Source organism: Bacteroides stercorirosoris, from assembly GCF_900142015.1.
Lineage (GTDB): Bacteria > Bacteroidota > Bacteroidia > Bacteroidales > Bacteroidaceae > Bacteroides > Bacteroides stercorirosoris.
Genome location: NZ_FQZN01000026.1, coordinates 1 through 57,671 on the forward strand (window position 1 = coordinate 1; position 57,671 = coordinate 57,671).

The following is a 57,671-nucleotide window of genomic DNA, read 5'->3' on the forward strand; positions in this document are numbered from 1 at the left end:
AAGCTAAATGGAATGAGCCCGGTACAATACCGAGCTCATTATGAAGAGAATTTATAAAGTTATAATTTAACGTCCAACTTTCGGGGGGCACTTCAGAAACATTCCGACACAACCTCGTTAAATATAAAGTAAAGTAACGACAAGTTACCTTTTCCCGTACATCTTTTCATAGTAATGCTGATAATCACCACTGGTCACCTCTTCCACCCAGTCCTGATTATTCAGATACCATTCGATAGTCTTCACGATGCCGACTTCAAACTTCGTTTCGGGATACCAGCCTAAAGCGTTGGTTATCTTTGTCGGGTCGATGGCATAGCGTTGGTCATGACCGAGACGGTCTTTTACGAAAGTAATCAGGTCTTCATTAATCCAGCTGATATCAATCTGGCCGTCTTCACCTTTTACTTTCTTCTTCAGTACTTCGCGGTACTCCGGATTTTCCGTCATCAGGCGATGGATGGTAGCGATAGTCAGCTTCACAATTTCAAGATTGGTCTTCTCATTGTGCCCTCCTACATTGTAAGCCTCACCTTCAACGCCTTCGCGAACCACGAGGTCGATAGCCTTGCAGTGGTCTTCCACATACAACCAGTCGCGCACATTGCTTCCGTCACCGTAAACGGGAAGTTTCTTTCCCTCCAGAATATTCTTGATAATCAACGGAATCAACTTTTCGGGGAAGTGATAGGGACCATAGTTATTGGAACAGCGGGTGATAGTCACCGGCATCTTATAAGTATCATGATAAGCCATTACCACCATATCCGCACTGGTCTTCGAAGCACTGTAAGGGCTGTGCGGGCAAAGCGGGGTTTGCTCCGTGAAGTAGCCTTCGGCACCCAGTGAACCGTACACCTCGTCCGTAGAAACCTGATGATAGCGCACACCTTTACGCCAAGTGGGATAACCATTCTCATCCTTACCTGTCACCCAGGCACGACGGGCGGCATCCAGCAGGTTTTGCGTACCCAGAATGTTGGTAACCAGGAAAAGCTGCGGGTTCTCGATGCTGCGGTCCACATGACTTTCGGCAGCAAAGTTCACCACATAGTCAAACTTGAATTTGGCAAACAGTTCGTCGGCAAGTACCCGGTCGCAGATGTCGCCTTTCACAAAGAAACAACGTTCGTCATCAATGTCATTGGCGATAGTACCAAGGTTTCCGGCATAGGTTAAGGAATCAAGTACGACCACTTTCACATCATCGTGTTTGGCCAGGATGTACTTGATATAGTTGGCACCGATAAATCCGGCGGCACCGGTTACGAGATAAGTCTTCATGTATCTAATTATTAATTGTTAATTATCAATTGTCAATTGCTTAGCGGTAGGAGTTGGCAAGATCCATCAGGTAGGTACCATATTCCGTTTTGCCAAGTTGTTCGCCAAGACGATAAAGCTGGTCGACATTAATCCAACCCTTACGCCAGGCTATTTCTTCGATACAGCTTACACGGAAACCCTGACGGTTCTGTATGGTAGCCACAAAATTGCTCGCTTCCAGCAGGCTGTCGCAGTTACCCGTATCGAGCCAGGCAAAACCACGGCCGAAGATTTCCACTTTCAGCGTACCTTCATCCAGGTAGAGGCGGTTAAGGTCGGTGATTTCATATTCGCCACGGGCAGAAGGTTTGAGAGCGGCAGCCTTGGCGGTGACAGTAGAGTCGTAGAAGTAAAGGCCGGGAACTGCATAGTTGCTCTTGGGGTGCTCAGGTTTTTCTTCGAGGGAGATAGCCTTTCCATCCGCATCAAATTCTACTACACCGTATGCACGCGGGTCCTTCACATAATAACCGAAGATGCACGCTCCCTTTTCGATAGAAGCGGCACGTTTCAGCATGGCAGAGAAACCTTGACCGTAGAACATATTGTCACCCAGAATAAGGCAACCCGGTTCACCGTTCAGAAATTCGGCACCCAGCACGAAAGCCTGCGCCAAACCGTTGGGCTTCTCCTGTATCTTATAAGAAAAGGACATTCCCAGTTCTTCTCCCGTACCGAGCAATTCGCGGAACATGGGTAAGTCACGTGGAGTGGAGATAATCAGCACTTCGCGTATCCCCGCCAGCATGAGCGTGGAAAGCGGATAATAAATCATCGGTTTATCATAAACCGGCATAATTTGCTTGGAAATAGCCTTAGACAAGGGGTAAAGACGGGTGGCGCTGCCACCGGCAAGAATAATTCCTTTCATATTTCAGTTCTTTTTTCGGTTGATACAAATATAGAATAAAATAAGAAGGAGGACCACGCCCCACGGCTCTCGTAAATCTATTCAGATTGCAAAAATAATGTAAAGCGGATGCAGTACAAAATAAATTATTTATTTTTAATGCTGATGCATTGCCTGTTTTTGCGCTACAAATTTCAGAAAAAATTATAACATGACAAAATAATAAAGCATAAATCAGCCCGCCAGTTCTATAACTTCAAGGTCTTTGAACGTTCCGCCGTCTATGATGAAACGCACCATAGTACGCACCTTATGGAATCCGGAGATGCCTGCCGCACCCGGATTGATGTGAAGCATATCCAGCGTTTTATCATACTTCACCTTCAGGATGTGCGAGTGTCCGCTAATGAAAAGTTTAGGCGGACGCACCAGAATACTTCCCCGGATGGAGGGGTCGTAATTGCCCGGATAGCCGCCGATATGCTTGATGAGCACCTCAGCGCCGTCGACAGTGAAACGGTTGATTTGCGGATAGACGGCACGGATATCCTGCCCGTCTATATTGCCATACACGGCACGAAAAGTGCGGAACGCCGCCAACTTCCGGGCCACTTCCAGCGAACCGATATCACCGGCATGCCAGATTTCATCGCACGTCTCAAAATATTGCAGATACTTTTCATCCCAATATCCGTGCGTATCGGATAATAAACCAACTTTTGTCATTTTTCTTTTGTTTATCTGTGCAAAGGTAACTATATTTGGGGAAATCTTTGTCAACTAAAGAAATTATGGAGAACAGATATTTCAAACGGGACATAAGTTGGCTGTCATTCAACTACCGCGTACTACTGGAAGCGGAAGATGACAGTCTGTCTCTGTATGAGCGAATTAACTTCATTTCCATTTACTCGTCCAACCTGGAAGAATTCTATAAAATACGTGTGGCGGACCATAAGGCGATAGCCACCGGCGCCGCACAAAGTGACGAAGAAACCGTGCAGTCGGCCATCGAACTGGTGGATGCTATCAATCTGGAAGTAAACCGCCAAATGGAAGACCGTATACGTATTTACGAACGGAAAATACTTCCTGCACTGAAAAAGAACCATATCATCTTCTATCAGAGCCGCAACGTGGAGCCATTCCATCACGACTTTGTACGCCGTTTCTTCCGGGAAGAGATTTTCCCGTATCTCCAGCCCGTGCCCGTCTCCAAAGATAAGATAGTCTCGTTCCTGCGGGATAACCGTCTGTATCTTGCTGTACGCTTGTTTCCGAAAGGAGAGAATGGAAAAAAGGGAGAAGCTCAATACTTCGTCATGAAACAGCCGTACAGCAAAGTGCCCCGTTTCATAGAATTGCCCAAAGTCGGAGGGAACTATTATCTCATGTTTATTGAAGATATCATCAAGGCGAACATCGACACCATCTTTCCCGGCTATGAGGTGGACAGCAGCTACTCCATCAAGATTTCGCGCGATGCGGATATCCTGATAGATGATGCCGCCAACACTTCCGAAATCATCGAGCAGGTGAAGACCAAGGTGAAAAAACGCAAGATAGGAGATGTCTGCCGTTTTGTATACGACCGTGCCATGCCGCAGGATTTCCTCGATTTCCTGGTGGACGCTTTCCGCATAGACCGCCGTGAACTGGTGCCGGGCGACAAGCACCTCAACCTGGAAGACTTGCGCCATCTGCCCAACCCCAACCCGAATATACACTCCATACGGAAGCCGCAACCCATGAAGTTGACTTGCCTCAATGAGCGGGAATCCATATTCCAGTATGTGGAAAAGAAAGACTTGTTGTTGCACTACCCCTATCACTCATTCGAGCATTTCATTCATTTCCTGTACGAAGCGGTGCACGAACCTACCGTACGCGAAATCATGGTAACACAATACCGGGTTGCGGAAAACTCGGCCGTAATCAATACGCTGATAGCCGCGGCACAAAACGGAAAGAAAGTCACCGTATTTGTAGAACTGAAAGCCCGTTTCGACGAAGAGAACAATCTCGCCACCGCCGAAATGATGAAAGCTGCGGGTATCAACATTATATATAGTATACCTAAGTTGAAAGTACACGCCAAAGTAGCCCTTGTTTTGCGCCGCAACAAAGAAGGTAAGAAACTAACCAGCTATGCTTACATCAGTACCGGAAACTTCAATGAAAAGACTGCTACGCTTTATGCTGATAGCGGTTTGTTCACCTCCAACCCTATACTTGTCAACGATCTGTATAATCTATTTCGCACCTTGCAGGGAAAGGAAAATCCGGTATTTCACCGTCTGTTGGTGGCACGCTTCAATCTGATACCGGAACTGAACCGCCTCATCGACCATGAAATAGAACTGGCCGGGAAAGGAAAAAACGGCCGGATTATCTTGAAGATGAACGCCTTGCAAGACCCCACCATGATAGACCGCCTGTATGAAGCATCGCAAGCCGGAGTCGAAATAGACCTGATTGTGCGGGGAATCTGCTGCCTGATACCAGGCCAGTCATACAGTCGTAACATCCGTGTAACACGTATTGTAGATACTTTCCTGGAACATGCCCGTATCTGGTATTTTGGCAATGGCGGCAACCCGAAACTATTCCTCGGCTCACCGGACTGGATGCGACGTAATCTGTACCGCCGTATTGAAGCCGTCACCCCTATACTGGATCCGGAATTAAAACAGGAATTGGTTGATATGCTTTCTATCCAGCTTGCGGACAAGCGCAAAGCCTGTTTCGTGGATGAAAACCTGCGCAACTGCTGGAAATCAGCCCACCCGCAGAAAGAAAAGGTACGCTCGCAATACACTTTCTACGAACTTCTTAAATCAAAGATTGAAGATCCCGGATAAATTGAGAACTTATTTTGTAACACTTCTGTAACATGTATGACATTTCCCTGCAATACGATTTGCGTTCCTTTGCAGCCAGAAATAAAATACATCATTATGGAAACTATTTATCTATGTATTGTCATCTTCCTGTTCGTCCTCGCGGTGTTCGACCTTATCGTGGGCGTCAGTAATGATGCAGTCAACTTTCTCCAATCGTCAGTCGGTGCAAAGGCTGCTTCTTTCAAAACCGTGTTGTTTATCGCCGGTATAGGCGTATTCATCGGTGCAGCGTTGTCCAACGGGATGATGGACATCGCCCGACACGGCATCTACCAGCCACAACACTTCTACTTTGCCGAAATCATGTGCATCCTGCTTGCCGTGATGCTAACGGACGTCGTGTTGCTGGATGTTTTCAACACAATGGGTATGCCGACCTCCACTACGGTATCAATGGTATTCGAACTATTGGGAGGTACTTTCGCACTGGCACTCATCAAAGTACACGGTAGTGACACACTGGGACTTGGTGATCTCATCAACACCGACAAGGCACTATCCGTCATCATGGCCATCTTCGTGTCCGTAGCCATCGCTTTCTTCTTCGGTATGCTGGTGCAATGGCTGGCACGTGTTGTGTTTACTTTCAACTACAAGAAAAAGATGAAATACAGCATTGCCATTTTCGGAGGTATCGCCGTTACATCCATCATCTACTTCATGTTGATAAAAGGTTTGAAAGACAGTTCATTCATGACTGCCGAAAACAAGCAATGGATACAAGACAATACAGCAATGCTCATCGGTATCAGTTTTGCATTCTTCACCGTGCTGATGCAGATATTACACTGGCTTAAAGTGAATGTGTTCAAAGTAGTAGTCTTGCTGGGTACTTTCGCACTGGCACTCGCCTTTGCCGGCAATGACCTGGTGAACTTCATCGGTGTACCTTTAGCCGGATATTCTTCATTCATCGATTTCACAACCAATGGAACGGGTACCTCACCGGACGGCTTCCTGATGACTTCACTTCTCGGTCCCGCCAAGACACCCTGGTATTTCCTTTTCGGAGCAGGTGTCATCATGGTATATGCTCTCTGCACATCAAAAAAAGCACATAATGTAATCAAGACTTCCGTAGACCTTGCCCGCCAAGACGAAGGAGAAGAAAACTTCGGAAGCACACCTATCGCCCGCACATTGGTACGCTTCAGCATGACGCTATCCAACGGGATATCCAAAACAATGCCTGAAGGCATGAAACGCTGGCTCGACACACGCTTCCGCAAGGATGAGGCCATCATTGCCGACGGTGCAGCATTCGACTTGGTACGCGCTTCGGTAAACCTCGTATTGGCCGGTCTGCTCATCGCATTAGGAACTTCACTGAAGCTGCCTCTTTCCACTACTTACGTAACTTTCATGGTCGCCATGGGTACATCGCTCGCCGACCGTGCCTGGGGACGTGATTCCGCCGTATTCCGTATCACGGGAGTGCTGAGTGTCATCGGAGGCTGGTTCATTACCGCCGGAGCTGCATTCACCATCTGTTTCTTCGTGGCTATGGTCATTCATTTCGGAGGCACATTCGCTATCATCGCGCTGATTGGCTTGGCAATATTCTCACTAATCCGAAGCCAAGTGATGTACAAGAAGCGTAAAGCCAAAGAAAAAGGTAATGAGACAATCAAGCAATTAATGCAAAGTAGCGACAATACAGAGATTCTGGAATTATTGCGCAAACATACCCGTGAAGAATTGGTGAAGATTCTGGCATTTACAGAAGAGAATCTGGAACGTACCACGACCGCTTTCTTGCATGAAAACCTTCGCGGACTGCGCCGTTCTATGGGAGCCGTGAAGTTTGAAAAGCAGCTCATCAAGCAGATGAAGCGTACAGGCACTCTTGCCATGTGTCGTCTGGATAATAATACGGTGCTGGAGAAAGGTCTCTATTATTATCAGGGCAATGACTTTGCCAGCGAACTGGTATATAGTATCGGACGCCTTTGCGAACCGTGCCTCGAACATATAGATAATAATTTCAAGCCGCTGGATGCCATTCAGAAAGGTGAGTTCTCGGATGTGACGGAGGACATCGTTTACTTGCTGCAAGTATGCCGTCATAAGATGGAAAACAATGATTACGAGGATTTTGAAAATGAGCTTCGAAAAGCCAACGATCTGAACGGACAGTTATCACATTTGAAACGTGAAGAATTGCAGCGTATCCAAAGCCAGTCCGGCAGCATCAAAGTCAGCATGGTTTATCTGACAATGATACAGGAAGCCCAGAACGTTGTCACCTATACTATCAATCTGATGAAAGTAAGCCGTAAGTTCCAGGCGGAAGAATAAAAAGGTATCAGTTTCTGTACGTTTTGATTTTTTCACCACAGAGGGCACAGAGTTTTATAATTATCTATAGAATAGAAGTATAAAACTCTGTGCCCTCTGTGTCCTCTGTGGTGAAAAAACTTATTGCACCGGAACCGGCATCTTCAACTTCACGTCCGCCCAATCCGACCATGTAGGAGAAACCATATACTGCGGTTCCTGCATCTTACCAATCAAGGCAGTAGCTTTCTTCACTTCAGCGTTGGTCTTCTCAAACAATTCACGCATTGTCAGGTCACCTTTCGCATCTTTGATGCACTTAATCAGGAAGTAAGTGTAATATCCCTGCTTCTTATCATGATAAACGCTGGAAGTCTGGTCACCGCTACTGGATGAGAAACTCAACGTATTTCCCTGCGGCAGACCCGCTTTCGGCACCACGCGCACGCCTTTCTGAGCCAGCAACGGAGCGGCACTCTTATAACCACCGCTGAAACAAGCATCGAGGAACACGTAAGCGCCCTTAATCGGATAAGTAGCCAGACGCTTATACAAGTCTCCCAAAGAAATACCCAGACGGATATTCTTACCCGTAATGTCCACCGGCAACAAATAAGGCTCTTTCGTAGCCTCATCATTATTACCATGACCGGAATAATAGAATATCAGTTCAGCTTCGGGATCAGTACTTGCCATGTTCACCAGCCAGTCAAGCTGTTCATGCATCATACCCGCCGTAGCGTTGGGCACCACTTTCAACTGCCCGTCGGGCACGCCAAACGTACGTACACAATATTCACGGAACACCATAGCGTCATTCACGGCATAAGGTACATTGATTTCGGCATTGGCACCGGTCATACTGTAATCTTCATTACCTATAATCAACGCATAGCGATGACGGTTCACAGCACCTACCGGAATATCTTTCAGCAGCTCGGTGGTAAGACCCAGAGAAACATTCTTGAGGTCTACAGCCTTACGGACAGCACCGTCAATCTTGATAGTGCTTGAGGCCGTCAGATACTCACCCACCTTTACTTTATACGCTTCGCTCAGATAAGAAGAGCGGGAATCTTCACTCACATTCACCATTACAGCAACGGAATCGCCATCGAAACGCTTGTTCACCAGGAAGCCATAGTCCAAAGTGGCCACATCACCCGGCGCAATACTGTCTATCACCATTTCCGGGGTATCCGTCGTAAATACGTTGTTCGGTAACTTGAAGTTCAGCTTCACATTGCGGGCGGTTTTAGTACCGAAGTTCTGCAAGGCAAGTGTCAGTTTGCCATTCTTACCCAAAGTGATGGACGAACCTTCGGAAGCAAAGAACTGATGATCGGCTACACGCAAACGCGGCATGGCATACTCCTGAGTGTTCACAATCAATTCCGACGGGTCTGCATCAAAACCATTTGCCTCGAAAGCATAGATATTAATCTTAGCCAGTGCCGAAGGCATCTCCTTCTTCACCAGATAGCGGAAAGTGTATTGTTTGGACGTTCCGGCCGGAATGTTACCCCCATCCAATTCGCGGGGACCATCGAAGTATTCATCATATCCCTGCTGTTCGGAAAGACGGAGGCGAATATTATAAGCATCTCCCTGTCCATTGTTCGCAATCGTGAATTGAACGGCAAAACTTTCACCGGCATCTATCACCTTATTATTATTACCGTCGATAAAGCTGTCCACATGAATCACCAGCATGGCAGGTTCCACCGGTACAGGAGCTGCTTCTTGCTGCTGGGCCACTCCTTCGGTCTTCTTCAACGCTTCATTGTAAGCCAACAGACGTGAAGGGAACGATGTATAAGAAGCACCGTCTGAAACGATTTTCATCAACACTTCATATTCCGCTTTCATATCCATGTACTGATATACACCCGCCAGTCCCTGCATATACATCTTGGATGAAGGTTCTTTTTCCAGGATTTTCAGAAAGAGGTCTTTGGCATCCAGCAAATAACCGGAAGCACGCTGACGCACCAAAGCATATTCATTATCATTGGCAATAGTGGCACCATTGTTCACAATCTCCGTAGCCACATTGAAGTTGACGCGAGCCAGTCCGGTCAGCAGTTCAAAGCTATCGGGGTGAAGGGCATACAGACGTTTGTAGATGTCAAGCGCTTCCTGATTCTTGCCCTGACGTTCCAAAAGACGCGCCTTGATAGGCAACACTTTGTCGTTGTTGGGATCCACCTCAAGAATGCGGTCGATAGCGGACAACAGCTTCGGCATGTTATTCGTAGCGATATGTACATTCACCAGATTATAAAGGAAGTCGAGTGAAACGGGATACTTGGCAATAGCCTGCTCAAGAATACGCTCTTGCTCCGAATAATTCTTCTGCGACTGGTATATCATGCTCATATACACATAGCAGTCTTTCTGCTGCGTGTCTGTTCCTGTATTCAGATATTCCTGAAAATACTTCAATGCCTGCGAATACTTTTGCAGAGTATAGGCAGATACTGCCGCATAATACACCACAGAAGCATAACGGTTGTCTTTAGGCAGCAATTCACTTTGGAATATCTTCAACCGGGGCATCTCGATATAAGCCGCCGCAAAATCCAAAGCCTTGGCCGGTTGTTTCTGTTCGGAGTAGTACACTGCACCGTTCAGCAGATAAGGGTACATAGCACGCAAGCGGTTCTTGGCGCCACTCAAATACTGACCGTTATCCGGTGCTTCAACAACCTTCATGAAGTTCTCGTAACTGTCCAGCAGATAGCCGTACATACCAGTCACGTTCGTTCCTTTATCGCGCTCACTTTCAAAAAGCACATATTGCTGGTTGGCACGTTTGGAAACGGCAGCGGCGTCTTGCGCCGCTACCTTTCCCCATGCCCCCAGCACAAGAATGATTGTCAGTATAAAAAATTTATTCATGATAATTATTTTACGGGGAAAGCATTCATTATTACAAATTCCACATTAATCTTGCGGAACTCACCACCACGTTCTTTGGCAACTTCCACATGATATTCGTATTCGTTTTTGGTGTTATCCAGTGTAGTCACATTCTTTTCAATGTAATCCTTCACACCTGCCGCACGCATCAGGGCCAACTGTTCATTGGTAGTAATGCCTGAGGCTTTCGTAACCGTGATATTATCAAGATTACCGTCCTTATAGTAAGGTTCATCAGTAAATTCTCCATATTGTCCGTTATAAGCGATACGTCCGCGGATAGGACTTGCATCGGCAGAACCGGTGATGATTACCTTCACCTGTTTGCCTTCGGACAGATATTTGGCGAAGTCGCCTTCGAAAGCATTCTTGATAATCTTCATCAAAGACATGGCGGCATTGGAGCGTTCAATCTTATAACCACCTGACGGGAAGTCTTCCTTAGCCGAGAATTCCTTGTTGATAACTTCGTATTGATATCCCACTTTGTAGTTCAGGATCTTATTACCGTCAGCATCCACACCCGGAACAACCTCAGTCTTCACGTCAATCTGGGTGTTTTCCGTAATCAGCTTATCCTGCTTCTTCTCTTCGATTACGGCTTCTTTGATTTCTTTCAACTGAATTTCCTCGCGGCTTGCCTGCTGCATAATTTCCAGCGGAACAAAGTTGTCATCTGCCTCGAGAGCCGTCAACTTGGTACGACCGATATTATCATAGATATATACCTTGTTTGTAGTCTCATTGCGCACCTCTACATAAGCCAGCTCAAATTCATCCTTATCATTCAACACGTACACTGCATTATCAAATTTCAGGTTCTTGGCATCCTTAAAGTCACCGACCTCACCTGCCGGCACTTCGAGAGCGATGGCTGGTAATGCGTTGAAACCGATGTTCAGCATATTCTTGGAAGCATCATAGTCACCCACAAAAGGATTATCGATAGAGATACGGTCACCTGCCAGTTCCGTTGCCACTTCCTGGGCAAACAATTGCTGTTGTTTCAGGCGTGTTTCGTCATTTACACGAATAGCATAATCTTCCAAAGACTCACCTTGCATCATTTTTACCCATTCATTCATTTTAGCATCCACTTCCTTGCCCATCAATTTGCCGAAGAAAGGATTCAGACCGTTAGCGTCCCAAAAAACAAGTTCTTTGGCACGGTTGGAAAGCATGAAAACATCATTCGTCTGTTTGTTCACAAAGAAACGGCTGGCCGTTATACCGCCCGGATTTTCATTCAGAGTTTGTTCGGGCACACTGTTCTTCAAGTTCATGATGACAATGGAATTTCCATCTTTAACCACACTGATATATTTGCCCTCCGGATGGAAAGAAGGAGAAGTCAAGGTGCCGCCTATTTTATCGAAAATATCTATCTTGTCCCATGTCTTCGTATCAAAAATAGTCAGACGCTTGTCTGTTGTCACAGCTGCCATCTGTGAAGCATCGGTGGAAAAGACTACTTCCGTCACTTCGGCAGGCATCGGAATAGATTTGCGCAATTCTTTTGTCTGGAAGTTCCAGATATCAATGTTCTTGCCGGTTCCGGCGGCAATGAAGTAATTGTTGGGACTCATTGATAAGGAAGTAGCTACGCTTTTTCCCTGAATATAAGCCTGAGGCAGATATTCCTTGGTATCATAAATAATGATTTCACCCAGAGAATTGGATACAATGAAATTACGGGCATCAGCACCATAGCACATAGCAACAGACACAATGTCACCCTTTGAGGCGTTTTTCATCAACTCGGCACCTGCCGGTCCGGCCACATGGAAATCCAGATTCTTTCTGCCTTTCAGCTCTTTGCTCTTGCGCTGTTCTTTCAGTTCGAAGAGTTTTTTGTTCCGGTCACGGAAAGAGTATATGCTGACAGCCTTCTTTCCCCTCATCAACGCCAGTGAACTACCGGTCGGATTGAAAGCTACCTTATCAACATCTCTCAAATCTACAATAGGGATATCACGAATTGTCAGCAGAGCACCATCCGACAGAAAAGCCGTACAGAACGTCGTATTATCGAATGCAGTAATACGTTTAGCTGAAGAAAAGCTTCTCTTCGCCTCTACCTGAGCCATTGCCTGACTGCAAAAAAGGGCAGCCGCAAAACAAAGAGTAATACCCTTAATCGGGCGGAACCACATTTTCATTTCATCCATACCTTTCAATGTTTATAACAGTTTATATTTTTATACTATTTGCAAATATAAACATTAATTTCCTATCAAGCGGTCAACAAATTCTTGTTTTTTTTGTTCAGAGAGCCTTTTAACAGGATAAACGGGCAAAAAACAAGATTAAAAGGATGAAAAAGGCGACTATGTGGAGTAAATATTTGTCACGGAAATCCGTGACAAATATTAAGAATATTTCAATCCCAGTTTTTCGGCACGCTGCAACATAAAAGCGCGCGCAGCCTCGTATTCATTGGGGATTACGCCATCCAGAATAGCATCTTTGATAGCACTTTTCAGAGCACCCACCTGCTGGCAAGGCTCCAAATTGAAAGTCTTCATGATTTCCTCCCCACTGATAGGCGGCTGGAAATTACGAATACGGTCACGTTCCTCAAGGTCTTTCAGTTTTTGGCGCACCAGTTGGAAGTTATTCAGGAAGCATTGCTTGCGTTCCATATTCTTAGAGGTTATGTCCGCTTCACACAATGTCATCAGATCATCAATGTCATCTCCGGCTTCAAAAAGGAGACGGCGGACGGCAGAGTCAGTCACCACATCATCGGCTATCACGATAGGCCGCATATGCAGACTCACCAGCTTCTGCACGTATTTCATCTTTTCATTCATCGGCAGTTTCATCTTACGGAAAATTTCGGGTATCATCTTCTCACCAATGAAGTTATGATTATGGAACGTCCATCCTGCCCGCGGTTCCCAACGCTTAGTAGCCGGTTTCGCTATGTCGTGCAACAGAGCAGCCCAGCGCAACCAGAGGTTATCCGTCTTGCGGCTGATATTGTCCAACACTTCCAACGTATGATAAAAATTATCCTTATGTGCTCTCCCATTACGAGTTTCCACTCCTTGCAAAGCCACAAGTTCGGGGAAAATAAGTGATAACAGACCGGAACGGTCCAAGTCTATAAGGCCCTTGGAGGGCACGGGCGAAAGCAATATTTTATTGAGTTCGTCCGCTATGCGCTCCTTGGAAATGATGGAAATACGTTCCTTGTTGCGGCACAGGGATTCAAACGTGTCGTCATCAATATAAAAGTTCAGTTGAGTGGCAAAGCGTATGCAACGCATCATACGCAGAGGGTCGTCACTGAATGTAACATCCGGATCGAGAGGCGTGCGGATGGTCTTTTCTTTCAAATCTTCGATACCACCGAAGGGGTCTACTAATTCTCCGAAGCGACTTCGGTTCAGGCAGACAGCCAATGCATTGATAGTGAAATCACGGCGGTTCTGGTCATCTTCCAATGTGCCGTCTTCAACAATGGGCTTACGGGAGTCGCGTTGATAAGACTCTTTGCGTGCACCAACAAATTCCACTTCCGTTCCACGGTATTTCACTTGTGCGGTGCCAAAGTTTTTGAATACAGCCACATGTGCCCCGCGTCCCAGGTGCTTGCCCAGTGCCTCGGCCATCTCTATGCCACTGCCAACTACTACAACATCAATATCCTTAGAAGGGCGTTGCAGGAAAATATCACGTACATACCCACCGACTGCATAACATTCCAGTCCCAGTTCATCTGCCGTTTCGGATATTTGCTTGAATATGTCGTCACTGAAATGTTGTTTCAGTTCTTCTGCCGTCAACTCTATCATATACTATATCTTAAAAAAATGGTAATTTAGCGCTCCGCGCTAAATTAAATTACAAGCTACCAACTACAGGTGACAAGTACCTTTCGGGGTGATATGTAAGCCTGTAAGGCTTTTATCTTATAGCCCAGGGCAACGCCCTGGGTAATGAATACCCCACAATCCTACGCCCTGTAAGGGCAAAAGCCCATTATGTACTGTCATGCCCTTACAGGGCGCAGGAATAAAACCGCCTCAATCCCCCAGGGCGTTGCCCTGGGCTATAAGATAAAAGGCTTTCAGCCTACGAGGCACTGGCACAACATACCATGCCGAAGGGTACTTGTCACCCGTAGTTGGTAGCTTGTCACTTAATTTAGCAGCTTCGGGCTGCAAAGATACGGATATTATTTCTAATTTTGCCCTCACTAATATAAGAACAACAATTATGAAGAAACTGATACTTCTTGCATGCCTCTGCGGCACGCTCTTCTCTTGTGAGAATGTAGAGAAAAAGGCCGGTGAAAAACTGAAAACCGCCCGTGAAGCCTTCGAACGCGGAGACTACAACGAAGCAAAGATACAAATTGACAGCATCAAGATACTCTATCCCAAGGCTTTTGAAGCCCGTCGTGAAGGTATCGGCCTGATGCAGCAAGTGGAACTGAAAGAACAGGAAAAAACACTTGTTTATCTGGATAGCCTGCTTCAAAAGAAGCAGGCAGAAGTGGATGCCATAAAAGGGAAATTCACTTTTGAGAAAGATGCCGAATACCAGAAAATCGGCAATTACCTGCATCCTTCACAAGTGGTGGAGAAGAACCTACACCGCTCCTTCCTCCGCTTCCAAGTGAACGAGGCAGGACAGATGACCATGACCTCTATTTATTGCGGTCCGTCCAATATTCATCATATCAGCGTGAAAGTAGTTGCTCCCGATGGCAGCTTTGCTGAAACACCTGCTTCCAAAGACAGTTACGAAACCACCGATTTAGGCGAGAAGATCGAAAAAGCGGATTATAAGTTGGGAGAAGATGGCAACGTTATCGGATTTCTCTATTTAAATAAGGATAAGAACATCAAAGTAAACTATCAGGGCGAACGCCCCTATTCTACCACTATGAGTCCGGCAGACCGCCAGGCAGTAGCCAGCGTTTACGAATTGGCGCAATTGCTGTCATCCATCACCCAGATTAAAAAAGAGATGGAAGAAGCCAACCTGAAAATAGAATTTGTGAAACGGAAGATGCAGGAAAGAGGAACCCCAAAAGAGGAAGCACAAGAAAAATAAACGCCGAAAAGCACAAGGTAAAAGCATAGAATACCCTTCACTTATGTATTCGTTCCACATCCTCTCTATATACAAAGAAATCCCTCATCATGCAATGAGGGATTTCTCTATTCTTAATATTAAAACATCACCACTGTAACTGCGGCAAGAATCTGCTCAGGCAAGTGCGCAATGCACTCAATGTAATGGGTTTCACCAATACTTCCGAAGCTCCGGCAGCCATTGCATTTTCGCGGTCGGCCGTAAAAGCGTAGGCGGTCTGCATGATGATGGGGAGTTCTGTCTCCTCTTCACGGATGATCTTCGTTGCTTCCAGACCATTCATGATAGGCATCTTGATATCCATAAGGATAGCTGCTGTTTTTCCACGGTTTTCTTTGAACAGACCAACCATCTCTTCACCGTTCTTTGCCCATAATATCTCGCACTTCTTACCGATAATAGCTTTTATCAACTTAAAGTTACTATCATCGTCTTCCGCTACAAGTATGAGCGGACGGTAATCTTCTGATAAATTCACTGTTTCCATGACCAAGGTATTTTGTTTAATGAGGCAAAGATATAAAAAATAATATAAATATATCTTCTTTAGAGAAGATAAGCTGCATCTCGCATAACTTTTTCATGCAAGCATAAAAGTTTCGCACTCAATTTGCATTACCTTTAGATAGATAAGCTACACCTCAACATAAAAAATGAACGAGTTCATTTTATTCTGTCCTCGGTTTGCATTACCTTTGCGCCTCAATTAAAAAATAGAGTATGATTTCAATAGACGGACTGGCCGTAGAATTCGGCGGCACCACCTTATTCAGTGACATTTCCTTCGTTATTAATGAAAAAGACCGCATCGCCCTGATGGGAAAGAACGGAGCGGGTAAAAGTACCTTGCTGAAAATATTGGCAGGAGCGCGCCAACCCACCCGTGGCAAAATATCGGCACCCAAAGACAGCGTCATCGCTTACCTGCCCCAGCACTTGATGACTGAAGACGGACGAACCGTATTCCAGGAAACCGCCCAGGCTTTCACCCATCTGCATGAAATGGAAGCGGAAATAGAACGCCTCAACAAAGAGCTGGAAACGCGTACCGACTACGAAAGTGACAGTTATATGGAACTGATTGAAAAGGTTTCCGCCCTAAGCGAGAAGTTTTACTCCATCGACTCTACCAACTACGAAGAAGATGTGGAAAAAGCTCTCCTCGGACTCGGTTTCTCGCGTGAGGACTTCAACCGCCAGACAAGCGACTTCAGCGGAGGATGGCGCATGCGTATCGAATTGGCTAAACTTCTTCTCCAGAAGCCGGACGTATTGCTGCTGGATGAGCCGACCAACCACCTCGACATCGAAAGTATCCAATGGCTGGAAGATTTCCTTATCAATAATGGCAAAGTTGTAATCGTCATCAGCCACGACCGCAAATTCGTGGACAATATCACCACCCGCACCATTGAGGTAACAATGGGACGTATCTACGATTATAAGGTGAACTATTCCAAATATCTGGAACTCCGCAAAGAACGCCGCGAACAGCAGCAGAAGGCTTACGACGAGCAGCAGAAATTCATTGCCGACACCAAAGAGTTCATCGAACGTTTCAAAGGCACATACTCCAAGACCCTGCAAGTGCAGAGCCGGGTAAAAATGCTGGAGAAACTGGTATTACTGGAAGTAGACGAAGAAGATTCTTCAGCGCTGCGCCTGAAATTTCCACCGTCACCACGTTCAGGAAACTACCCCGTCATCATGGAAGGAGTAGGAAAAACATACGGTGACCATGTGGTGTTCAAAAACGCCACGCTGACTGTGGAACGAGGCGATAAATTGGCCTTTGTCGGCAAAAACGGCGAAGGTAAGTCTACTTTAGTGAAGTGCATCATGAAAGAGATTGAGCACGAAGGCACACTGACCCTCGGACACAACGTACAAATCGGCTACTTTGCCCAAAATCAAGCTTCCCTGCTGGATGAAAATCTGACCGTATTCCAAACGATTGACGACGTGGCAAAAGGCGAGATACGTAATAAAATACGCGACTTGCTGGGTGCATTCATGTTCGGCGGTCCCGAAGAATCCATGAAGAAAGTGAAAGTGCTATCCGGTGGAGAGCGTACCCGGCTTGCCATGATTAAGCTGCTGCTGGAACCGGTGAACTTGCTGATATTGGATGAGCCTACAAACCACCTCGATATGAAAACGAAGGATATTCTGAAACAAGCTCTTCTGGATTTTGACGGAACTTTGATTGTAGTAAGCCACGACCGTGACTTTCTGGATGGACTGGTTACCAAGGTGTATGAATTCGGCCACAAACAGGTCAAAGAACACTTGAGCGGCATCTACGAATTCCTGGAAAAGAAGAAAATGGAGTCACTCCGCGAACTGGAGAGGTAAACGTTCCTTAACAGGACTTCTGCAACTTTTCCACCGTCATATTGTTTCACTTTTATAAACCTCTAACTACGAGAATAATGAAACAATATGACGCTATAATAATAGGCTTCGGTAAAGGTGGAAAATTGCTGGCTACCGAACTGGCCAACCGTAACTGGAAAGTGGCGGTTATCGAACGTTCCCCTGAAATGTACGGCGGAACTTGCATCAATGCAGGATGTATCCCTACCAAAACCATGATAACCGAATCGGAATTTGCCGAACGTGTGTATCAGAATGACTATAACAAACAATCCAAGCTATATGCCCTTGCTCTGAAACGTAAGGATAAATTAGTTACCTTCTTACGGGAAAAGAACGTTGAGAATCTGACAAGAAATCCCAACATCACCCTATACGACGGAACTGCATCCTTCATCTGCCCCGACACGGTAAAAGTGATTCCTTCACCCGAAAAAGAGGAAGCAGCTTTTGAATTATCAGCTAAGGAGATATTCATCAATACCGGCTCCACGCCCATCCTGCCTGCCATTGATGGGTTGAAGAACAACCGGTATGTGTACACCAGCGAAACGCTGCTGCATGCCGATATCCTTCCCCACCACCTGCTGATTATAGGAAGCGGAGCCATCGGACTTGAATTTGCAACCATGTATGCCGGATTCGGCAGCAAAGTCACCATTCTGGAAGCCGGTAAACGTTTCCTTCCGAAAGCGGACCGGGAAATTGCCGAATATATACTGGAAAGCCTCAAAAGAAAAAACATAGAAGTGCGCCTGAACGCCCGTATACAGTCTCTTCATGACACAACGGACGGCATCACCGCCGCCTATACGGATGCTTCGGACGGTACACCCTATTTCCTGGAAGGTGATGCCCTGCTGGTAGCCACAGGACGTAAGCCAATGATAGAAAACCTCAATCTGGAAAAGACAGGTATACAAGTCAATGCGCAAGGGGCGATTGTAGTCGATGAGCAACTACGCACCTCCGTGCCGCACATCTGGGCTTTGGGAGACGTCAAAGGCGGAGAAATGTACGATTATCTTTCTATTGATGACTTCCGCATTATCCGGGACACTTTGTTCGGAAAAAAAGAACGCAGCACAGAAGACCGGTATCCGGTACCTTATGCCATCTTCACCGATCCGCCGATGGCGCACATCGGACTGACCGAAGAAGAAGCTATGAAACGGGGGTATCCTATTAAGGTATCACGCCTCCCGGCATCAGCCATCCCGCGTGCACGTACCTTACAAAATATGGACGGAATGTTGAAAGCCATCGTGAATACCGATACGGAAAAGATTATAGGTTGCTCCCTCTTCTGCACCGATGCTCCGGAACTCATCAACCTGGTGGCATTTGCCATGAAAACCGGACAGAAATCTTCTGCTCTGCGTAACTTTATATTCACTCACCCTAGCATGAGTGAAGGTTTAAATGGATTATTCAAGGCTTTTTAATAACTTGTATTTGGTAATTAAGCGGTTAACGACTATCTTTGTCCACAATTTAAAAAGGAGGAATGAAGAATAAACGGTACATCACATATTTTCTGATATTCATCAGCATGGTCATGCTGGTGGTACCTGTTATTCCTCACCACCATCACAGCAACGGGTTGATATGCATGAAGAATGATATCACCCCCAGTTGTTGCGGACAACAACACGCCCCGGAAAATGAGCATTGCTGCTGCGACACGGGATGCGTCACCACACATTTCTTCCAACAAACTCCCACTTCGGACAACGGATGGTCGCATCCGGACTTTCCGTTAGTGATTACTTTATTCTCCGAACCACTTCTAAGGCTACTCATTCTACCCGAAGAAAACGGGCAAAGACAGGAGTGCATATACCATGAGTCACTTCATGGCACGTATCTCACACGTGCCACAGGTCTTCGCGCACCTCCGTCTGTTCTTGCTTAATCAGAAGTCTGCAATTTTGTTGCAGGCCTCATTTTCTATTTTTGTACCCAATTAAAAGCAAGAACAAAATATACCATCATGAAGAAATTTATTTTTATGGGAGTCATAGGACTGTTCCTATTGGGCTCCTGCAACAGCAAGTCCGGTGACGGACATGAAGGCCATAATCACGAAACAGAAAAACACGATCACAAAGGTTGTGACCATGATCACGAACATGAGGGAGAAGAACATAACCATGAAGGAGAAGATCATGACCACGCAGGTCACGACCACGGCGGAGAAGCTGCAGGCGGACATAATGATGAAATCATTCTACCTCCTGCCAAAGCGCAAGCTGCCGGTGTGAAATCCAGCGTTATCGAACCGGGAATATTCCATCAGGTCATTAAAACCAGTGGTCAGGTAATGGCTGCACAAGGAGACGAAAGCGTTGCCGTGGCTACAGTGGCGGGTGTTGTTTCTTTCCGTGGAAAGGTGATTGAAGGCATGAGTGTGAGCAAAGGCACGCCGCTGGTGACTTTGTCTTCCAAGAATATGGCAGACGGTGATCCTGTAGAACGTGTACGCATCGCCTACGAAGTATCCAAGAAAGAATACGAACGTATGAAAGCCCTTGTCGGAAATAAGATTGTATCCGAAAAAGACTTCGCACAAGCTGAACAGGCGTATGAAAACGCACGCATCAGTTACGAGGCCGTAGCCAAAAACAACTCGGCAAACGGGCAGGCTGTGACTTCTCCCATCAATGGATATGTAAAAAGCCTGTTAGTGAAAGAGGGAGATTACGTGGCCGTAGGACAACCGCTGGTCAGCATTACACAAAATCGCAAATTGTTCCTGCGCGCCGATGTTTCAGAGAAATATTATCAATATCTGCGCACCATTGGTTCGGCCAACTTCTGCACTCCTTATAATAATAAGGTGTACACACTGAAAGACTTGGACGGACGTCTCCTCTCCTATGGCAAAGCCTCAGGTGGAGATGGCGGATATTATGTGCCTGTTACTTTCGAATTCGACAACAAAGGTGATATCGTTCCCGGCTCATTCGTAGAAATCTTCCTGCTGTCTTCACCCATAGAAAACGTGATTTCCCTGCCCCACTCGGCACTTACTGAAGAGCAAGGCAGTTTCTTTGTCTATCTGCAACTGGATGAAGAGGGTTATAAAAAGCAACTCGTCACGCTGGGAGCCGACAACGGCGAAAATGTACAGATACTTTCAGGTGTGAAAGCCGGAGACCGTGTGGTAACCCAAGGAGCTTATCAAGTGAAATTAGCAAGTGCCACGAATGCTATTCCGGCACACAGTCACGAACACTAAACTTATTTACTATTTGACAAGTTACTATTTATTATTTGGCTGTGCAATGCGTGAAGCTGATGATAAGAATAGTAAATGTCAAATGGTAAAAGACAAGGTGTATCAAATAGTAAATAGTAAAATAGTAAATATATCATCGTGTTAAACAAGATTATACATTTCTCACTCCACAACCGCATCCTGGTGCTTGTAGCGTCGGTGCTGTTGCTGATAGGCGGAACTTATACCGCCATGCACACGGAAGTGGACGTATTTCCCGACCTCAACGCACCGACAGTCGTCATCATGACAGAAGCGAACGGCATGGCGGCAGAGGAAGTGGAACAACTCGTCACGTTTCCCGTAGAAACGGCTGTAAACGGTGCGACAGGTGTACGCCGCGTACGTTCTTCCTCTACCAATGGTTTCTCCGTAGTTTGGGTAGAATTTGATTGGGATACGGATATTTATCTGGCACGGCAGATTGTCAGCGAGAAGTTGGCTGTTGTAAGCGAAAGTCTGCCCAGCGGAGTAGGTAAACCGACTCTGGGCCCGCAATCATCCATCTTGGGTGAAATGCTGATTATCGGTCTGACAGCCGATTCCACTTCCATGCTCGACCTGCGCACGATAGCCGACTGGACTATCCGTCCGCGATTGCTCTCTACAGGCGGCGTGGCACAGGTGGCAGTATTGGGCGGCGATATTAAAGAATATCAGATACAACTGGATCCCGAACGGATGCGCCATTACAGTGTTACGCTAAACGAAATCATGAACGTAACACGCGAAATGAACCTGAATGCGAATGGCGGCGTACTGTATGAATACGGTAACGAATACATCGTGCGCGGGGTACTTTCTACCGACCGTGTAGACCAACTGGCACGTGCCGTAGTACGTGGTGGAACTACCTCCGGCAGCGCTCCTATCCTGCTGGAAGACATTGCCGACGTACATATCGGCGCCAAATTGCCGAAACTGGGCACGGCATCGGAACGAGGCAAGGCAGCTGTATTATTGACTGTTACCAAACAACCGTCTACCAGCACCCTGGACCTAACAGAGAAACTGGAGGCTTCCTTAAAAGACTTACAGAAGAACCTGCCGGCGGATGTAAAGGTCAGCACAGACATCTTCCGCCAAAGCCGTTTTATCGAAAGTTCTATCGGAAACGTACAGAAATCATTGTTTGAAGGGGGCATCTTCGTAGTAATTGTACTGTTCCTGTTCCTTGCCAATGTACGTACAACGGTGATTTCACTGGTGACGCTACCGCTTTCACTGATTACTTCATTAGTGGCACTGCATTATATGGGCTTCACCATCAATACCATGAGTCTCGGTGGCCTGGCCATCGCCATCGGTTCGCTGGTGGATGATGCCATTGTGGACGTGGAGAACGTGTATAAACGACTGCACGAGAATAAGCTGAAACCTGTGGAAGAACGGCTCTCAATACTGGAAGTAGTGTTCAATGCATCCAAGGAAGTGCGTATGCCTATTCTGAACTCCACGCTGATTATCGTGGTGAGTTTCGTACCTTTATTCTTCCTTACCGGTATGGAAGGACGTATGCTGGTGCCACTGGGTATTGCGTTCATCGTAGCATTAGCGGCCTCTACGGTAGTAGCATTGACAGTGACACCGGTGCTTTGTTCCTATCTTTTGGGGAAAGACAAAAAGAAAGAAAGCAGCGACTCTTTCGTGGCACGCAAGATGAAACTGTGGTACGGCTCTGCACTGGCTTTCGTTCTTGGACATAAGAAAATCGTATTGGGGAGCACCATCGGCCTATTCGTGGTAGCCCTCGTATGTTTCTTCACTTTGGGACGTTCATTCCTGCCGCCGTTCAACGAAGGTTCATTCACCATTAACATCTCTTCTCTACCGGGCATCTCTCTGGAAGAAAGCGACAAAATGGGACATCGTGCCGAAGAATTATTGCTCAGTATACCTGAAATACAGACCGTAGCCCGCAAAACGGGACGCGCCGAACTGGACGAGCATGCGCTCGGAGTGAATGTGTCGGAAATAGAAGCGCCCTTCGAGTTGAAGGACCGCTCACGCAGCGAACTGGTTGCTGACGTACGCGAGAAGTTAGGAACAATTGTAGGAGCTAATATCGAAATAGGACAACCTATCAGCCACCGTATAGATGCTATGCTTAGCGGTACAAAAGCTAACATCGCCATCAAGCTGTTCGGTGATGATCTGAACCGTATGTTCACTTTGGGCAACGAAATCAAAGGAGCTATCCAAGACATTCCGGGCATTGCCGACCTGAATGTGGAACAGCAGATAGAGCGTCCCCAGCTTATCATCTCGCCCAAACGGGAAATGCTGGCGAAATTCGGTATTTCATTGCCTGAATTCTCCGAGTTCGTCAATGTTTGTCTGGCGGGTGAAACTGTTTCGCAAGTATATGAGAAAGGTAAAAGTTTCGACCTCACTGTACGTGTACGTGACGACCTGCGTGACGAAATGGAGAAGATCCGCAACCTGATGATAGATACCAGCGACGGCAAGAAGATTCCATTGAACTACATTGCAGAAGTACGTTCGGCAATGGGTCCGAACACCATCAGCCGCGAGAATGTGAAACGGAAGATCGTTATCTCTGCCAATGTTGCCGACCGCGACTTACGCAGTGTGGTGAATGATATTCAGGTACGGGTAGATAAAGATATCAAGCTGCCGGAGGGATATCACCTCGAATATGGCGGTCAGTTTGAAAGCGAGCAAGCGGCAAGCCGCACACTGTTGCTGACATCACTGATGAGTATCGTGGTTATCTTCCTCTTGCTTTACAGTGAATTCCGCAGTGTGAAGGAAAGTGCGATTATACTTATCAACCTGCCGTTGGCACTGATTGGTGGTGTGTTTGCCCTGTTCATGACGACGGGTGAGGTCAGTATTCCGGCTATTATCGGTTTCATCTCGTTGTTCGGTATCGCCACACGAAACGGTATGTTGCTCATCAGCCACTACAACCACTTGCAACGGGAAGAAGGAATAGGAGTATACGACAGTGTTATACGCGGCTCAATGGACCGGTTGAATCCGATTTTAATGACAGCACTGTCTTCTGCACTGGCACTTATTCCGCTGGCATTGGGAGGCGATTTGCCAGGTAATGAAATTCAGAGCCCGATGGCAAAAGTTATTCTCGGAGGTCTTTTAACTTCCACGTTCCTGAACGGTTTCATCATTCCGATTGTTTACCTGATGATGCACCGGAGGAAAGAAGTTAAATGATAATTTAATGAAGAATGAAAAATGATGAATGAAGAATTTGGCTGCGCTATGCAAGCATGCCGCAAAATAATTCTTCATTCTTCATTCTTAGTTCTTCATTTCGATAAATTATCATTTATATAACCATTAACAATATCAAATATGAAACGTTTTTTTATAGTCAATATTTTCATTTTCCTTCTATATGGAGGAGCAAGTGCCCAATCAGTCGGCATAGACGAAGTACTGCGCCGCATAGAAGCGAACAATAAGGAGTTGCAAGCCAATGCCCAACTCATCACTTCGCAGAAGTTGGAGAACAAGTCGGGGAATAATCTTCCCGACCCGACCCTTTCTTATTCCCACCTGTGGGGAGCAAAGGATAAGAACGAGACTATCGGTGAGCTCGTTGTTTCACAAAGTTTCGACTTCCCCACCCTCTACGCCACACGTGGACAAGTGAATCGTTTTAAAACCGGTGCTCTCGATGCACAATCCACCGCTTTTCGCCAGCAACTGTTGCTGCAAGCCAAAGAGGTATGTCTCGACATTCTTATGCTGCAACAGCAACAAAAGTTACTGGATGAGCGTCTGAAACAGGCTGAAGAACTTTCCACCTATTATAAGAAACGTCTGGAAACAGGAGATGCCAACGTTCTGGAAACCAACAAAATCAACCTGGAATTACTGAACGTTCGTACAGAGGCACGGACCAACCGTACCACACTGGAGAATAAATGGCAGGAACTGACAGCGCTGAACAGCAACCAGCCGTTACAAATTTCGTCTCTCGGTGAATATCCGTTGTACCCGTTGCCGACAGATTACGAACAGTTACGTGAAGAAGTGATTGCTTCAGATGCCGCCTTATGGTCATTGAACAATGAAAGCGCCGCCGCCCGCAAACAAATCTCTGTCAGCAAACAAGGCTGGTTACCTAAATTGGAATTGGGTTACCGTCGCAATACAGAATCGGGCACCCCGTTCAACGGTGTTGTAGTCGGTTTTTCTTTCCCAATATTCGAGAATAGAAACAAGGTGAAGATAGCGAAAGCACAATCCATGAATATCGACTACCAGAAAGAAAACGCAACCTTGCAGGCAGAATCTTCATTGACACAGCTTTATCGTGAAGCCCAATCATTACAGGCTTCCATGCAGGAATATCAGGAAGCGTTCAGTTCGCAACAAGACCTCGCATTGCTGAAACAAGCCCTCACCGGCGGACAAATCAGCGTGATAGAGTATTTCGTGGAAGTCTCCGTGATTTATCAAAGCAAACAGAATCTGCTGCAACTGGAGAACCAGTATCAGAAGGTGATGGCACAGATATATAAGAGTAAATTATAAAGATTATATACAATAGCAAAAGAGGGTTTGAAAAATTCAAACCCTCTTTTGCTATCTATCACAACTTCGTAACCTTCCCCATAAAGAGAATCGCCCCTGTGCTCTTCTCCTTTATCATGAAAGCAAAAGGAGAGTCTACATAGAAAGGTATGGTGACGGGGAGTCCAGCAGAATCAAGCATTCCTCCTACGGTAACCGCTGCGGCTTCAGTACCTTCTTCATCTACATTTATATAAGTGAACTGCTGCAAAATTCCAACGTACAATTCAGCCGCAGACATTTTGGAGAAATCAGCCTTATTACCGTCAAAGGCATCCTTCATCCCCATAGCAATCATATCATCTATAAGCGTCTTATCATACTCCACTTTGAAACGGGGAAGTTTAACCTGCAACTGTTTGCCAGCCATGTTACTGTTCCATTCTTTCCAGTTCTCAGAAGTCAGTTCAGACAAACTCTCATCCAACGTTTTACCTCCTGACGGCAATAATATCACCATGCTGAAAGCCTCATTCCCATAAGGTAATTCTGCGATGGAGAATGTCGAATTCTTAGTATAGTTAAACATTTCAGTCTGATTCATCATGTTCACTTTCTGCTGCGTACCGTCAGAATTGGTAAAGTTCTCCTGCCGGGTAGCCGACTTCTCAAACTGGCTTGCCCAGATACCTTTGAAGTAGAGTGCATTGAGCAAATACATACGCGCATTCGCAGGTATTACTTTAATTACTTCCTTTATACAATCATTCGTCTGCTCGGCACACCACCGGTTTATCACATCTTTCGCCGTGGGAGATGTAAAGTCAAGTTCCTGTACTTGCGCATCATACATCTGCTTATTCACGTTGACAAAAGAATCGTAAACCTTAAAACCTTGCTTTACCCAAATGGAGTTGGCTATTCCCAATTGGGTAGTGTTGTCCAAATCCAGCAAAGCAGTGGTCAGTTTCTGATTATAATTATTCAGATCATCAAGAGAGAAAGAGGAAGCGGGAAATCCCAGCACGTCCTGCATTTCAGTAAGCGTATTGCCCGAAGCACCGTTACTAATCATGGACAAACAGAGCGAAGCGCTTAACGGAGAGACAAAAACGTTCGGTTTCTCATCTTCCGTGTTGCATACCTGACTAAAGAAACGGAATGCAAAGTCGGTATTTGCATCCAGCAGACTTTGTTCCACACGGGTTAATGAGATGTCTTTACGTGGTTTAGGCTCTGGTTTGGAAGGATTTTCATCATTCTGACAAGCTGCGAGGATACTGAGTAGGCTTAAAGCAGCGATGGTTTTCTTTAGCATAAGCGATAGTATTAGTTTCTATTAAGTTATTCTGTTAGAATAAATGCATAAATTGATGAAATACTGCATCATATAATAAATAAAATATAAATCTTTCCTATCTTTGCCCCGGTTTTGTTGGAAGACACCTCCCGGTGTACTCCATGAAAAGGGAATTGGGTGTAACTCCCAAACAGTCCCGCTGCTGTGAACTCATATTAAAGAATTTGCCAATCACCTGTGCCACTGCCGGTATTCGTACGGTGGGAAGGCGGCAAATCCGGAGTAAGTCAGAAGACCTGCAAGACCTGTCATTCCTTATGCCTTCGAGGAAAGGGCATGAGATGCATATATTTTTATAGTTTTTCTGTTTATGATAAAGGATAATCCATACCGGTGTGTCCGGCTACGGCTTTGTTTGTATTGTCTTGTATGCTGTTTTTGTGCCAACTTGCAGGCACAGCAGACGGGAGATTCCATCACGGGGAAGGTGCATGCCATTCCTGAGGTGGGGATAAAAGGCAGACGCGTACCACAAAGAATATCCGTAGCATCGCCTATACAAGTCTTTGGAAAAAGTGAACTGGAGAATCTCGGCCTTCAAAATATGGCTGATGCAGTCCGCCGTTTTGCCGGAGCGAATGTCAGAGATTACGGAGGAATTGGCGGTTTAAAGACTGTTTCGGTTCGAAGCCTGGGAGCTACCCACACAGCAGTGTCCTATGACGGGGTAGCGGTCAGCAATTGTCAGGCAGGACAAATAGATATCGGACGTTTCTCGCTGGATGATATCGACATGCTTTCTTTATCCATAGGACAAGATGAAGATCTTCTGCAGTCCGCACGCTTATTCGCCTCGGCAGGTGTACTCTCCATTTATGGCAAGAATCCACTGGAAGATACTGATAAGCCATACACTTTCAAAGGCCAGGTCAAAGGCGGTTCTTTCGGATTTATCAATCCTTCCGTCACTTGGGCGCAACGTATTGCTCCACGTACCACTTACAGCGTAAATGGGAATTACCAAAGGGCGAATGGGAACTATCCCTTTACACTCGTCAACGGTAAATACATCACCGAAGAAAAACGACGGAACTCTGATATACAATCATGGCATGCGGAGGGCAATCTCTACCATACGATGAAGGATAGCAGCCAACTACAAGTCAAAGCATACTATTTTGATTCCGAGCGAGGCCTGCCCGGATCTATCATCCTATATAATAACAGTTCCAATGAACGGTTGTGGGACAAGAATTTCTTCGTACAAGCGCAATACCGCAAGGACTTCAGCCATGTATGGGCACTGCTGGCACAAGCCAAATATAACTATTCATGGAATAAATATGAAGATACGGATGTGAAATATCAGGATGGAAAGCAGACGGATATAAACAAACAGCAGGAATATTATCTCTCGGGCACCCTGCAATGGCAACCTGTCCGTTCTTTCACTGCCTCATGGGCAAACGATTTAATCCTGAACACCCTTGACAGCAATATGCCCGACAGTCCGCTTCCGATTAGATACTCATGGCTTTCGGCACTGAATCTGAGCTATCAATGGCAAGGACTGACCGCTACCGGAACATTGGTACATACCCTCATCACCGAAGAAGTGGAGAAGGGGAACCGTCCCGACAACCGTCATCGCCTCTGTCCTACAATATCATTACTTTACCGTCCGTGGAAAGAACAGAGCCTCTTCCTGCGAATGATGTATAAAAGCACTTTCCGCGTTCCCACTTTCAACGACCTTTACTATCAACGCATAGGAAACACTAACTTACGTCCCGAAAAGGCGCAGGAGTTCAACCTGGGAATCACCTGGAGCGGTTCGCCTTTTTCCTTTACCGACTATGTGGCTCTGACCATAGACGGATATTACAATAAAGTGGATGACAAAATCGTAGCTTTACCCACTACTTACGTGTGGAAAATGCTGAATTATGGTAAAGTAGACATCACAGGTGCAGACGTGACATTACGCACCGCCATCCCACTCAACCGCCGCATTTCATTAACCCTTACAGGTAGCTATACTTATCAGAAAGCAATAGATGTAACCTCGAAAGAAGACAAAAATTACAAGGACCAGATACCTTATACGCCCGTGCACAGCGGCAATGCCTCCCTGTCCGTTGAAACACCCTGGGTTAACTTAGCCTATACCGCCACCGGAGTGAGCGAGCGTTACTACTTGCCACAAAACATCAGAGAGAACCGCATTGACGGTTATGTGGAACATGCCCTTACCGCCTCCCGCACTTTCAGCCTCGGTAGCTGTAAACTGCGCCTGCAAGCGGAACTCATCAACCTGACTGACGAACAATATGACATCATAAAATATTACCCTATGCCCGGACGCTCATTCAGGCTGACGGGCAGTATTAAATTCTAACTAAAACCAAAAATAAAATGAAAGTAAGAAGTTTATTATGGAGCGCACTCTGCATGTTAGCGCTTTCAGTAACGTTCTCCTCTTGTAGTGATGACGACGACGACCCGTGGGACGATAACGGAAGTACCGTAGAATTGCCGCAACGGCGGGCATTTATTCTGAATGAAGGAATGTCCAAAGCAAATAATGCCGGCATTGCCTTCTACGCTCCTAACAAGGATGCCAAAGATAGTCAGAACAATTTCATTTCAAATATTTACCTCAAGCAGAACAATAAAAATTTAGGGGATACCGGGCAGGATATCATCGAGCATGAAGATAAAATTTATGTCATACTCTCAGGCTCTAAAGTACTGCTCAGACTGAATGCTGCCGGCGTGGAAGAAGCCCGGCTTTCCTTCACGGAAGAAGACGGAGACCCGCGATATATGGAAGCGGAAGATAATAAAATCTATGTAACGTTATATAGCGGAAAGGTAGCTCGTATAGATGCTAATACATTGAAAATAGAAGCATACGTGACAGTAGGCAAAAATCCGGAACAAATAGTAGAAGAAAATGGTAAACTTTATGTAGCTAATTCAGGTTGGGGAGAGGGAACCACCGTATCCGTCATCGATATAGCAACATTTACTAAGGACAAAGAAATAGAAGTAGCACTTAACCCCAATTTATTACTTGAGGCAAACGATGAAGTATACTTGATTTCCTGGGGAATTTCCTGGACAACACCAGCAGTTCCTTACGCTTTCCAACGCATCAAAAGCGACGGCACAGTCGAGAATATCAGTGTTGCCACACACTTTGCCGAGCATGATGACATCATTTATCTGGCAAATTCCACTGTAACAGACTGGGAAACCTATGCAGGTACAAACAGCTTTTTCAGCTATAACACCAAGACTCACGCACTCAATAATGCTACATTTATGAAAGACATGCCTCAGGAGCTGGGTACTACAGCAATCCGAGGTATCAGCATTGATGATAAGACGGGCGATATTTATATCTATACTTACGGTACCGGAGTTACTAATGGCGATGTTTACCGTTTCAAGAATAACGGAACATTTATCGAAAAGTTTGACTGCGGTGGTATATTCCCCAGCAAAATAGTCTTCTTGTAATGAAACAAATTTCTCTCTTTATAGCCCTTTGTACTGCCGTGTTACTTCTCTCCGCCTGCAGCGGAAGAAGTAACACTGCTTCTATCTCTGCTCAAGGCGACACCATCCCTCTGCGCTACTCCGAAAATCTTTCTATCATAGACAACGGAGACTACACCCTTGCACAACTACGCAATCCCTGGGATACCGCCAAAGTTCTGCATACTTATATATTAGTAGACAAAAACCAGCCCCTCCCCGACGGACTGCCCGCAGGAACCGTGGTGCGCACTCCGTTAAACAAAGCCATAATCTACTCCTCCGTGCATTGCAGCCTGTTGAAGAATCTCAATGCATTGAGCAGTATAACCGGTGTCTGCGACCTGAAATACATTAAAATGCCGGAAATAGAAGAAGGCTGCCGCAACGGTTCGATTACAGATGTAGGTGATGGCATGAACCCCAATATCGAGAAAATCATAGACCTGCACCCGGATGCCATACTTCTCTCCCCTTTCGAGAACAGCGGCGGTTACGGAAGGGTAGAGAAACTGAATGTCCCCATCATAGAATGTGCCGATTACATGGAAACATCTGCATTGGGACGTGCCGAATGGATGCGTTTCTACGGCCTGTTATTCGGCAAGCAGCAGGAATCCGACAGTCTGTTCGCATCTGTGGAACGGAATTATAATGAACTAAAGGCTTTAGTAGCACCCATTTCATACGCCCCCTCGGTGATGTGTGATTTAAAGACAAGCTCCACCTGGTATACTCCGGGCGGCAACAGCACCATCGCCAAGCTATATGCCGATGCGGGCGCCAATTACATTTTCCAAGAAGATACACATAGCGGCTCGCTTCCCTATCCCTTCGAGGTCATCTTTGAGAAAGGGCAGCAAGCGAACTGTTGGTTGATACGCTACAACCAACCCACAGACAAGACCTACAGCGAACTGGAAAAAGAGTTTGCACCTTACGCCGGTTTCCGTGCCTTCAAGGAACGGAATATCTACGGATGCAACACCAACCGGGTACCCTTCTACGAAGAAACGCCCTTCCAACCGGACTGGCTACTGAAAGATTTAATAAAAATCTTCCATCCTTCAATGCTGGAAGGATATGAGTTGAAATATTATAGTAAATTAGCGGACTAAAACTGAATGATTTGAAAGGCAAAGGATATATATATGGCATAGTGCTGTCGGTTCTCATCCTCCTATTGATGACCGCCAATCTTTGGTTGGGTTCGATCAGCATTCCTGCCGGAGCGGTATGGGATATTCTGTCGGGCAATGAAGTAGAGAAAGCCAGTTGGAGTTTCATTATTTGGGAGTCGCGCCTGCCGCAAGCCGTCACAGCACTGCTATGTGGCGCGGCATTGGCGGCATCGGGACTGATGCTGCAAACCGCTTTCAATAATCCGCTGGCAGGTCCGTCCATTTTAGGAATCAACTCAGGAGCAAGCCTGGGCGTGGCACTCGTGATGCTGGCAGGCGGTGGAAGCATTGCGACAGGTATATTCACCCTGTCCGGTTTCTTCTCGGTGATACTGGGAGCTTTCATCGGGTCGATGGTGGTAATGGGACTTATCCTTTTCTTCTCCACACTGATTAAAAGCAACATCATGCTGCTGATTACGGGTATCATGATCGGCTATATCACTTCTTCCGCCATTTCATTGCTCAACTTCTTCGCAACGGCCGAAGGGGTACATTCTTACATGATATGGGGCATGGGTAACTTCGGCGGTGTATCATTGCAGCAACTGCCTTATTTCTCCGTATTTTGCCTGGCAGGCCTGTTGCTCTCCATCCTGCTCATCAAGCCACTGAACGCCATGTTGCTGGGTACACGATATGCCGAAAACTTAGGCGTGAACATCCGCCGCACCCGTAATCTGTTGCTGATAGCCACCGGATTGCTGACCGCTGTCACCACCGCTTTCTGCGGACCGGTCGCTTTCATTGGTCTGGCCGTTCCGCACATCTCCCGCCTGATGCTGGGGACATCCAATCACAACTCTCTGCTCCCCATCACCTTGCTGACAGGTGCAGCCATTGCCCTGCTCTGCAATCTTATCTGCATCCTGCCGGGCGAAGCGGGCATCATTCCGCTGAATGCGGTGACCCCGGTACTGAGTGCGCCCGTTATCATATATGTAATCGTAAATCAACGTAAAATACAATATTTTAACTGATGGAGAAAGCTGTTATCACTGCGAATGATTTGTGCATCGGATACCGCTCGGGGAAGCAAGAGAAACGGGTGCATGAGCATCTTTCTTTCCGCCTCTTCCCCGGAGAACTGACCTGCCTGCTGGGGGCCAACGGAACAGGTAAGTCTACCCTGCTTCGCACCCTATCCGCCTCGCAGCCGGCTTTATCAGGAGAATTGTTTATTCAAGATAAGCCTCTATCCGGTTACTCGGAGAAAGAACGTTCGCGCACCATCGGCGTCGTACTGACGGACAAGACACAGGCAGGCGGACTGACGGTATATGAGCTCGTAGCCCTGGGACGCCAACCTCACACGGGCTTTTTCGGCAGACTGAACAAGTCAGACCACGCCATCATTGAGGAAGCATTGGAAGCAGTGAGCATCAGCCATAAAGCCCAAAGCTATACCGCAGAATTATCGGATGGCGAACGGCAAAAAGTAATGATTGCCAAAGCATTGGTACAGGAATGTCCGCTTATCCTGCTGGATGAACCTACCGCTTTCCTGGATGTGGTGAGCCGCATCGAGATTATGACTTTACTTCACCGTCTGGCCGTAGAACAGAATAAAGCGATTTTACTTTCCACCCACGACATAGAACAGGCATTGGTGCTGGCGGACAAACTATGGTTGCTTTCCAAAGAGAACGGACTGCAATGTGGAGTCACGGAAGATATGATTCTGAGTCACCGGATGGATAGTTTATTTTCCCGTACTGATATCCGGTTTGATTATGCACATGGCGTGTATTATCCGAAAGTGGACAGCCAACGCAATATCATTGTAGAAGCAAGCGATGAAGTATTATTGCACTGGACAACAAATGCACTGAACCGTCACGGATATACTTGTTGTCCCGCTTCTACGGCAGGAGCAACCGATTTGCCACGCTTACAGGTGTTGTCCGCCGAAGATTTCAGACTGCACAAGGAAAAGGAGTACACATTCCGTTCTTTCGAACAGTTACTTGCCAATGTCTGAATAGGCTGTGGTATTCAAAATAATCCTCATACTAAAAGACGACGGATAATATATCCGCCAGGATTCTATTTATTGTTCTTTTAACAAGCCTCCGACGGCTTCAATAAAGGCGGTTGCTTTAGGCATCAACTCGTCTATTTCCTCTTCATTCGAATAGGCAAAATCATCATAATCGCTACTGTGCCGACGCTCGAAAAGCAGGGAGAAGCAACGCCCCAACTCGCGAGACAAACGACCGGTAGCTACAAAATGCAATCCTATCATCTGTTTGACACCTGAATGGGTGCCGGGATTTACCTCGTGCTTGATAAGTAGCGCAACTGCTGCATAATAGCAGGCATAATAAAGGCGGTTAACTGCCGTATTATAATATCCCTGTTGTTTCAGATAGGGTATTTCCTTTAAGGTTTCTTCGGCGCGCTGAAATCGATAGTTTGCCAATGCCTCAATGTTTTCACGATTTAATTGCTCTTTCATAACACAATTCCTTCTTTCATTACATTCATACAAAAGGGAGTTTGAAAAGGACGGTTCTCCCAAATCTTTTTTAATAGGACACGTGCGTTTATTTGCACTCCCGTCTCAATTTCAATGTCGTAGAGCGGGGTAATGATACGGTCTTCTTCTTTAACGGTCAATTTATTGCCGTCAACCAATACCAGCAAATCAATATCGCTGTCAGGACGAGCATCTCCACGCGCTTCACTGCCATACAAAATGGCTTGCGCTTCCGGTGCCACTTGAGCCAAAGCCTTGCGTATCTGTTCTACAATTTGTGGACGTTTCATATTCATTACCTTTTATTTGCGAACAAAGTTATATAAAAAAAAAGGAAAGGCAAGAGATGCAACGACTTATTTCTGTATTGTTTAAGGATGGCAGACTGAAAAGGGATATCAAAAAGAAGCACGCAAATTATACTTGAAAAATCTGGTTGCTGTAATACAATTAACTACTTTTGCAACATAAAGTAATACGAAATAATATGGAAACAGTAATAAGAAAACAGGCTTCTTTCCGCCTGCGTGAAGACTTGTTACAGGTCTTACAGAGAGAAGCCCCAAAAGCCAATAGAAGTCTTAATAATTTCGTTGAAAGCACCTTGATGGATGCTATGTATTCAGAGCCTAATGAAGAAACGCTGGCAGCTATGAAAGAAGCTGAAAGCGGCATAGAGCTTGAAACGCTTGAGTTGGATAGCTTCAAAGATTATGTTAAGTCTTTATGAAAACATTGAGACAAACAAGTCAATTCAAGAAAGACTTAGTTACTACTCAGGTATAATACATGTTGACTATCAGGAGTTATCTGTCATGCTGAGCGTAGTCGAAGCATCTCCTATCCAGCTTCTGTCAAGGGCAAGAATTGGCTGTACGAAATAGTCGAGACCTATAGATTTAATGAGTGTAGTACCATGGTCATAAACCTTAGCTTCACCACCTTCGGCTATTTCTTCACCCAATGAATCATGGAGACACTGTTCGACATTATCTATCCAAACTCCTACAGATTTAGCCCATGTCTCTATTCTTAAAGCTTGCTACGTTCCGCATTGGAGCTCTCTTTTGAAATCGTTGATTCTTTTAATGCCATGATCTGTTTTAGTTTTTGCTCCCGCGAGTAGGGATGCAATGACATGACACGAACCTCCCGCTGAGCAGCCATGCTGTTCAATCGGTGAAAATCGTTTATATACAAGTTGCCCGCTGATAAATTGTTCTGCATAACAATCTAATTTAGCCAGACCATCAGGTGTAAAACCTTCACTGATAACAGTATCTATTGACACCCAAAAATCTGAATTATTCATTATCCTATTTTATCTGTTTGTACAAAAATATATATATAATTCGAATTATGCAAATTGATATTTGAGGGCACTGCCTCCCTTCGTCCAATCGGATTTGTAATCCGATTGATTGAGTATAAGGATTTGTAATCCGCCCATGCATAGTAACCCCGATATACTTAGTCGAGTCTGAAGAGGTATTTTTGTACTGGCGATATTTAAGTACAAACCCACTGATTTCAATTAATATTTTCACTACTGATTATCAAAAGATTATAAGATATTAATTCTTTGTCTACAAGAAGTTAGGAGTCTGTCAACAAGGAGTTAACTTCCTGTTGACAAACTCCTGATTTCTTGTAGACAGGCAAAAGGAAGCATTTTTATTCTTTTACAAAAAGATGAGAAGAAGAAAATAATCTGCCAAACACTTGACATCGCCTTTTGGATATTGTATATTTGCAACGTTATAATCTATACAGATTTCACTTTTAACTTAGAATCAACGGAGAGGTATTCGCCCCTCCGTTTTTTGTTCCCCTGCACTTCATAGTCCGAAACGATACGCTTATACCTGCAACACCTTACGCACCTATCTGCATCAGCCATCACTGGTACAAGCGTCACTCATCATTGGTACAAGTGTAACACCACACTTCACTGTCCATAATGCCACACCTTAACTTCCCCAATGCCATTCATTTACACTACTGAGATGTGGCATTGCGAATGATGACATGTGGCATTCCGGGCGGTGAGGTGTGGCATTCCAGATGATAAGCTGCGTACATCACCCCGTTAGACAAGCACATAGTTAATAATACATAAATCAACTCTTGACAAGAAATGGCAACCATTATGATTTTAATTATATCATTATGCTTACTGCCTATGAGCCTCTTCAGATAAATATCTCATTTTATTTCCATAATTAATAAAAAATCAGAGCGTATTTACGCATTCTTTTTATGCAGAATGAAATGCCTATAACAAACCATCTGTACGATTATAAATTAATCCCGGCAGCGGACAAGATTAATATCTCTTCCGGCAAATATCCACTCCGTATCCTCCACTCTTGCGGATAAAGATTATTAGCCCGGTTACCTATATTCTTCACAAAACCTAAGGGAATATTCGTATAAGTCAACAACACATAACCGCGCGGAGCTTCAGCGGAAAGCACGATTGCCTCTTTACGCAAATAAGCAATAGCCTGCTCATACGACACTTCTTCACGGGGGAAAATATCATCACGCAGTACTTGGCTCATGGCAAGGGCATGACTAGGAATCAAATCCTTCCCCTTCACTTCGGCAAGGGCAACACCCGCCTGAATGACACGAAGAGATTGCTGCAAAGACGACAGTTCCGGCAGATAATCTTTTGGAAAAGCCGTGATATTCGTTCCGTTTACTGAAAGTTCATAATCATCCGGAGAAAGAAGCCATCCCCGTGCAACGGCCAATTGCTCTTTGGAAACGCCGGAAACCACCTTTTTCTTTCCCTGCGCAGGAGCTGATTTATACCGGGTTTGCAGGCTGTCCGCCTCCGGTTTGCGAAGCGCGGCAAGGAAAAATCCCTCACCTTTCGCCCGATGGGGAAGGAAACGATAAGCAGGAAAATCATCTCCGGCAAGCAGGTTTCCGGTGATATTCCAATCATCGGAAACGTTCACCGGAAGTATCTCCGCGCCAAATTCATCACGGATCCAGCGGATATTCTCTTCATCTTCCTTTGTATTATAGGTGCAAGTGCTATAAATCAGCAATCCGCCCGGCTTCAGACTGGACCAGATATCGGAAACGATACGCCTCTGCCGTTGCCAGCAAATATCCACATTCTCCGGACTCCACTCGCTCACCGCCACAGGGTCTTTACGAAACATACCTTCGCCCGAACAAGGCACATCGGTCAGTATTACATCAAAGAAGTCCTCCAAATCGGCAAAGTCCACCGAGTCATTGTTGGTTACAACTACACCGGGATGCCCCCACTTCGTCAGATTCTCCGCCAGAATCTGAGAACGGTTACGGATTACTTCATTGGCTACCAACAGACTGCCTGCCGGCAATACACTACGGGCGTGCGTAGATTTTCCGCCGGGCGCAGCACAAAGGTCAAGCATCACCGCGGGAGTTTCACCCACATATTGCTTCAATGCCTGTTCCACAAACATGGACGACGCCTCCTGCACATAATAACAGCCTGCATGAAACAGAGGGTCGAAAGTAAACGTCAGACGACGGTCGAGATAACAGCCCGTAGAAGACCAGGGCACACGTCCGGCACAGCCATGAAAAAGACTGAATGAAGCGTCGGGCAACTTCGCTTCATTCAGCCGGATACTTACGGGCTGCTCATCATTCAGAGCATCAGCCAGTTTGTTATATTCTTCATCTCCCAGGAGGGAACGGGTACGGTCTGCAAAAGATGCGGGTAATTCCATATGCCAAATCGTTTTTTATGTCCGCAAAGGTAATGCAAATCGAATGCATAACTTTCATGCTTGCATGAAAAAGTTCTGCTGAGATACTAAAAGCTGAGTTTCACCCCTGCGAAATAGGAACGGGGCGCACCGGGACCGTAAATATAACCGGAATCCCGGCTCGCTCCCTTGTCGAAGTCATCCTGGTAGGAGTTGAAAATATTCTGTACGCCAACGTTGAATTGCAGGCAGATACCCGAAAAGTCCACATCGTATACCACTTTCGCCCCCAGTTCGAAAAAGTCCGGACTCTTCACCAGCAAGTCGGCCGTGCCGTTTACTTCGGACATCAGGTGGGGTACGTACATCTTGCCCGTGTAATTACCGTTCAGAGCTATCGAAAGCGCCTTCGCAGGTGTATAGGTAGCAGTGAAATAACCATAGACATCGGGCGTACGCAATATCTTGTCGCTATGTCGTTCCGCATCCGACAAATGTTCCTTGTCCGCACTCCACTCTTCGGGAGAATCATACATGCTGCGTTGTACGGTGATTCCTGCCTGCAATTGGATTTTATCGCGCCAGGCTATTTTCCCTTCCAGCGTACCACCATATACTTTCGCGCCGGAACCGTTGACACGGGTTTGTATCAGATAACCGGAACCGTTCGGGTCATCTACCGGAGCTGTCAGTACAAAGGGGTCGGACAATTTAGTGAAGAAGCCTTCCACCAGCAGGTTCGCCTGGAAATCACCGAAATAATGATACCAATCCACCGAAGCGTTCACGCTGCGCGAACGTTCTTCTTTCAGATGTTTGGAACGGACGATAGAAATCAGTTCACCGCCTACGTTACTGATGTGCAAGTCTTCATCGAACGCCTGTGGGGCACGAAATCCTTCGGCATAACTGAAACGGATATTTACGTCCTGCGTAGGATTGTAACGGACGTTGGCCCGCGGACTGAAAACGGCTTTATCCATGACACTGTTTTTGTCTACACGCCCACCGATAAGAAAGCTCCATTGCTCGTTCTTCCATTCATTCTGAAGATAAGCGCTCGATATATTCACGATCTGTTTCAGCGGAACGGGTGTGTACTTGGCAATCAGTTGTTGCAGGCGGTCACCCGTAGCGTCCGGTTCTTCCACCAGGGCCTTATCACGATATTTCTGAATATCCGTTCCCCTGTCGTGCAGGTCGTCGTGGTTAAACTCCAATCCCCCTGTGAGGTCGGAAGGCATGAACAGGAATTTATCGAAATGATAGATATATTGTGCGCCCAACACACCGGTAAAGTCGGTTGTGGTGCCGTATGCACTGTAATAACTGTCACGTTCGATGTGCTGTGCAGAGGCATATACATTGAATGTATGTTTCTGGTCTTTGGAGAAAGCGCTGAATTTGAGTCCACCCGTATTGATGGAATGTCTGATTTGTTCCACCAGTCCGGGCTCTCCCGAACCATTGAGACCGGCATCTTCGGCAATATGGGGCGGCAGGTCGAAGCGGTTGCCGCCGCGACGGAATTCTTCCATGTGGTGATACTCCAGACTCAGTTTGGAGTAAGGACTTGTCCGGTAGTATGCATTGACGCCCACTGTCTGATTCTTCAGCTTAGGCAGTTCGGAGAAGCCGTCTCCGTTGGAGTCCCACGCTGAACGGTGTCTGTTCTGCCCATAAACGTAGGCTCCCATCTTGTTGTCCGAAGAGACCAGGGAAAGGTTCAGCGTAGTATTGTTGTCGAAAGCGCCGGAACCGTCGAAGTTGGAAATGCTATGGGCAAATGAACCGGAATTGCGGATAGGTTCTTTCGTGATGATATTCACCGTTCCGGCAATGGCGGAAGAACCGAACAGGGCGGAACCACCTCCACGTACCACCTCCACGCGTTCTATCATGTTTGCCGGAATCTGCTCCAATCCGTAAACTCCCGCCAATGCGGAGAAGATGGGGCGCGAGTCTATCAATATCTGCGTATATTTTCCGTCCATACCATTAATGCGTACCTGCGAATAGCCACAATTCTGGCAATCAGTCTCCACACGCACCCCCGGCTGGAACACCAGTCCTTGCGACAAAGTGTGCGAATTGGTCATATCGAACAACTTGGGAGTAACCACCTTGACCAGCGTAGGCGCCAGGCGGCGGGCAGTTTCATTACGGTTGGCAGTGACCACAACCCCATCCAGGGCAACCATGTCTTCTTCCAGCTCAAAGTTTTCCTCCAGCGTTTTACCGCGCTTCAGCATCACTTTGCGTTCCTGCGACTTATAACCCACTGCACTGACGTACAACGTAAATTCTCCTTCAGGCAGATTTTTCAGGAAATAGTGACCTGAAGCGTCAGTCATGGTTCCGATAGTGGTCCCTTTCAGGGCTACCGTCATATAAGGAAGGTGTTCTCCCGTATTTTTTTCTATCACGTGACCGATGATATTGGCATCGGTTCCTCTTAAATCTTCTGCATAAATATCCCGGGAGAGCAGTGCACACACCACTCCCACCACGAAAACGATATATTTTTTCATGTAGTTTCTTTTTATATTAATGAATTATTAATGAAGCAGCCCAAGCCACTATTCCGCATGGTAATTGTTTATTGTCAATTATCAATTGTCAATTGTTTTGCGGTGGGGCCCGAAGACTGATGCCGCAACGTGCCTTTACGCACTTGATACGTTCCACACCCGGAACGGTCAGTACGCACAATAGAATAAGGAAAGCCGGTGCGACAAAAAGAACGGCAGGCAGAGAAGAAGTTACAAAGGAGGAAAGGAAGAAAATCGTTTCCACCTGTGTTTCCGTATGTTCATGCTCACCTTTGAAGGGATGGGAATGCACAATAATCACTCCATTTACCACATGCGAGTGGGTAAACAGAGTAATCCCCCCTAAATATGCAATGAACAGTAAAGGAAGAAACCATTTCAATATGTTCCGTAACTTCTCCAAAAAGCGTTTTTAAGATATGTCGGCGAAAATAGTACTAATTACAATAACATGCAACCGTATTCAGTTGTTTTAATCGCTTTTACCCTCAAAATACCTATATCTTATTAGTACAAGAAGTGCAATACTACATAGCGATTAAATTATTGCTGGTTTCTCTCTTTTATAATCGTGAGGAACTAAGAAATTGTTTTGAAATGATAAATGATAATTTAGCGGCGTAGCGCTGGATCAAGGTTTCCTTTCGGCATACTCATTGACGTGATAGTACCTGGTAGGCTGAAAGCCTTTTATCTTATAGCCCAGGGCAACGCCCTGGGGGATTGCCATGTGTTTCTCTTTGCACCCTGTAAGGGCATTACAGCACACATAGGCTTTTGCCCTTACAGGGCGTAAGATTGTGGGATCACCCATTACCCAGGGTGTTACCCTGGGCTGTAAGATAAAAGCCTTTCAGGCTTAGGGGATGCACGCTGATAAATTATCATTTATAGCCTCAGAAAACAAATTCTAATCTTTTTCCCCCATTTATACCGGCTTTCTAAAAAAATATTGTCTCTTTGCAACTTTCTAACTAACATCATACGTCTAATACACAAAGAAACAATAAAAAGTAAAACATTATATGATTATGAAACGGATAATTTTAGCACTCATCGCCGCCATGACATTATGCTCATTGGTACAGGCAAAGAACAGAACAGTTACAGAAAACGACAGTCTGGGGAACAAAAAACGCGTAATTGAACTGCGCGATACCACCATCGACGGGAAAACAGTAACCGATACGCTCAGTATCATGACCTATGAAGGCAGCAGCTCAAGCAGCGGAAATGACAAAGGATGGAAACACCACAACAGTTCCAACTGGGACTGGGGCTTCGACCTGGATGGCAAGACCTCCGAAACAATCATCTCCGTCACCGCCATTGTCTTCATCTTCGGATTGCCCCTGCTCATCGTCTTCACGGTATTCTTCTTCAACTACAAGAACCGGAAAGCCAAATACCGTCTTGCAGAACAGGCATTGGCCAGCGGACAACAACTACCCGAAGATTTCTTTAAGAATGCGGAAAAAACAGAAGATATCCGTACCAAAGGCATCAAGAACATCTTTATCGGTGTCGGCCTGTTCATCTTCCTCTGGGCCATCACCGGAAATTTCGGAGTGGGATGCGTCGGATTACTGATCATGTTCACAGGATTCGGACAATTGGTTATCTACTACACACAAGATTCTAAAAAGAGCAACAAAGAGAGATGAGCCAACTCAATGATATATCGTTAGTCGCACAGGTCGTGGTGTTTCGCAACACCAGGGCCTTCGACCAGTTGGTGAAGAAGTATCAGTCGCCCGTGCGACGGTTCTTCCTCAACCTGACTTGCGGCGACAGCGAATTGAGTGACGACTTAGCGCAGGATACGTTCATCAAGGCTTATACCAATCTTGCCTCGTTCAAGAACCTGTCCAACTTCTCTACCTGGCTTTACCGTATTGCATATAATGTATTTTATGATTACCTTCGCAGCAGAAAGGAAACAGCCGACCTCGATAGCCGGGAAATAGATGCCAACTGGAATACCACCCAAGACGACGTGGGACAACAGATGGACGTTTACCGGGCGCTGGCGACACTGAAAGAAATGGAACGAACCTGCATCACGCTCTTCTACATGGAGGACCAAAGCATCGACAAGATCGCAGGTATCACGGGATGTCCGGCGGGAACAGTCAAAAGCCATCTCTCGCGGGCGAAAGATAAAATGGCTACTTACTTAAAACAAAATGGTTATGACGGAAACAACTGATGATAAACTCTTGCAGAAATTCTTCTCTGCCAACCGGAAAGAGATAGAAGACAACGGCTTCAGCCGTCGCGTGATGCACCACCTGCCCGACCGGTATTACCGGATTTCGCAGCTGTGGAGCTTGTTCTGTTTTACCCTTGCCATAGTACTGTTCTTTGTCCTCGACGGCCTGCAACTGGTGCTGGGTACTTTACGGGAAACTTTCACCAGTGCCCTGGAAAGTGGTGCAGCGGAAATCGACCCGAAATCACTGATTATAGTGGCAGTAGTGCTTCTCTACTTCGGTTACCGCAAGATTTGTTCTTTGGCATAAAGTTCGTTAGCTCTTGCAATAAATCCGTTTGCCCTTGCAATAATTTAGTTAGCCCTTGCCTGTTTTTTGCAGGTAAAGGGCTAATTTTTTTTAACTGACCAAACATTTCTCACCATTATATTGTATCTTTGCCAGCTCTAAATTGAAAACTAACTAAGCGTAAGAAGTTTTGAGAAGAACATTATTCATCATATTATTATCTACTTTATTTTTTATAGGAAATATTCATGCGCAGGTCATCACCAGTGACTCGCTCGTGATGCACTATCTGCACCAGCAAGGCATTCCGGTCACCGGCAACAACGAAGTGAAACTTCTGATGAGCGGCCGGGAAAAGTTTATCGACCTTTTCGAGGAAATACGCCATGCCAAACATCACATCCATCTGGAATATTTCAATTTCCGCAACGACTCCATAGCCAATGCCCTCTTCGACCTTCTGGCGGAAAAAGCCCGGGAAGGTGTAGAAGTGCGTGCTCTGTTTGATGCTTTCGGCAACTGGTCGAACAGCAAGCCATTAAAGAAACATCACCTGAAAGCCATCCGTGACCGCGGAATCGAGATAGTGAAGTTCGATCCGATCACTTTCCCCTGGATTAATCATGCCATGCATCGCGACCACCGGAAGATTGTAGTTATTGACGGAAAAATAGGATACACCGGCGGCATGAACATTGCAGACTATTACATCACCGGACTGCCCAAAGTCGGCCAATGGCATGATATGCACATGCGCATCGAAGGAGATGCGGTGCGTTACCTGCAAGGCATCTTCCTCACAATGTGGAACCTGGAGACCAAGCAGCACGTGGGCGGCCCTGTCTACTTCCCCGATATGCCGCAACTGCCCGACAGTATAGCTGAAGAAATAGCCATCGTCGACCGCACTCCGCGGGAGACTCCACGTGCCATCAGCCACGTCTATGCAGCGTCCATCGCAGCGGCACAACACAGCATACAGATTGTGAACCCTTATTTCGTTCCGACAAAATCTATCCGGAAAGCCATCAAATCGGCCTTGAAGAAAGGAACGGAAGTAGAGATTATGATACCTGCCGTTTCAGATATTCCTTTTACTCCAGAGGCTTCTTTTTATATCGTTCACAAACTAATGAAGAAGGGGGCCAAAGTTTACCTCTTCAACGGAGGTTTCCATCATTCCAAAATCATGATGGTGGACAGGAATTTCTGTACCGTGGGTACGGCCAACCTGAACAGCCGCAGCCTGAGGTATGATTACGAAACAAATGCATTCATCTTCGACCCGGTAACTACCCATCAGCTGAACGATATGTTTGAACGGGACAAAAAGAATAGTACCCTACTCACCCCCGAAGTCTGGAAAAAGCGTTCCGGCTGGAAGAAATTTGTAGGTTGGGTGGGCAATCTGATGACACCGTTCCTCTAATTTTTAACCGGAAATTATTCTATCTGCCGAAGTTTAATTACCTTTGGCGAGGCAAAAAAGATTGCCTCTTTTGTTGTTTATAATTCGTAATCTGCAATCATGAAACAATATTTAGACTTACTCAATCGCGTACTGACCGAAGGGGTACATAAGGAAGACCGCACCGGAACCGGTACAATCAGTGTATTCGGCCATCAGATGCGCTTCAATATGGATGACGGTTTTCCCTGTCTTACCACCAAAAAATTACATCTGAAATCCATCATATACGAACTTCTATGGTTCCTGAATGGTGATACGAATGCCAAATATCTGCAAGATCATGGCGTCCGCATCTGGAACGAATGGGCAGATGAGAACGGTGATCTGGGACATATCTATGGTTATCAATGGCGCTCTTGGCCTGACTATAAAGGAGGCTCCATCGACCAAATCAGTGAAGCGGTGGAGACAATCCGCCGTAATCCTGACTCCCGCCGCATCATCGTCAGTGCCTGGAATGTAGGGGATCTCAATAATATGAATCTTCCTCCCTGTCACGCCTTCTTCCAATTCTACGTTGCAAATGGGCGATTAAGCCTGCAACTCTATCAGCGCAGTGCGGATATCTTCCTCGGTGTGCCATTCAATATCGCGTCATACGCTTTGTTGTTGCAGATGATGGCGCAGGTAACGGGACTCAAGGCCGGTGACTTTATTCATACTCTCGGCGATTCACATATTTACCTGAATCACTTGGAACAGGTGAAGTTACAACTCACCCGCGAGCCTCGTCCTCTACCGCAGATGAAGATTAATCCGGATGTAAAGAGTATCTTCGATTTCAAATATGAAGATTTTGAATTGGTGAATTACGACCCGCATCCACACATAGCAGGGAAAGTATCAGTTTAATTATGAGCTATAAATTATGAATTAGCTGCGCTATCATAACTCATAATTAATAATTTACAATTAATAATTATATATCATGGTTAGTATCATTGCCGCCGTGGACCGCAACTTAGGTATCGGCTTTCAAAATAAACTTTTATTCTGGCTTCCTAACGACCTGAAGCGTTTCAAAGCATTGACCACGGGAAACACTATCATCATGGGAAGAAAAACCTTCGAATCCCTCCCCAAAGGTGCATTGCCTAACCGGCGTAATGTGGTTTTATCTTCCAACCCTGAGACTCAATGCCTTGGCGCAGAAGTTTTTCCCACCCTTGAAGCCGCCTTACAAAGTTGCAAGGCCGAAGAGCTGGTGTATATTATCGGTGGTGCAAGCGTCTACAAACAGGCGATGCAAGTGGCGGATATGCTTTGTCTGACAGAGATTGATGCCGAAGCACCTCAGGCTGATGCTTATTTCCCGGTCGTAGACTCAAATGTATGGCATGAAAAAAGCAGGGAATCTCACCCTGCTGATGAGAAACATCCCTGCCCTTATGCATTTGTGGACTATGTCCGTAAGTAAATTCTAATCTTCGTCTACTTCCACCATTATCGGCATTTGCCGTTTGATGGCTTCATGGAAAGATATCAAAGTCTCAGTACGTGCCAATCCCAGCGGCTGTAATTTATCGTGGATAATACTCAGCAAATGATGATTGTTGCGTGCATAGAGTTTGATAAACATATCATATTTTCCTGTTGTAAAGTGACATTCCACGACTTCCGGAATAGCCTCAAGCGCCCTCGTCACTGCATCAAAAGATTCAGGATCTTTCAGGTAAATACCAATATAAGCGCAAGTCTCGTAACCTATTTTTTCCGGATCAATAACATATTCCGAACCTTTCAAAATACCTAAATTCGTCAGCTTTTGTATGCGTTGGTGTATAGCGGCTCCCGAAACATTACAAGCTCTTGCCACTTCAAGGAAAGGAATACGGGCATTATCTGCAATCAATTTCAGAATCTGCTCGTCTAAAGTATCCAATTGATGATGTCCCATTTCTAAATTTATGATTAATAAATAACGATTATTTCACCGTATTCTCATACGATAATGTGCAAAGTTAGCGAAATTTTTCCCAATAAAAATACGATTTATTACTTTTCTTGCTAAAAAAAGAATAAACCCGCACGCAAAACTTTTTTCATGCAAGCATGAAAGTACTGCGCTCAATTTGCATTATCTTTGGAAAAAAAATAAGAATGTTATGAAAAGATATCTTACACTCGCACTGTGCTTACTGATAGTAACAGTAAGCCGTGCACAAAACTACACCGAGTATTTTGCAGATAAAACACTGCGTGTCGATTATATCTTTACAGGAGATGTTTCGCGGCAGAACGTATCTCTGGACGAATTATCCGTGTTGCCGTCATGGGCGGGAAGACGTCACCATCTATCCGAATTACCCTTGCAAGGCAACGGACAAATCATTATGAAGGATTTGGAAAGCGGAAAAACAATCTACACGACTTCTTTCTCTTCCCTCTTCCAGGAATGGCTGGAAACTGACGAAGCTAAAGCTGTCTGTAAGGGATTTGAGAACACATTCCTGTTGCCGTATCCGTTACGTCCCGCAGAGATTGAAATCACACTTTTGAGTCCAAGAAAAGAAGTGAGAGCCCATCTGAAACATATTGTCCGCCCGGACGACGTACTCATCCACCAGAAAGGGCAAACACATATCACTCCGCATAAATACCTGTTAAAGAGTGGCAATACGGATAAATGCATCGATGTGGCCATCCTTGCAGAAGGTTATACACCTGAAGAAATGAACATATTCTACCAGGATGCGGAAATTGCCTGCGAAAGCTTATTCTCTCACGAACCGTTCAAAAGTATGAAGGACCGCTTTAATATTGTGGCTGTTGCCAGCCCCTCTGACGACAGTGGCGTGAGTGTTCCCCGATTAGGCGAATGGAAATATACTGCATTCAATTCGCATTTCAGCACATTCTATTCCGACCGTTACCTGACCACCCGCCGTGTGAAATCCATCCATGATGCCTTAGCCGGAATACCGTACGAGCATATCATTATCCTTGCCAACACCGAAGAATACGGTGGTGGTGGCATATACAACTCCTACACCTTGACCACTGCCCATCATCCTATGTTCCGCCCGGTAGTCGTACATGAATTCGGCCATAGCTTCGGCGGACTGGCCGATGAGTATTTCTACGATGACGATGTCATGACAGATACATACCCTCTGAACGTGGAGCCCTGGGAACAGAATATAAGTACCCGCATAGACTTTGCATCCAAATGGGAAGATATGCTTGCTAAAGGTACCCCAATCCCCACCCCGGCCAGCGAACAGGCTAAATATCCCGTAGGGGTGTATGAAGGAGGAGGTTACTCTGCCAAAGGTATCTTCCGCCCTGCTGACAACTGCCGTATGCGCACCAATGAACATCCTACATTCTGCCCGGTGTGCCAACGTGCACTACAACGGCTAATTGATTTTTATACTAAATAAAAAGGGAACTAAACTTTTAAAAAACAGCATTATGATCAGACTTCAGCGCATCAGCACTGCTGATGGATTTTTGTATGAGTACATGGAACAGTTGATAACCACTGCCTTCCCGCCGGAAGAATATCGCCCGTTGGAGGAACTGCGCCTGTACACTGACAACAAACCACATTTCCACAATAATATCATTTTCCATCATGATACTCCTGTGGGATTCATCACCTATTGGGATTTCGGTAAGTTCTATTATGTGGAACATTTTGCTATCGATCCTGCTCAACGCAATGGCGGACACGGCAAGACTGTATTAAGCCATCTATGCCAGTTACTTCAACGCTCCATTGTTTTGGAGGTAGAAACACCAGAAGAAGAGATGGCACAACGACGTATCAACTTCTATAAACGCCAAGGCTTCGTACTATGGGAAAAACCGTATCTGCAACCACCATACAGGCCCGGAGACAATTATCTTCCCATGCTGCTCATGGCTTATGGAAATTTAGAATGTGAGAGAGATTTTGAAACTGTAAAAGAACACATATACCGGGAAGTATATAACATAAAAGGATAAAAAATAAAGGGCGTTTGTTTCGAACAAACGCCCTTTATTTATATAGTTTAATCTAACTTCTTACTGACGCGGTTGCGCAGAATAGTTAAGTTTCAATGCATAAGCTTTACGAAGAGCTTCTTTGATATCTGTTACGATACCCATTTTCGTATCTTGGTCTACTTTCAAAGAAACAGTCATCTGCGGCTGATCCTCTTCTTTCATACTGGCACGTTCACCAATAATATAGTCTTGGATCTCAGCAACTTCAGCATAGCTGTCATTCAATTGGATACGGCTTTCATTACCCAGCTTCTTACGGAACTCGGCTGTAGGTTTTCCTACATAAATAAATGTAACCAAAGATTTCTTTTCCAGTTTTTCCAACTCAGTAGCTTGCGGAACCTTAAACTCAACCTTCAATGTTACCTCACGCATTGTTGTTACAATCATAAAGAAGAACAACAAAGTGAAGATAAGGTCAGGCAGAGAAGAAGTATTCAACGCAGGCATTTCGCGTTTACCAGTCTTATTAAATTTTCCCATTACTTCTTTTCTCCGTACTTTTTAGGTTCTGCCTCAGAGATCTTCTGAGGATAAATATCACGAATCGCTTTTTGTTGGTCTTCGTCCAAAGCAGCATAGTCCTTTCCCCATTTTTCCTGAGCCAATTCATCTCTCAGCTCATTGTAAGCAGCTACCAGTTCGTTCTGAACTGCCAGATATGCTTTATAGGAAGAACCACGGTCGCAACGCAAAGAAACTACATGCTTTTCCGTAACCTGCATGGTACCAAAGAAAGGAATGTCTTTCGCATGCTTTTCCGGTTTGGTCTCATCATTATACGGGTTGGCAATGAATTCTTTTGCCTTATCTCTCAATTGATCTACGTTGACATATTCTCCATTAGCCATCAACTGGTCGTTCATGTTCAAGAAGACTGTCATAACGTTACGCTCCTTAACCTTATCTGAATCATCCTTTCTATCTTCGGTTTCGGGTGGTGGCGGCAAACGTCTTGCCAAACCACGGTCTGTATCCATAGAAGTCGTAATCAAGAAGAAGATTAACAACAGGAAAGCGATATCCGCCGTAGAACTTGAGTTTATATCAGGAACTTTTCTTTTTCCTTTTGCCATTGTAATTACTCCATTAAATTGAGTTGCCTCAATCGATTATGATAATTTCTTTTTAATACTACTGAAAAGCATTGCAAGGACAGTCGCACCCAGCAAGAAGTAGAAAGAATAAAGGAACATATCAGTTATTTTCAGCCAGAACGGAACATTATCTGATCCATCATATCCTTGAATAACAAGAGGTTCACCGCTACCCATAGACCATGCAATAAACATTACAACGATCAGCAGAATAACGCCAATCAACGACTTCAAAGCCTTTACAGGATTATCTTTCAACGCACTACCAAACTGCAAGATAAATGCAGCTACCGTAGCAATTATAGCCAAACCTAACAAACCGTAAACCAAATAAAGCAAGGTATCAGTTTGTGCAGGCTGCCACATTTCAGGGTCAACGCCCATCAGTACTGCATCGCCCTGAGCATCTCCACCGAAGTAGAACAAGCCCAGCACTACCAAGATGGCAGCGAACATTACGTACAGTACGTAGTATGATACTTTATATGATAACTTAGCCATCTCAGATATTATTTTTTGTATTTCAAGTTATATTTGATAACCATATCCAACAAAGTGATAGAAGAATCTTCCATTTCACTTGTCAAAGCTTCAATCTTAGCCAGGATATAGTTATAGAATACCTGCAGAATCAAAGCAACGATCAAACCGAAGATAGTTGTAATCAAAGCGACTTTCATACCACCTGCTACAACCGTCGGAGAGATATCACCTACTTGTTGAATCTTATCAAATGCCTGCACCATACCGATTACAGTACCCAAGAATCCCAAAGACGGAGCCATTGCGATGAACAGCGTAATCCAAGAACATCCTTTTTCCAAATAACCAGCTTGTACACCACCGTAGGAAACTACTGACTTCTCAACTACGTCAATACCCTGATCAATTCTCATCAGACCTTGATAGTAGATAGAAGCGATAGGACCTCTGGTGCTACGTGCGATGTCTTTAGCAGCTTCTACGTCCCCTTTTTCCAAAGCAGCTTCAATAGCAGCCAAGAATTTCTTTGTGTTGATTTCAGCTAAGCTTAAGTAAATGATACGCTCGATACAGAATGCAAGACCAATAACCAAAGCGATAGCAACCAAACTCATGAAAGATGCAGTACCTTCAATAAATTTAGTTTTCAATTCTTTGTGAATACCACCTTCTTCTGCTTCTACAGTAGCATCACCAGCAGGAGCTGCCTGAGCTGCAGGAGCAGCTTGTTCTGTTTGTTCAGCTGCAGGAGCGTCTTGAGCCTGAGCAAGTTGAGTTGAGCCAAATGTTAAGACTCCCATCACAGCAACAATTGCAAATAACTTTTTCATTGTGTGTCTAATTTTTAAGATTAATTAATTAAATTGTTTATTATATTCATTTATTGTTTTTGTTTCCTTCTTTCATTCTGCGGAGAGACGGGGATTCGAACCCCGGATACCCTTTAGAGGTATACACGCTTTCCAGGCGTGCCTCTTCAACCACTCGAGCATCTCTCCAATAGACGCCTCTTTCTAAAACGGCTGCAAATTACAAAAAAAATGCGAACCACAAGCGTTTTCAGCTACAAATGTATTCTTTTTTTCGTTCCTGCCCTTCATTCTCCCCATTTTATCTTTAATAAAATCTCAAAATTAATAAACTTTAAAATCTTTGCAACGTTATTTGAGCATTCCAAACACTTTTAAAGCGTTTTCAGAAGTTACGTTTCCAACAGCCTCCGGAGACATCTGATAAACCTCGGAAACCTTCTTCAAGGTATCCTTCACGTAGGCACTTTCATTTCTCTTACCACGATTTGGCACCGGAGTCAGATAAGGGGAATCTGTTTCGAGAACAATCTTTTCCAAAGGTATTTCCAACAAAACTTCCGGAAGATGGGACTTTTTAAAAGTGACCACTCCATTTATCCCAATAGAGAAACCGGAAAACTCCAAAATCCGGGCAGCTTCATCGGCAGTGCCCGTAAAACTATGAAATATTCCTTTCAAAGGGCAGCTTTTATAAGGTTCCAGCACCTTATATATATAATCAAAAGCATCCCGGCAATGAATCACCACAGGAAGATCATATTCCAGCGCCCAATTGACCTGTTTATCCAATACAATTTGCTGTTCTTTCAGAAAGGTTTTGTCCCAATAGAGATCCATGCCAATCTCTCCTATTGCAACATATTCTCCAGAAGATTTTAATTCACGCGCCACAATTTCCAACTCTTTCACATAATCGGCGTTCACTGAAGTAGGATGCAAGCCAATCATCGGGAAACAATATCCCTTGTAAGTATTACATGCCGAAAGCATCGCATCAATAGTCGTACTGTCAATATTGGGCATAAATATATGGGTAACGCCCACAGCACGTGCACGTTCAATAACCTGTGGTAAATCTTCTGAAAATTCCTCTAAAAAAAGATGGGAATGCGTATCTATCAATCTCATTCGTTCGCTTCTTCTTTTCGTTTCTCGCCGGTACGGTAATAGTAAATCAGCCCGTAATCACGGCATAAATCCAAACGTTTCTCATTCGGAGAGACATCTTCGAATTTCTTCTCTACCTGATTCCAGATATCCAGTATCAGTTCATCCGCAGTAGTCCGCATGGCTGAAAGAGCTTCCAGACTACGCGCAGTCAAACTTTGCAGATTCTTCTGCCTGTCATAGCTATCTGTAAAAATATCATAATGCACCCTGACTTTCGCAATTGTAGGATTATAAATAGGAATTCCGCCTTGTGAGGTCCGTTTGGCTTCTCCATCTATAATTTTCCTCCCCCACTCCACCAAAGCGGCTTCTGCAGACAAATCCGGAACGTTCGTGCTATTAGCCGGCAAGCCATAATATGCTTTATGCGCCACACGAAGTTCCAAACGAATCACTGCCAGATTCAACACCTGAATAAAATGGGATATGTACAGACGCGCCATCTTCACATTAGCCTGATGTTTACGTCCGGCCTGGGACTGACGTTCAAAACATTGAGAATAGTAAGACTGGGCAGCTTCAAACCTTGTCAGGAAATTCCGGGCTTCAGTCAACGTCTTCAAAGAAACTGCCAAATCATAGAGGTTATGGGTGTCAACTTTTGCAACCACCGCTTTCAGTGCCCGTATTCTCGCCTGGTCTGTATTTGGTAATCTTCTATAAGGCATACTTCCAAAAAGCAAAACTACACTTCTCTGTGCATCAGATTTTCAATTATCTTTTTAAGTTCTTCTTTCTTCTCTTCGGCAAGACTGACAGCTGCCAGACTTTCCATTGCACGATTACTATATTCCGACATTTTATCTTCGCAAATCTCTTTCACACCAATCCGGTCATAAAGTTCCGTGACAGCTGCTATTTTCTCAGCCGGCTGAAAGTTTTCTGCATTTATCCAACCGTTCAACTGATCGCGCTGTTCCGCATTGGCATGCTCCAGCGCTTTTATCAGCATATATGTTTTTTTATTACAGAGGATGTCTCCACCGATATTCTTTCCAAATACTTTCGCATTGCCGTACACATCCAGAAAGTCATCTTTCAGTTGAAAAGCGACTCCTATATGCATACCAAAATCATACAGACGCTCGGCATCTTCCACTGAAGCACCGCCTAAACGAGCACCGATCTTCAAACTGGCAGCTAATAAAACCGCAGTTTTCAGACGAATCATTTCCAGATATTCTTCCGCCGTAACATCATTCCTGTCCTCAAATTCCATATCCATCTGCTGTCCCTCACATATTTCAAGAGCCGTCAGACTGAAAAGGTCCATTACTTCTTTCAGAAAAGCCTGAGGACACTCTGCCATAAACTGATAAGCAAGTACCAGCATGGCATCTCCCGAAAGAATGGCGGTATTATCATTCCAAACCTTGTGAACTGTTTCTTTTCCTCTGCGGCGGTCGGCACGATCCATCAAATCATCATGCAGAAGGGTATAATTATGATAAACTTCGATACCTGTGGCCGGAGCATAAATACGGGTTACGTCTTCCTGATACAAATTATATGCCATCAGCATCAATACCGGGCGAATGCGTTTTCCACCCATAGACAAGACATATTCCACCGGAGCATACAACCCTTTGGGAGTGCGCGTAAACTGCAAGCCAGCGATATGAGAATTAAAATTTTCGAGGAGCTCGGAAGCTGTAAACATAGTGATAGTGAATTAAGGAGAATAGAGACAATAAAAAGAGGCTGCTTTTCCGGCAGCCTCTTTTTTATATAGATAACGTATTACTGCAATCTGAACATTACAGGCACCGTATACTTAACACGTACCGGTTTACCACGCTGCATACCAGGTTTCCATTTCGGCATGGTACCGATTACACGGAGTGCTTCTTTGTCAAGATAGGGGTCAACACCTCTTATGACTTTAGCGTCTACAATACTACCGTCCTTGTTAACAACGAACTGTACTGTTACGCGACCTTGAGTACTATTTTCCTGTGCGATGGTCGGATATTTGATATTCTTACTCAAGAACTGCATCAAACCAGCCATACCACCATTCGGAAATTCAGGCATCTGCTCTACAACTTCAAAAATGGTTTGTTCTTCCGGTTCTTCTTCTACAACTGTTACAGGCACATATTTTACTTCTACTGCCGTACCAGTTTCTTCCGAAGAGGCGATTACGGTTTCTTCCACATCAGCATCGTCAGCTACGATTTCCAAAGTTTCGTTGATCGGAGCCACTTCTGGAGGAGGAGGAGCAACCTTTTCTTCCTGTTCAGTGATAGGAACCATTTCTTCTTCAAAATAGAGATCAGTCAGGGCCTGGCTCGTATCAATTTTGATATCGCGCTTTGTCCATTCAAATGCAATAAACATAAAAGCAAGCACAATAACATAACCAATAAGCATCCAAGTCGATTTCTTATTCTCCAAATCTGCTTTAGGTGTTTTTTTAATTTCCATAATTATAATATTATTTTAACGTGTTTCTCATTTTGGGCAAATATAGCACTTTTTCTGCAAAACGTTCAGCCGTACTATCTTTTTTAAGACAATATACACCCATTTTTATTTTTTTTATCCTTCAAAAAGCACACCTGCGCTTTTGTGCCACAAATGTAACGAGATATTTTAAAAATACCGTATCTTTGGCAATAATTTTAAATGAAATGTTGAAAAAGTCTTTTATAACGGCGCTACTACTCCTGATTTTCTCCGTTTTACGTGCACAAGACGGAACCAGCGCCTTTCAATTTCTGAAACTTCCTTTTTCCGCTCATGCCTCAGCATTGGGTGGAGAAAACATTTCTATCATAGAGGATGATGTGACTATGGCTGTTCAGAATCCGGCCCTTCTCTCCTGCGTGGCGGATAAAACTCTCAATCTGAACTATATGCTCTATATGGATGGAGTCAATGTTGCCGGAGCTGCATTTGCACGGACTGCAGGTGAACGATCCACATGGGCGGTTACCGCCCAGTACGCGGACTATGGAGAATTGAAAGAAACCACCGAAGAGAATATTGAAATCGGAACTTTCTCCGCCAAAGATATCTCCATATCGGGCATTTATACTTATGATTTAAGCGACTATTGGAGTGGTGGCGTACGTACCAACTTCATCTATTCTCATTACGACAAATACTCTTCATTCGCCATCGGCGTTGATCTGGGACTGAATTATTATTATCAGGAGTCTGATTTTTCCGCCTCACTCGTTGCACGTAATCTGGGAGGACAGCTCAAGGCTTTTGAAGAACGGCACGAAAAGTTACCTGTCGATGTGCTGTTAGGTTTCAGCAAACGGCTGGCACACGCCCCGTTCCGGATTTCCTTAACCCTGCATGATTTGACACACTGGAGTGCCTCAGCCACAGCGGCAAACAATTTCGGAAAGAAATTGTTAAATCATATTGCCCTCGGAATCGATTTTCTTCCCACCGACAACTTTTATCTGGCAGCCGGATACAATTTCCGCCGTGGAGAAGAAATGAAGATTAACGGTTCCAGCCACTGGGCTGGTTTCACCTGCGGTGCAGGCATACAACTGAAACGGTTGAAAGTGGGGATGGCATACGCCAAATACCATGTAAGTTCATCCTCTCTCATTTTTAATCTGTCATATACCTTATAATATATAATAGTATAACTCAAAATGAAAAAGATAACTATCGCAATCGACGGCTTTTCCTCTTGTGGGAAAAGCACTATGGCAAAAGACCTCGCCCGGGAAATAGGCTATATCTACATCGACAGTGGCGCCATGTACCGTGCAGTCACTCTATACAGTATAGAAAACGGCATATTTCAAGGAAATCAGATCGATACGGAAAGACTTCAGAAAGAAATCGACAATATCCATATCTCATTTCAACTGAATCAGGCAACCGGACGCCCGGACACTTACCTGAACGGAGTGAACGTAGAAGATAAGATCCGCAGTATAGTAGTTTCCTCACGCGTCAGCCCCATTGCTGCTTTAGGATTTGTACGTGAAGCTATGGTGGCCCAGCAACAGGCAATGGGAAACTCCAAAGGTATCGTCATGGACGGACGTGATATCGGAACCACCGTCTTTCCTGATGCCGAACTGAAAATCTTTGTGACTGCCACGCCCGAAATCCGTGCACAGCGTCGTTACGATGAGTTGAAAGCCAAAGGACAGGAAGCAAGTTTTGATGAAATTCTGGAAAATGTGAAGCAACGGGACTATATTGACCAGAACCGGGAAGTAAGCCCGCTTCGCAAAGCGGATGATGCATTGCTGCTGGACAATACGAATATGACTATTCCTCAACAAAAGGAATGGTTACAAGAACAATTCAACAAAACCGTTAAGGGATAAAATAAAAAGGGTGTAGCCCTGAGCCATAAAGGGTGTAGCCATCCGGGGCAAAGGGTGTAGCCTTGGGTAGTAAAGGGTGTAGCCCTTCGAGGAGATAGTTTACTACCTATATTTCAAGCTATTAGATTATGGTAAAAGTAGAAATAGACGAAGGTTCCGGCTTTTGCTTCGGTGTGGTCACTGCGATAAATAAAGCTGAAGAAGAGCTGACCAAAGGTGGTACTCTGTACTGCCTGGGAGACATTGTGCACAACAGCCGCGAAGTGGAACGCCTGAAAGAAATGGGCCTCATTACTATCAACCATGATGATTTCAACCATTTGCGCGATGCCAAAGTATTATTGCGGGCCCACGGTGAACCACCCGAAACGTATGAAATAGCCCGTCGCAACAACATTGAAATTATTGATGCCACTTGCCCGGTAGTACTCCGGCTACAAAAAAAAATAAAGCAAGAACATACACAGAAGAATGACGAAGATAAACAAATCGTCATTTACGGAAAAACCGGTCATGCAGAAGTCCTCGGACTGGTGGGGCAAACCAGCGGAGAAGCGATTGTTATCGAGAAACTGGAAGAAGCCAAAAAACTTGATTTCAGCAAGAGCATCCGCCTATACTCGCAAACCACAAAGTCACTGGATGAATTTCAAAATATAGTGGAATACATCAAGGAACATATTTCACCGGAAGTCACGTTTGAATATTACGATACTATCTGCCGCCAGGTAGCCAACCGCATTCCGAACATCCGGAAATTTGCAGCGTCACACGACCTGGTATTTTTCGTTAGCGGAAAGAAAAGTTCCAACGGAAAAATGTTGTTCAGCGAATGCCAAAAGGTTAATCCTAACTCCCACTTGATAGACAGTGCCGAAGAGATAGACGGTTCCTTATTAACCGGAGCAACTTCTATAGGAGTGTGCGGAGCAACCTCCACTCCGAAATGGCTGATGGAAGAAATTTCAAAGGCAATTCAATCTCGCCTTACAGGACAATAAGTCACCGTTTTGAAACAACAAATTAACATTAAATATGAATAACGCCCTCAGCTTTTTGCTATCTTTGCCGAGCGAAAACAGGCTGCGGTGCAGCGATTATTAACATCAAACTAAAAGATTGTTATGGGAACAGTTAAGTGCATAGGTATTTTGACATCCGGTGGTGATGCACCGGGGATGAACGCCGCTATTCGTGCGGTGACACGCTCTGCTATTTACAACGGACTACAAGTAAAAGGTATATATAGAGGTTACAGAGGTCTGGTAACCGGTGAAATCAAAGAATTCAAGAGCCAGAACGTAAGTAATATTATACAACTGGGCGGTACAATTTTGAAAACAGCCCGCTGCCAGGAATTCACAACACCCGAAGGACGCCAGATAGCGTATGATAACATGAAGAAAGAAGGTATCGACGCTTTGGTTATCATCGGTGGTGACGGCTCACTGACAGGTGCCCGCGTCTTCGCACAGGAATTCGATGTACCGTGTATCGGATTACCGGGTACG

Annotated in this window: 52 protein-coding genes, 1 tRNA gene and 1 riboswitch (1 of these 54 running past the window's edge); of the genes, 27 read left to right on the forward strand and 26 right to left on the reverse strand. The window is 45.3% G+C overall.

All coding sequences use genetic code 11. The features are described 5' to 3' along the window. Positions 1-144 precede the first annotated feature (144 nt). From rfbB to BUC01_RS18015, 3 genes are all read right to left on the reverse strand, one after another. Positions 145-1,284: a dTDP-glucose 4,6-dehydratase gene (rfbB, locus tag BUC01_RS18005; protein WP_025832148.1), complete on the reverse strand. Its 1,140-nt coding sequence runs from the start codon at positions 1,282-1,284 to the stop codon at positions 145-147. Positions 1,285-1,324: 40 nt separating this feature from the next. Then, positions 1,325-2,197, reverse strand: a complete 873-nt coding sequence (rfbA, locus tag BUC01_RS18010) for a glucose-1-phosphate thymidylyltransferase RfbA (protein ID WP_025832146.1) — start codon at positions 2,195-2,197, stop codon at positions 1,325-1,327. Positions 2,198-2,410: 213 nt separating this feature from the next. Then, positions 2,411-2,902 carry a metallophosphoesterase family protein gene (locus BUC01_RS18015; RefSeq protein WP_025832143.1) on the reverse strand — a complete coding sequence of 164 codons (492 nt, stop codon included), beginning with the start codon at positions 2,900-2,902 and terminating at the stop codon, positions 2,411-2,413. A gap of 65 nt (positions 2,903-2,967) precedes the next feature. Between BUC01_RS18015 and BUC01_RS18020 the strand changes: the two genes are divergently transcribed. Beyond that, positions 2,968-5,037 carry an RNA degradosome polyphosphate kinase gene (locus tag BUC01_RS18020; protein ID WP_025832141.1) on the forward strand — a complete coding sequence of 690 codons (2,070 nt, stop codon included), beginning with the start codon at positions 2,968-2,970 and terminating at the stop codon, positions 5,035-5,037. A 96-nt stretch (positions 5,038-5,133) separates the two neighbouring features. Further along, positions 5,134-7,377 (forward strand): inorganic phosphate transporter, encoded by a 2,244-nt coding sequence (locus BUC01_RS18025; protein ID WP_073314415.1) that lies wholly within the window; start codon positions 5,134-5,136, stop codon positions 7,375-7,377. A gap of 120 nt (positions 7,378-7,497) precedes the next feature. Here BUC01_RS18025 and BUC01_RS18030 read toward each other — a convergent pair whose 3' ends face one another. The 3 genes from BUC01_RS18030 to BUC01_RS18040 all read right to left on the reverse strand — a co-directional run bounded on the left by BUC01_RS18030 (position 7,498) and on the right by BUC01_RS18040 (position 14,078). Then, positions 7,498-10,257: a caspase family protein gene (locus tag BUC01_RS18030; protein WP_025832139.1), complete on the reverse strand. Its 2,760-nt coding sequence runs from the start codon at positions 10,255-10,257 to the stop codon at positions 7,498-7,500. A 5-nt stretch (positions 10,258-10,262) separates the two neighbouring features. Beyond that, positions 10,263-12,446, reverse strand: a complete 2,184-nt coding sequence (locus BUC01_RS18035) for a WD40 repeat domain-containing protein (protein WP_025832137.1) — start codon at positions 12,444-12,446, stop codon at positions 10,263-10,265. 201 nt (positions 12,447-12,647) lie between these two features. Beyond that, a complete protein-coding gene (locus BUC01_RS18040) occupies positions 12,648-14,078 on the reverse strand; it encodes a CCA tRNA nucleotidyltransferase (protein ID WP_025832135.1) in 1,431 nt (476 codons plus the stop codon). Positions 14,079-14,502: 424 nt separating this feature from the next. Here BUC01_RS18040 and BUC01_RS18045 point away from each other — a divergent pair, with 424 nt between their 5' ends. Then, positions 14,503-15,345 (forward strand): outer membrane protein assembly factor BamD, encoded by an 843-nt coding sequence (locus BUC01_RS18045; RefSeq protein ID WP_025832134.1) that lies wholly within the window; start codon positions 14,503-14,505, stop codon positions 15,343-15,345. A 127-nt stretch (positions 15,346-15,472) separates the two neighbouring features. Here BUC01_RS18045 and BUC01_RS18050 read toward each other — a convergent pair whose 3' ends face one another. Further along, positions 15,473-15,874, reverse strand: coding sequence for a response regulator (locus BUC01_RS18050; RefSeq protein WP_025832131.1), 402 nt, complete (start codon positions 15,872-15,874; stop codon positions 15,473-15,475). Between the two features lie 233 nt (positions 15,875-16,107). Between BUC01_RS18050 and BUC01_RS18055 the strand changes: the two genes are divergently transcribed. From BUC01_RS18055 to BUC01_RS18080, 6 genes are all read left to right on the forward strand, one after another. Next, complete coding sequence (locus tag BUC01_RS18055) at positions 16,108-17,742, forward strand: ABC-F family ATP-binding cassette domain-containing protein (RefSeq protein WP_025832129.1); 1,635 nt, start codon at positions 16,108-16,110, stop codon at positions 17,740-17,742. 77 nt (positions 17,743-17,819) lie between these two features. Further along, positions 17,820-19,208, forward strand: a complete 1,389-nt coding sequence (locus BUC01_RS18060) for an FAD-dependent oxidoreductase (protein WP_025832127.1) — start codon at positions 17,820-17,822, stop codon at positions 19,206-19,208. Between the two features lie 62 nt (positions 19,209-19,270). Further along, positions 19,271-19,678, forward strand: a complete 408-nt coding sequence (locus tag BUC01_RS18065) for a DUF6769 family protein (RefSeq protein ID WP_073314417.1) — start codon at positions 19,271-19,273, stop codon at positions 19,676-19,678. A 78-nt stretch (positions 19,679-19,756) separates the two neighbouring features. Then, the gene (locus BUC01_RS18070) at positions 19,757-21,004 is read left to right on the forward strand and encodes an efflux RND transporter periplasmic adaptor subunit (RefSeq protein ID WP_073314419.1); all 1,248 of its coding nucleotides are present in this window, start codon (positions 19,757-19,759) and stop codon (positions 21,002-21,004) included. A gap of 138 nt (positions 21,005-21,142) precedes the next feature. Beyond that, positions 21,143-24,241: an efflux RND transporter permease subunit gene (locus BUC01_RS18075; RefSeq protein WP_073314421.1), complete on the forward strand. Its 3,099-nt coding sequence runs from the start codon at positions 21,143-21,145 to the stop codon at positions 24,239-24,241. 141 nt (positions 24,242-24,382) lie between these two features. Then, on the forward strand, positions 24,383-25,570 hold the full coding sequence (locus BUC01_RS18080; RefSeq protein ID WP_025832123.1) for a TolC family protein: 1,188 nt from the start codon (positions 24,383-24,385) through the stop codon (positions 25,568-25,570). Positions 25,571-25,628: 58 nt separating this feature from the next. On the opposite strand, the gene BUC01_RS18085 is transcribed toward BUC01_RS18080, so the two are convergent. Next, a complete protein-coding gene (locus tag BUC01_RS18085; RefSeq protein WP_073314423.1) occupies positions 25,629-26,867 on the reverse strand; it encodes a serpin family protein in 1,239 nt (412 codons plus the stop codon). A gap of 97 nt (positions 26,868-26,964) precedes the next feature. Beyond that, a riboswitch (cobalamin riboswitch) is annotated at positions 26,965-27,167 on the forward strand. Between the two features lie 52 nt (positions 27,168-27,219). On the opposite strand from BUC01_RS18085, the gene BUC01_RS18090 reads away from it, so the two are divergent. From BUC01_RS18090 to BUC01_RS18110, 5 genes are read left to right on the forward strand one after another with little or no spacing between them, the layout of a single operon-like run. Further along, entirely contained in the window at positions 27,220-29,247 is a 2,028-nt protein-coding gene (locus BUC01_RS18090; protein WP_034524325.1) for a TonB-dependent receptor plug domain-containing protein, read from the forward strand. A 17-nt stretch (positions 29,248-29,264) separates the two neighbouring features. Next, on the forward strand, positions 29,265-30,374 hold the full coding sequence (locus tag BUC01_RS18095) for a YncE family protein (protein WP_025832121.1): 1,110 nt from the start codon (positions 29,265-29,267) through the stop codon (positions 30,372-30,374). Then, positions 30,374-31,510, forward strand: a complete 1,137-nt coding sequence (locus BUC01_RS18100) for an ABC transporter substrate-binding protein (protein ID WP_073314425.1) — start codon at positions 30,374-30,376, stop codon at positions 31,508-31,510. Before BUC01_RS18095 ends, BUC01_RS18100 begins: the two co-directional genes overlap by 1 nt. Positions 31,511-31,521: 11 nt before the next feature. Next, on the forward strand, positions 31,522-32,553 hold the full coding sequence (locus tag BUC01_RS18105; RefSeq protein WP_025832120.1) for an iron ABC transporter permease: 1,032 nt from the start codon (positions 31,522-31,524) through the stop codon (positions 32,551-32,553). Then, positions 32,553-33,554 carry an ABC transporter ATP-binding protein gene (locus tag BUC01_RS18110; RefSeq protein WP_025832119.1) on the forward strand — a complete coding sequence of 334 codons (1,002 nt, stop codon included), beginning with the start codon at positions 32,553-32,555 and terminating at the stop codon, positions 33,552-33,554. The genes BUC01_RS18105 and BUC01_RS18110 overlap by 1 nt, the downstream gene beginning before the upstream one ends. Positions 33,555-33,623: 69 nt before the next feature. Here BUC01_RS18110 and BUC01_RS18115 read toward each other — a convergent pair whose 3' ends face one another. Both BUC01_RS18115 and BUC01_RS18120 read right to left on the reverse strand, forming a co-directional pair. Beyond that, positions 33,624-34,031 carry a HEPN domain-containing protein gene (locus BUC01_RS18115; protein ID WP_073314427.1) on the reverse strand — a complete coding sequence of 136 codons (408 nt, stop codon included), beginning with the start codon at positions 34,029-34,031 and terminating at the stop codon, positions 33,624-33,626. Further along, positions 34,028-34,342 carry a nucleotidyltransferase domain-containing protein gene (locus BUC01_RS18120; protein WP_025832117.1) on the reverse strand — a complete coding sequence of 105 codons (315 nt, stop codon included), beginning with the start codon at positions 34,340-34,342 and terminating at the stop codon, positions 34,028-34,030. Before BUC01_RS18120 ends, BUC01_RS18115 begins: the two co-directional genes overlap by 4 nt. Before the next feature lie 197 nt (positions 34,343-34,539). Between BUC01_RS18120 and BUC01_RS18125 the strand changes: the two genes are divergently transcribed. Then, on the forward strand, positions 34,540-34,782 hold the full coding sequence (locus BUC01_RS18125; protein ID WP_025832115.1) for a hypothetical protein: 243 nt from the start codon (positions 34,540-34,542) through the stop codon (positions 34,780-34,782). Between the two features lie 69 nt (positions 34,783-34,851). On the opposite strand, the gene BUC01_RS25570 is transcribed toward BUC01_RS18125, so the two are convergent. The 6 genes from BUC01_RS25570 to BUC01_RS25250 form a co-directional block, all read right to left on the reverse strand. Next, on the reverse strand, positions 34,852-35,082 hold the full coding sequence (locus BUC01_RS25570; protein ID WP_159106505.1) for a putative polyvalent protein kinase domain-containing protein: 231 nt from the start codon (positions 35,080-35,082) through the stop codon (positions 34,852-34,854). A 12-nt stretch (positions 35,083-35,094) separates the two neighbouring features. Next, positions 35,095-35,364, reverse strand: coding sequence for a hypothetical protein (locus tag BUC01_RS18130; protein ID WP_025832113.1), 270 nt, complete (start codon positions 35,362-35,364; stop codon positions 35,095-35,097). 985 nt (positions 35,365-36,349) lie between these two features. Further along, positions 36,350-37,792, reverse strand: a complete 1,443-nt coding sequence (locus tag BUC01_RS18135) for a methyltransferase RsmF C-terminal domain-like protein (protein WP_073314428.1) — start codon at positions 37,790-37,792, stop codon at positions 36,350-36,352. Positions 37,793-37,878: 86 nt separating this feature from the next. Further along, complete coding sequence (locus BUC01_RS18140) at positions 37,879-40,302, reverse strand: TonB-dependent receptor (RefSeq protein WP_025832111.1); 2,424 nt, start codon at positions 40,300-40,302, stop codon at positions 37,879-37,881. A gap of 88 nt (positions 40,303-40,390) precedes the next feature. Beyond that, positions 40,391-40,726: a hypothetical protein gene (locus BUC01_RS18145; protein WP_025832110.1), complete on the reverse strand. Its 336-nt coding sequence runs from the start codon at positions 40,724-40,726 to the stop codon at positions 40,391-40,393. Between the two features lie 228 nt (positions 40,727-40,954). After that, complete coding sequence (locus tag BUC01_RS25250; RefSeq protein ID WP_139261885.1) at positions 40,955-41,137, reverse strand: hypothetical protein; 183 nt, start codon at positions 41,135-41,137, stop codon at positions 40,955-40,957. A gap of 217 nt (positions 41,138-41,354) precedes the next feature. Here BUC01_RS25250 and BUC01_RS18150 point away from each other — a divergent pair, with 217 nt between their 5' ends. From BUC01_RS18150 to BUC01_RS18175, 6 genes are all read left to right on the forward strand, one after another. Then, positions 41,355-41,987 (forward strand): DUF6249 domain-containing protein, encoded by a 633-nt coding sequence (locus tag BUC01_RS18150; RefSeq protein ID WP_025832109.1) that lies wholly within the window; start codon positions 41,355-41,357, stop codon positions 41,985-41,987. Further along, entirely contained in the window at positions 41,984-42,532 is a 549-nt protein-coding gene (locus tag BUC01_RS18155) for an RNA polymerase sigma factor (protein WP_025832108.1), read from the forward strand. Before BUC01_RS18150 ends, BUC01_RS18155 begins: the two co-directional genes overlap by 4 nt. Beyond that, complete coding sequence (locus BUC01_RS18160; RefSeq protein WP_025832107.1) at positions 42,516-42,845, forward strand: DUF5056 domain-containing protein; 330 nt, start codon at positions 42,516-42,518, stop codon at positions 42,843-42,845. Before BUC01_RS18155 ends, BUC01_RS18160 begins: the two co-directional genes overlap by 17 nt. 223 nt (positions 42,846-43,068) lie before the next feature. Beyond that, positions 43,069-44,253, forward strand: a complete 1,185-nt coding sequence (gene cls / locus BUC01_RS18165; protein ID WP_262484002.1) for a cardiolipin synthase — start codon at positions 43,069-43,071, stop codon at positions 44,251-44,253. Positions 44,254-44,352: 99 nt separating this feature from the next. Continuing rightward, on the forward strand, positions 44,353-45,147 hold the full coding sequence (locus BUC01_RS18170; RefSeq protein WP_073314432.1) for a thymidylate synthase: 795 nt from the start codon (positions 44,353-44,355) through the stop codon (positions 45,145-45,147). Between the two features lie 76 nt (positions 45,148-45,223). Beyond that, positions 45,224-45,712 (forward strand): dihydrofolate reductase, encoded by a 489-nt coding sequence (locus tag BUC01_RS18175; protein ID WP_025832104.1) that lies wholly within the window; start codon positions 45,224-45,226, stop codon positions 45,710-45,712. Positions 45,713-45,715: 3 nt separating this feature from the next. Here BUC01_RS18175 and BUC01_RS18180 read toward each other — a convergent pair whose 3' ends face one another. Beyond that, positions 45,716-46,192, reverse strand: coding sequence for an Lrp/AsnC family transcriptional regulator (locus BUC01_RS18180; protein WP_009130727.1), 477 nt, complete (start codon positions 46,190-46,192; stop codon positions 45,716-45,718). Between the two features lie 208 nt (positions 46,193-46,400). On the opposite strand from BUC01_RS18180, the gene BUC01_RS18185 reads away from it, so the two are divergent. Together BUC01_RS18185 and BUC01_RS18190 are read left to right on the forward strand one after the other, a co-directional pair. Next, positions 46,401-47,678 carry an IgA Peptidase M64 gene (locus BUC01_RS18185; protein ID WP_073314436.1) on the forward strand — a complete coding sequence of 426 codons (1,278 nt, stop codon included), beginning with the start codon at positions 46,401-46,403 and terminating at the stop codon, positions 47,676-47,678. 31 nt (positions 47,679-47,709) lie between these two features. Beyond that, positions 47,710-48,246, forward strand: coding sequence for a GNAT family N-acetyltransferase (locus BUC01_RS18190; protein ID WP_025832102.1), 537 nt, complete (start codon positions 47,710-47,712; stop codon positions 48,244-48,246). Positions 48,247-48,306: 60 nt separating this feature from the next. Here the strand turns inward: BUC01_RS18190 and BUC01_RS18195 are convergent, their stop codons facing one another. From BUC01_RS18195 to BUC01_RS18240, 9 genes are all read right to left on the reverse strand, one after another. Next, on the reverse strand, positions 48,307-48,771 hold the full coding sequence (locus tag BUC01_RS18195; protein WP_007210400.1) for an ExbD/TolR family protein: 465 nt from the start codon (positions 48,769-48,771) through the stop codon (positions 48,307-48,309). Continuing rightward, on the reverse strand, positions 48,771-49,364 hold the full coding sequence (locus BUC01_RS18200; protein WP_025832098.1) for an ExbD/TolR family protein: 594 nt from the start codon (positions 49,362-49,364) through the stop codon (positions 48,771-48,773). The genes BUC01_RS18195 and BUC01_RS18200 overlap by 1 nt, the downstream gene beginning before the upstream one ends. Before the next feature lie 36 nt (positions 49,365-49,400). Continuing rightward, positions 49,401-49,886, reverse strand: coding sequence for a hypothetical protein (locus tag BUC01_RS18205; protein ID WP_025832096.1), 486 nt, complete (start codon positions 49,884-49,886; stop codon positions 49,401-49,403). An 8-nt stretch (positions 49,887-49,894) separates the two neighbouring features. Then, positions 49,895-50,698, reverse strand: coding sequence for a MotA/TolQ/ExbB proton channel family protein (locus tag BUC01_RS18210; protein WP_025832095.1), 804 nt, complete (start codon positions 50,696-50,698; stop codon positions 49,895-49,897). Between the two features lie 80 nt (positions 50,699-50,778). Continuing rightward, positions 50,779-50,866: transfer RNA gene (locus BUC01_RS18215), tRNA-Ser, on the reverse strand. 162 nt (positions 50,867-51,028) lie between these two features. Continuing rightward, positions 51,029-51,808: a TatD family hydrolase gene (locus BUC01_RS18225; RefSeq protein ID WP_025832094.1), complete on the reverse strand. Its 780-nt coding sequence runs from the start codon at positions 51,806-51,808 to the stop codon at positions 51,029-51,031. Then, entirely contained in the window at positions 51,805-52,518 is a 714-nt protein-coding gene (locus BUC01_RS18230) for a hypothetical protein (RefSeq protein WP_025832093.1), read from the reverse strand. The genes BUC01_RS18225 and BUC01_RS18230 overlap by 4 nt, the downstream gene beginning before the upstream one ends. Before the next feature lie 17 nt (positions 52,519-52,535). Continuing rightward, positions 52,536-53,510 (reverse strand): polyprenyl synthetase family protein, encoded by a 975-nt coding sequence (locus tag BUC01_RS18235; RefSeq protein WP_025832092.1) that lies wholly within the window; start codon positions 53,508-53,510, stop codon positions 52,536-52,538. An 80-nt stretch (positions 53,511-53,590) separates the two neighbouring features. After that, a complete protein-coding gene (locus BUC01_RS18240) occupies positions 53,591-54,277 on the reverse strand; it encodes an energy transducer TonB (RefSeq protein WP_025832091.1) in 687 nt (228 codons plus the stop codon). A gap of 206 nt (positions 54,278-54,483) precedes the next feature. On the opposite strand from BUC01_RS18240, the gene porQ reads away from it, so the two are divergent. The 4 genes from porQ to pfkA all read left to right on the forward strand — a co-directional run. Then, positions 54,484-55,449 carry a type IX secretion system protein PorQ gene (gene porQ, locus BUC01_RS18245; protein WP_034524323.1) on the forward strand — a complete coding sequence of 322 codons (966 nt, stop codon included), beginning with the start codon at positions 54,484-54,486 and terminating at the stop codon, positions 55,447-55,449. Positions 55,450-55,470: 21 nt separating this feature from the next. Continuing rightward, positions 55,471-56,160 carry a (d)CMP kinase gene (gene cmk / locus BUC01_RS18250; protein ID WP_025832089.1) on the forward strand — a complete coding sequence of 230 codons (690 nt, stop codon included), beginning with the start codon at positions 55,471-55,473 and terminating at the stop codon, positions 56,158-56,160. 128 nt (positions 56,161-56,288) lie between these two features. After that, positions 56,289-57,161: a 4-hydroxy-3-methylbut-2-enyl diphosphate reductase gene (locus BUC01_RS18255; RefSeq protein ID WP_025832087.1), complete on the forward strand. Its 873-nt coding sequence runs from the start codon at positions 56,289-56,291 to the stop codon at positions 57,159-57,161. A 123-nt stretch (positions 57,162-57,284) separates the two neighbouring features. Further along, positions 57,285-57,671, forward strand: partial view of a 6-phosphofructokinase gene (gene pfkA, locus BUC01_RS18260; protein WP_025832086.1) — the 5' end (the start) only. It continues 594 nt past the right edge of the window; only the first 387 of its 981 coding nucleotides appear in the window; it begins with the start codon at positions 57,285-57,287; its stop codon lies beyond the right edge, outside the window.

What these genes read in the sequence shown, in the direction of transcription:
- rfbB (WP_025832148.1), bottom strand. Translation starts at nt 1,284, where the DNA reads ATGAAGACTTATCTCGTAACCGGTGCCGCCGGATTTATCGGTGCCAAC.
- rfbA (WP_025832146.1), bottom strand. Translation starts at nt 2,197, where the DNA reads ATGAAAGGAATTATTCTTGCCGGTGGCAGCGCCACCCGTCTTTACCCC.
- BUC01_RS18015 (WP_025832143.1), bottom strand. Translation starts at nt 2,902, where the DNA reads ATGACAAAAGTTGGTTTATTATCCGATACGCACGGATATTGGGATGAA.
- BUC01_RS18020 (WP_025832141.1), top strand. Translation starts at nt 2,968, where the DNA reads ATGGAGAACAGATATTTCAAACGGGACATAAGTTGGCTGTCATTCAAC.
- BUC01_RS18025 (WP_073314415.1), top strand. Translation starts at nt 5,134, where the DNA reads ATGGAAACTATTTATCTATGTATTGTCATCTTCCTGTTCGTCCTCGCG.
- BUC01_RS18030 (WP_025832139.1), bottom strand. Translation starts at nt 10,257, where the DNA reads ATGAATAAATTTTTTATACTGACAATCATTCTTGTGCTGGGGGCATGG.
- BUC01_RS18035 (WP_025832137.1), bottom strand. Translation starts at nt 12,446, where the DNA reads ATGGATGAAATGAAAATGTGGTTCCGCCCGATTAAGGGTATTACTCTT.
- BUC01_RS18040 (WP_025832135.1), bottom strand. Translation starts at nt 14,078, where the DNA reads ATGATAGAGTTGACGGCAGAAGAACTGAAACAACATTTCAGTGACGAC.
- BUC01_RS18045 (WP_025832134.1), top strand. Translation starts at nt 14,503, where the DNA reads ATGAAGAAACTGATACTTCTTGCATGCCTCTGCGGCACGCTCTTCTCT.
- BUC01_RS18050 (WP_025832131.1), bottom strand. Translation starts at nt 15,874, where the DNA reads ATGGAAACAGTGAATTTATCAGAAGATTACCGTCCGCTCATACTTGTA.
- BUC01_RS18055 (WP_025832129.1), top strand. Translation starts at nt 16,108, where the DNA reads ATGATTTCAATAGACGGACTGGCCGTAGAATTCGGCGGCACCACCTTA.
- BUC01_RS18060 (WP_025832127.1), top strand. Translation starts at nt 17,820, where the DNA reads ATGAAACAATATGACGCTATAATAATAGGCTTCGGTAAAGGTGGAAAA.
- BUC01_RS18065 (WP_073314417.1), top strand. Translation starts at nt 19,271, where the DNA reads ATGAAGAATAAACGGTACATCACATATTTTCTGATATTCATCAGCATG.
- BUC01_RS18070 (WP_073314419.1), top strand. Translation starts at nt 19,757, where the DNA reads ATGAAGAAATTTATTTTTATGGGAGTCATAGGACTGTTCCTATTGGGC.
- BUC01_RS18080 (WP_025832123.1), top strand. Translation starts at nt 24,383, where the DNA reads ATGAAACGTTTTTTTATAGTCAATATTTTCATTTTCCTTCTATATGGA.
- BUC01_RS18085 (WP_073314423.1), bottom strand. Translation starts at nt 26,867, where the DNA reads ATGCTAAAGAAAACCATCGCTGCTTTAAGCCTACTCAGTATCCTCGCA.
- BUC01_RS18090 (WP_034524325.1), top strand. Translation starts at nt 27,220, where the DNA reads ATGATAAAGGATAATCCATACCGGTGTGTCCGGCTACGGCTTTGTTTG.
- BUC01_RS18095 (WP_025832121.1), top strand. Translation starts at nt 29,265, where the DNA reads ATGAAAGTAAGAAGTTTATTATGGAGCGCACTCTGCATGTTAGCGCTT.
- BUC01_RS18100 (WP_073314425.1), top strand. Translation starts at nt 30,374, where the DNA reads ATGAAACAAATTTCTCTCTTTATAGCCCTTTGTACTGCCGTGTTACTT.
- BUC01_RS18110 (WP_025832119.1), top strand. Translation starts at nt 32,553, where the DNA reads ATGGAGAAAGCTGTTATCACTGCGAATGATTTGTGCATCGGATACCGC.
- BUC01_RS18115 (WP_073314427.1), bottom strand. Translation starts at nt 34,031, where the DNA reads ATGAAAGAGCAATTAAATCGTGAAAACATTGAGGCATTGGCAAACTAT.
- BUC01_RS18120 (WP_025832117.1), bottom strand. Translation starts at nt 34,342, where the DNA reads ATGAAACGTCCACAAATTGTAGAACAGATACGCAAGGCTTTGGCTCAA.
- BUC01_RS18125 (WP_025832115.1), top strand. Translation starts at nt 34,540, where the DNA reads ATGGAAACAGTAATAAGAAAACAGGCTTCTTTCCGCCTGCGTGAAGAC.
- BUC01_RS18130 (WP_025832113.1), bottom strand. Translation starts at nt 35,364, where the DNA reads ATGAATAATTCAGATTTTTGGGTGTCAATAGATACTGTTATCAGTGAA.
- BUC01_RS18135 (WP_073314428.1), bottom strand. Translation starts at nt 37,792, where the DNA reads ATGGAATTACCCGCATCTTTTGCAGACCGTACCCGTTCCCTCCTGGGA.
- BUC01_RS18140 (WP_025832111.1), bottom strand. Translation starts at nt 40,302, where the DNA reads ATGAAAAAATATATCGTTTTCGTGGTGGGAGTGGTGTGTGCACTGCTC.
- BUC01_RS25250 (WP_139261885.1), bottom strand. Translation starts at nt 41,137, where the DNA reads ATGGGTGATCCCACAATCTTACGCCCTGTAAGGGCAAAAGCCTATGTG.
- BUC01_RS18150 (WP_025832109.1), top strand. Translation starts at nt 41,355, where the DNA reads ATGAAACGGATAATTTTAGCACTCATCGCCGCCATGACATTATGCTCA.
- BUC01_RS18155 (WP_025832108.1), top strand. Translation starts at nt 41,984, where the DNA reads ATGAGCCAACTCAATGATATATCGTTAGTCGCACAGGTCGTGGTGTTT.
- BUC01_RS18160 (WP_025832107.1), top strand. Translation starts at nt 42,516, where the DNA reads ATGACGGAAACAACTGATGATAAACTCTTGCAGAAATTCTTCTCTGCC.
- BUC01_RS18170 (WP_073314432.1), top strand. Translation starts at nt 44,353, where the DNA reads ATGAAACAATATTTAGACTTACTCAATCGCGTACTGACCGAAGGGGTA.
- BUC01_RS18175 (WP_025832104.1), top strand. Translation starts at nt 45,224, where the DNA reads ATGGTTAGTATCATTGCCGCCGTGGACCGCAACTTAGGTATCGGCTTT.
- BUC01_RS18180 (WP_009130727.1), bottom strand. Translation starts at nt 46,192, where the DNA reads ATGGGACATCATCAATTGGATACTTTAGACGAGCAGATTCTGAAATTG.
- BUC01_RS18185 (WP_073314436.1), top strand. Translation starts at nt 46,401, where the DNA reads ATGAAAAGATATCTTACACTCGCACTGTGCTTACTGATAGTAACAGTA.
- BUC01_RS18190 (WP_025832102.1), top strand. Translation starts at nt 47,710, where the DNA reads ATGATCAGACTTCAGCGCATCAGCACTGCTGATGGATTTTTGTATGAG.
- BUC01_RS18195 (WP_007210400.1), bottom strand. Translation starts at nt 48,771, where the DNA reads ATGGGAAAATTTAATAAGACTGGTAAACGCGAAATGCCTGCGTTGAAT.
- BUC01_RS18200 (WP_025832098.1), bottom strand. Translation starts at nt 49,364, where the DNA reads ATGGCAAAAGGAAAAAGAAAAGTTCCTGATATAAACTCAAGTTCTACG.
- BUC01_RS18205 (WP_025832096.1), bottom strand. Translation starts at nt 49,886, where the DNA reads ATGGCTAAGTTATCATATAAAGTATCATACTACGTACTGTACGTAATG.
- BUC01_RS18210 (WP_025832095.1), bottom strand. Translation starts at nt 50,698, where the DNA reads ATGAAAAAGTTATTTGCAATTGTTGCTGTGATGGGAGTCTTAACATTT.
- BUC01_RS18225 (WP_025832094.1), bottom strand. Translation starts at nt 51,808, where the DNA reads ATGAGATTGATAGATACGCATTCCCATCTTTTTTTAGAGGAATTTTCA.
- BUC01_RS18230 (WP_025832093.1), bottom strand. Translation starts at nt 52,518, where the DNA reads ATGCCTTATAGAAGATTACCAAATACAGACCAGGCGAGAATACGGGCA.
- BUC01_RS18235 (WP_025832092.1), bottom strand. Translation starts at nt 53,510, where the DNA reads ATGTTTACAGCTTCCGAGCTCCTCGAAAATTTTAATTCTCATATCGCT.
- BUC01_RS18240 (WP_025832091.1), bottom strand. Translation starts at nt 54,277, where the DNA reads ATGGAAATTAAAAAAACACCTAAAGCAGATTTGGAGAATAAGAAATCG.
- porQ (WP_034524323.1), top strand. Translation starts at nt 54,484, where the DNA reads ATGTTGAAAAAGTCTTTTATAACGGCGCTACTACTCCTGATTTTCTCC.
- cmk (WP_025832089.1), top strand. Translation starts at nt 55,471, where the DNA reads ATGAAAAAGATAACTATCGCAATCGACGGCTTTTCCTCTTGTGGGAAA.
- BUC01_RS18255 (WP_025832087.1), top strand. Translation starts at nt 56,289, where the DNA reads ATGGTAAAAGTAGAAATAGACGAAGGTTCCGGCTTTTGCTTCGGTGTG.